This is a genomic window from Acidobacteriota bacterium, from assembly GCA_029861955.1.
Classification (GTDB): Bacteria; Acidobacteriota; Polarisedimenticolia; order Polarisedimenticolales; family Polarisedimenticolaceae; genus JAOTYK01.
Genome location: JAOTYK010000010.1, coordinates 1 through 57,671 on the forward strand (window position 1 = coordinate 1; position 57,671 = coordinate 57,671).

Annotated in this window: 44 protein-coding genes and 1 pseudogene (1 of these 45 running past the window's edge); 12 read left to right on the forward strand and 33 right to left on the reverse strand. The window is 59.2% G+C overall.

The window, feature by feature from the left end; genetic code table 11:
- From OES25_06380 to OES25_06390, 3 genes are all read left to right on the forward strand, one after another.
- Nucleotides 1-1,365 (forward strand): hypothetical protein (locus tag OES25_06380; protein MDH3627269.1); only part of this gene is annotated, 1,365 nt, incomplete at its 5' end.
- Nucleotides 1,362-2,270: a hypothetical protein gene (locus OES25_06385; GenBank protein MDH3627270.1), complete on the forward strand. Its 909-nt coding sequence runs from the start codon at nucleotides 1,362-1,364 to the stop codon at nucleotides 2,268-2,270. The genes OES25_06380 and OES25_06385, both read left to right, overlap by 4 nt.
- Nucleotides 2,271-2,301: 31 nt before the next feature.
- Complete coding sequence (locus OES25_06390) at nucleotides 2,302-3,132, forward strand: ion transporter (GenBank protein MDH3627271.1); 831 nt, start codon at nucleotides 2,302-2,304, stop codon at nucleotides 3,130-3,132.
- Nucleotides 3,133-3,167: 35 nt separating this feature from the next.
- Here the strand turns inward: OES25_06390 and OES25_06395 are convergent, their stop codons facing one another.
- The 3 genes from OES25_06395 to OES25_06405 form a co-directional block, all read right to left on the reverse strand.
- Nucleotides 3,168-3,887: a sigma-70 family RNA polymerase sigma factor gene (locus OES25_06395; GenBank protein ID MDH3627272.1), complete on the reverse strand. Its 720-nt coding sequence runs from the start codon at nucleotides 3,885-3,887 to the stop codon at nucleotides 3,168-3,170.
- On the reverse strand, nucleotides 3,888-4,442 hold the full coding sequence (locus OES25_06400; GenBank protein MDH3627273.1) for a hypothetical protein: 555 nt from the start codon (nucleotides 4,440-4,442) through the stop codon (nucleotides 3,888-3,890).
- Between the two features lie 92 nt (nucleotides 4,443-4,534).
- The gene (locus OES25_06405) at nucleotides 4,535-5,500 is read right to left on the reverse strand and encodes a hypothetical protein (protein ID MDH3627274.1); all 966 of its coding nucleotides are present in this window, start codon (nucleotides 5,498-5,500) and stop codon (nucleotides 4,535-4,537) included.
- A 185-nt stretch (nucleotides 5,501-5,685) separates the two neighbouring features.
- Between OES25_06405 and OES25_06410 the strand changes: the two genes are divergently transcribed.
- Nucleotides 5,686-8,124: a serine hydrolase gene (locus tag OES25_06410; protein MDH3627275.1), complete on the forward strand. Its 2,439-nt coding sequence runs from the start codon at nucleotides 5,686-5,688 to the stop codon at nucleotides 8,122-8,124.
- Between the two features lie 12 nt (nucleotides 8,125-8,136).
- Here the strand turns inward: OES25_06410 and OES25_06415 are convergent, their stop codons facing one another.
- Nucleotides 8,137-8,715, reverse strand: coding sequence for a DUF488 domain-containing protein (locus OES25_06415; GenBank protein ID MDH3627276.1), 579 nt, complete (start codon nucleotides 8,713-8,715; stop codon nucleotides 8,137-8,139).
- A 52-nt stretch (nucleotides 8,716-8,767) separates the two neighbouring features.
- Entirely contained in the window at nucleotides 8,768-9,301 is a 534-nt protein-coding gene (locus OES25_06420) for a hypothetical protein (GenBank protein MDH3627277.1), read from the reverse strand.
- 89 nt (nucleotides 9,302-9,390) lie between these two features.
- On the opposite strand from OES25_06420, the gene OES25_06425 reads away from it, so the two are divergent.
- Nucleotides 9,391-9,666 (forward strand): hypothetical protein, encoded by a 276-nt coding sequence (locus OES25_06425; GenBank protein MDH3627278.1) that lies wholly within the window; start codon nucleotides 9,391-9,393, stop codon nucleotides 9,664-9,666.
- Nucleotides 9,667-9,725: 59 nt separating this feature from the next.
- On the opposite strand, the gene OES25_06430 is transcribed toward OES25_06425, so the two are convergent.
- The 3 genes and pseudogenes from OES25_06430 to OES25_06440 form a co-directional block, all read right to left on the reverse strand.
- The gene (locus OES25_06430; GenBank protein ID MDH3627279.1) at nucleotides 9,726-11,243 is read right to left on the reverse strand and encodes a hypothetical protein; all 1,518 of its coding nucleotides are present in this window, start codon (nucleotides 11,241-11,243) and stop codon (nucleotides 9,726-9,728) included.
- Between the two features lie 392 nt (nucleotides 11,244-11,635).
- Nucleotides 11,636-11,728: pseudogene (locus OES25_06435) on the reverse strand (prepilin-type N-terminal cleavage/methylation domain-containing protein).
- Nucleotides 11,729-11,826: 98 nt separating this feature from the next.
- A complete protein-coding gene (locus tag OES25_06440) occupies nucleotides 11,827-13,908 on the reverse strand; it encodes a M3 family metallopeptidase (protein MDH3627280.1) in 2,082 nt (693 codons plus the stop codon).
- Between the two features lie 234 nt (nucleotides 13,909-14,142).
- On the opposite strand from OES25_06440, the gene OES25_06445 reads away from it, so the two are divergent.
- Nucleotides 14,143-15,672 (forward strand): peptidoglycan DD-metalloendopeptidase family protein, encoded by a 1,530-nt coding sequence (locus OES25_06445; GenBank protein MDH3627281.1) that lies wholly within the window; start codon nucleotides 14,143-14,145, stop codon nucleotides 15,670-15,672.
- On the opposite strand, the gene OES25_06450 is transcribed toward OES25_06445, so the two are convergent.
- Complete coding sequence (locus OES25_06450; GenBank protein ID MDH3627282.1) at nucleotides 15,644-17,056, reverse strand: hypothetical protein; 1,413 nt, start codon at nucleotides 17,054-17,056, stop codon at nucleotides 15,644-15,646. The two genes, OES25_06445 and OES25_06450, sit on opposite strands and share 29 nt — an antisense overlap.
- Nucleotides 16,972-18,357 carry a sodium-dependent transporter gene (locus OES25_06455; protein MDH3627283.1) on the reverse strand — a complete coding sequence of 462 codons (1,386 nt, stop codon included), beginning with the start codon at nucleotides 18,355-18,357 and terminating at the stop codon, nucleotides 16,972-16,974. Before OES25_06455 ends, OES25_06450 begins: the two co-directional genes overlap by 85 nt.
- 166 nt (nucleotides 18,358-18,523) lie before the next feature.
- Between OES25_06455 and OES25_06460 the strand changes: the two genes are divergently transcribed.
- Together OES25_06460 and OES25_06465 are read left to right on the forward strand one after the other, a co-directional pair.
- On the forward strand, nucleotides 18,524-19,267 hold the full coding sequence (locus OES25_06460; GenBank protein ID MDH3627284.1) for a TerC family protein: 744 nt from the start codon (nucleotides 18,524-18,526) through the stop codon (nucleotides 19,265-19,267).
- On the forward strand, nucleotides 19,264-19,788 hold the full coding sequence (locus OES25_06465) for a histidine phosphatase family protein (protein ID MDH3627285.1): 525 nt from the start codon (nucleotides 19,264-19,266) through the stop codon (nucleotides 19,786-19,788). The genes OES25_06460 and OES25_06465 overlap by 4 nt, the downstream gene beginning before the upstream one ends.
- On the opposite strand, the gene OES25_06470 is transcribed toward OES25_06465, so the two are convergent.
- From OES25_06470 to OES25_06550, 17 genes are all read right to left on the reverse strand, one after another.
- Complete coding sequence (locus OES25_06470; GenBank protein ID MDH3627286.1) at nucleotides 19,785-20,528, reverse strand: hypothetical protein; 744 nt, start codon at nucleotides 20,526-20,528, stop codon at nucleotides 19,785-19,787. The genes OES25_06465 and OES25_06470 overlap by 4 nt on opposite strands.
- A gap of 27 nt (nucleotides 20,529-20,555) precedes the next feature.
- A complete protein-coding gene (locus OES25_06475) occupies nucleotides 20,556-21,029 on the reverse strand; it encodes a hypothetical protein (GenBank protein MDH3627287.1) in 474 nt (157 codons plus the stop codon).
- 126 nt (nucleotides 21,030-21,155) lie between these two features.
- Nucleotides 21,156-23,273 (reverse strand): polysaccharide biosynthesis tyrosine autokinase, encoded by a 2,118-nt coding sequence (locus OES25_06480; GenBank protein MDH3627288.1) that lies wholly within the window; start codon nucleotides 23,271-23,273, stop codon nucleotides 21,156-21,158.
- 110 nt (nucleotides 23,274-23,383) lie between these two features.
- Nucleotides 23,384-25,174 carry a hypothetical protein gene (locus OES25_06485; GenBank protein MDH3627289.1) on the reverse strand — a complete coding sequence of 597 codons (1,791 nt, stop codon included), beginning with the start codon at nucleotides 25,172-25,174 and terminating at the stop codon, nucleotides 23,384-23,386.
- 9 nt (nucleotides 25,175-25,183) lie between these two features.
- Nucleotides 25,184-26,233 (reverse strand): GDP-mannose 4,6-dehydratase, encoded by a 1,050-nt coding sequence (locus OES25_06490; GenBank protein MDH3627290.1) that lies wholly within the window; start codon nucleotides 26,231-26,233, stop codon nucleotides 25,184-25,186.
- A gap of 86 nt (nucleotides 26,234-26,319) precedes the next feature.
- Nucleotides 26,320-27,483: a glycosyltransferase gene (locus OES25_06495; GenBank protein MDH3627291.1), complete on the reverse strand. Its 1,164-nt coding sequence runs from the start codon at nucleotides 27,481-27,483 to the stop codon at nucleotides 26,320-26,322.
- On the reverse strand, nucleotides 27,483-28,703 hold the full coding sequence (locus OES25_06500) for a glycosyltransferase (protein ID MDH3627292.1): 1,221 nt from the start codon (nucleotides 28,701-28,703) through the stop codon (nucleotides 27,483-27,485). The genes OES25_06495 and OES25_06500 overlap by 1 nt, the downstream gene beginning before the upstream one ends.
- Nucleotides 28,704-28,936: 233 nt before the next feature.
- Entirely contained in the window at nucleotides 28,937-30,553 is a 1,617-nt protein-coding gene (locus tag OES25_06505; GenBank protein ID MDH3627293.1) for a carbamoyl transferase, read from the reverse strand.
- A complete protein-coding gene (locus OES25_06510) occupies nucleotides 30,553-31,833 on the reverse strand; it encodes a hypothetical protein (protein MDH3627294.1) in 1,281 nt (426 codons plus the stop codon). Before OES25_06510 ends, OES25_06505 begins: the two co-directional genes overlap by 1 nt.
- A 26-nt stretch (nucleotides 31,834-31,859) precedes the next feature.
- A complete protein-coding gene (locus tag OES25_06515; protein ID MDH3627295.1) occupies nucleotides 31,860-33,386 on the reverse strand; it encodes an O-antigen ligase family protein in 1,527 nt (508 codons plus the stop codon).
- Between the two features lie 3 nt (nucleotides 33,387-33,389).
- Nucleotides 33,390-35,261, reverse strand: coding sequence for an asparagine synthase (glutamine-hydrolyzing) (asnB, locus tag OES25_06520; GenBank protein MDH3627296.1), 1,872 nt, complete (start codon nucleotides 35,259-35,261; stop codon nucleotides 33,390-33,392).
- Nucleotides 35,262-35,408: 147 nt separating this feature from the next.
- Entirely contained in the window at nucleotides 35,409-36,521 is a 1,113-nt protein-coding gene (locus OES25_06525) for a glycosyltransferase (protein ID MDH3627297.1), read from the reverse strand.
- 28 nt (nucleotides 36,522-36,549) lie between these two features.
- Entirely contained in the window at nucleotides 36,550-38,424 is a 1,875-nt protein-coding gene (gene asnB / locus OES25_06530) for an asparagine synthase (glutamine-hydrolyzing) (protein ID MDH3627298.1), read from the reverse strand.
- Nucleotides 38,425-38,472: 48 nt separating this feature from the next.
- Complete coding sequence (locus tag OES25_06535) at nucleotides 38,473-39,789, reverse strand: polysaccharide biosynthesis C-terminal domain-containing protein (protein MDH3627299.1); 1,317 nt, start codon at nucleotides 39,787-39,789, stop codon at nucleotides 38,473-38,475.
- A 622-nt stretch (nucleotides 39,790-40,411) separates the two neighbouring features.
- Nucleotides 40,412-42,292 carry an asparagine synthase (glutamine-hydrolyzing) gene (gene asnB, locus OES25_06540; protein ID MDH3627300.1) on the reverse strand — a complete coding sequence of 627 codons (1,881 nt, stop codon included), beginning with the start codon at nucleotides 42,290-42,292 and terminating at the stop codon, nucleotides 40,412-40,414.
- Nucleotides 42,293-42,361: 69 nt separating this feature from the next.
- Nucleotides 42,362-43,690, reverse strand: coding sequence for a glycosyltransferase (locus OES25_06545; protein ID MDH3627301.1), 1,329 nt, complete (start codon nucleotides 43,688-43,690; stop codon nucleotides 42,362-42,364).
- Entirely contained in the window at nucleotides 43,687-44,868 is a 1,182-nt protein-coding gene (locus OES25_06550) for a glycosyltransferase family 4 protein (protein MDH3627302.1), read from the reverse strand. The genes OES25_06545 and OES25_06550 overlap by 4 nt, the downstream gene beginning before the upstream one ends.
- 438 nt (nucleotides 44,869-45,306) lie before the next feature.
- Between OES25_06550 and OES25_06555 the strand changes: the two genes are divergently transcribed.
- Nucleotides 45,307-46,143: a class I SAM-dependent methyltransferase gene (locus OES25_06555; protein ID MDH3627303.1), complete on the forward strand. Its 837-nt coding sequence runs from the start codon at nucleotides 45,307-45,309 to the stop codon at nucleotides 46,141-46,143.
- Between the two features lie 318 nt (nucleotides 46,144-46,461).
- Nucleotides 46,462-47,730 (forward strand): O-antigen ligase family protein, encoded by a 1,269-nt coding sequence (locus tag OES25_06560; protein MDH3627304.1) that lies wholly within the window; start codon nucleotides 46,462-46,464, stop codon nucleotides 47,728-47,730.
- Here OES25_06560 and OES25_06565 read toward each other — a convergent pair.
- Nucleotides 47,723-48,661 (reverse strand): pseudouridine synthase, encoded by a 939-nt coding sequence (locus OES25_06565; protein ID MDH3627305.1) that lies wholly within the window; start codon nucleotides 48,659-48,661, stop codon nucleotides 47,723-47,725. The two genes, OES25_06560 and OES25_06565, sit on opposite strands and share 8 nt — an antisense overlap.
- 24 nt (nucleotides 48,662-48,685) lie before the next feature.
- Between OES25_06565 and OES25_06570 the strand changes: the two genes are divergently transcribed.
- Nucleotides 48,686-49,507 carry a methyltransferase domain-containing protein gene (locus OES25_06570; GenBank protein MDH3627306.1) on the forward strand — a complete coding sequence of 274 codons (822 nt, stop codon included), beginning with the start codon at nucleotides 48,686-48,688 and terminating at the stop codon, nucleotides 49,505-49,507.
- Nucleotides 49,508-49,518: 11 nt separating this feature from the next.
- Here OES25_06570 and OES25_06575 read toward each other — a convergent pair whose 3' ends face one another.
- The 4 genes from OES25_06575 to OES25_06590 form a co-directional block, all read right to left on the reverse strand.
- On the reverse strand, nucleotides 49,519-50,328 hold the full coding sequence (locus OES25_06575) for a class I SAM-dependent methyltransferase (protein ID MDH3627307.1): 810 nt from the start codon (nucleotides 50,326-50,328) through the stop codon (nucleotides 49,519-49,521).
- A 142-nt stretch (nucleotides 50,329-50,470) separates the two neighbouring features.
- Nucleotides 50,471-53,191 (reverse strand): formate dehydrogenase subunit alpha, encoded by a 2,721-nt coding sequence (gene fdhF, locus OES25_06580; protein ID MDH3627308.1) that lies wholly within the window; start codon nucleotides 53,189-53,191, stop codon nucleotides 50,471-50,473.
- Nucleotides 53,188-54,711: an NAD(P)H-dependent oxidoreductase subunit E gene (locus tag OES25_06585; protein ID MDH3627309.1), complete on the reverse strand. Its 1,524-nt coding sequence runs from the start codon at nucleotides 54,709-54,711 to the stop codon at nucleotides 53,188-53,190. The genes fdhF and OES25_06585 overlap by 4 nt, the downstream gene beginning before the upstream one ends.
- Nucleotides 54,711-55,280, reverse strand: a complete 570-nt coding sequence (locus OES25_06590; protein MDH3627310.1) for a YSC84-related protein — start codon at nucleotides 55,278-55,280, stop codon at nucleotides 54,711-54,713. Before OES25_06590 ends, OES25_06585 begins: the two co-directional genes overlap by 1 nt.
- A 147-nt stretch (nucleotides 55,281-55,427) precedes the next feature.
- Here OES25_06590 and OES25_06595 point away from each other — a divergent pair, with 147 nt between their 5' ends.
- Nucleotides 55,428-56,267, forward strand: a complete 840-nt coding sequence (locus OES25_06595) for a carboxypeptidase-like regulatory domain-containing protein (GenBank protein MDH3627311.1) — start codon at nucleotides 55,428-55,430, stop codon at nucleotides 56,265-56,267.
- Here OES25_06595 and OES25_06600 read toward each other — a convergent pair.
- On the reverse strand, nucleotides 56,240-57,671 hold the 3' portion of the coding sequence (locus tag OES25_06600) for a 4Fe-4S binding protein (GenBank protein MDH3627312.1). 38 nt of this gene lie beyond the right edge of the window; 1,432 of the gene's 1,470 nt are visible here — the last part of the coding sequence; its start codon lies beyond the right edge, outside the window — the gene reads right to left on this strand; it ends in the stop codon at nucleotides 56,240-56,242. The two genes, OES25_06595 and OES25_06600, sit on opposite strands and share 28 nt — an antisense overlap.

Below are 57,671 nucleotides of genomic sequence, written 5' to 3' on the forward strand. Positions count from 1 at the left end.
GCTGTCGCCGCCGACTCGTACCCGTTCCAGATTCAGGCCACCGATGGAGCGATCAACCGAAACATTCCGGTCTCCGTCATCGTTGCCGATATGGCGCCGGGGGCACCCCAGCCGGATCAACCGGCCGACGGCCAGACCGACACGGCTCGCTCGCCGGACTTCTCATGGCTGAGCAGCCCGCAGGCGGTCACCTATCGATTAGAGATCGCGTCGGACACCGGTTTCCTGAATGTTCTCTACGACGTCGTGGTCAGCAGCGTCAGCCACATGCCGACCATCACGCTGGATCCGGTGACACCCTACTACTGGCGCGTAAGCGCAGAAAACGCATGCGGCGTCAGCGTCCAGTCGGCGACATTCCAGTTCACGACGCGACCGGTCCCGGATCTACTTGTGGTGGATGACGATGACAACGGCCCGGATGTTCGGGCCACGTATACCGACGCACTGGATACGCTGGGACTCCCCTACGACATCTGGGATACGGGCAACAGCGATGATGAACCCAGCGCGGAGGCGCTCGCCCCGTACAAGAAGGTGATCTGGTTCACCGGCGACGAGTTCGGCGGATCTGCCGGGCCGGGCCCCGGTGGCGAGTCCGCCCTTGCCAGCTGGCTCGACAGCTCGGCCTGTCTTCTGCTCAGCAGTCAGGACTATTACTACGACCGTGGGGCCACCGGTTTCGTGACGGGCCATCTTGGTGTGGCGTCAGCCACAAGCGATGTCGGCCAGACTTCCGCCGAGGGCGCCGGCACGCTGTTCGGTGGATTCGGCACCTACACACTCTCGTTCCCGTACACCAACTACACCGATGACATTGTTCCCGACGTTACTGCCGAGGGCGCGTTTATCGGATCGACGACCAACCTGTCGAGTGTCGACAAGGACACCGGTGTCTATCGGACGCTGTTCATGAGCATCGGTGTCGAGACCCTACCAACGGCGACCGACCAGGAAAACGCGCTGTCGGATTTCATCACATGGTGTGACGCCCTTGGCGGACTGGATCCCGATAGCGACGGGACACCCAACGGTGGCGACTGCGCCCCGGGCGATCCGGACAACTGGAGCCCTCCGGGTGAGGCGCGCAGCCTGTTCATGACGACGGCACCCGCCGACAACCTGGACTGGCAGGCCCCCATCGCTCCGGGTGCCATCCTGGTCTCCTACGACGTTCTGCGGGCAGACGGTGCGCAAGCGTTTGCAGCCGCAACCTGTCTCGCCAGCGACATCGCCGGGCCAACGGCGACAGAAACCCTGGTTCCGGTAGTGGGGCAAGCGTATTACTACCTCATCCGCTCCCGTAACGGCTGTGGCGACTCGTTGGGGAGCCAACGAGCCCAACCCGGTGTGACCTGCCCATGATCAAGAAGCACAGTTTGTGGCTGCTGTGTCTGGGGCTGTTGCTTGCCGATGCCCCCTCGGTCATCGCGCAATCGGAGCCCGACGACGGCGTCCCGGTGGCCGCGACGGAGTTGCGTTATCGCATCACCGCGACGGCGGCCCGGGTTAACCGACGTCCGATGGGTCCGACCCGACGTCGGGTTCAGGGAGTGCCTGCAGAGCCGATCGATTCCTTCGTCTGGAACGGTGAGGGCTCGACCCCCGTCGAAGGTCGTATGACCATCGACGTCCTGCCGATGCGAAATACCGGCGTCATCGATGTGGAATGGACCGACACCCACGGAGACTGGCACTTGCGCGTTGTGCGGTTTCTGCACCCGGATATCCACAGCTCCGGGATCCGACTCGGGAGCTCCGCGAACTGGACGGACACCGTTCTCAATGAGGCCATCAGCCACAACGTCTATCTCCACGGAGACACGGGCGCGGGACAACCGGTATTGCCGACGGTCTTCACGTACCTGGCGGCCTGGGGACCTGCAAAGGTCACGCTCAACGGCGAGTTGTTCGCCAATCCGTTCGAGCTCCCGGCACCGCTCTGGGGCGCTCACATCATGGTCACCGAGGGTGTGCGACGGGAGGACGGATCCGTTCGGACCCTGACCAACGAAATCTACAATCCCTCGCGGGCCACCGAAGGCGCCGTCGAGCCGGCTGACATTGAAGCCCACATGACGTTTCACGATGAGATCTTTCCGCGGACAGAGAACATCCCACCGTTTTTCTCGTTCTTCTATCACGTCATCTTCGAAGACGTGCAGATCGAGATCACGCAGTCGGAACCCGTCGACCGTCCCGACATCCTGATTCGGCCAATCATCGGGAACCGCGACTTGCCACTGTGGGACCTGGGCGTAAGCCGCTAGACGCCCTCGAATCGGGTAGACTCCCGGAATGATGGATCGTAGACCCTCCGAAGCACCGCCCCGCACACGCTCGTGGCGTTCAACGCTTCACGAGATCATCTTCGAGGCGGATACGCCCCTCGGCAAGGCATTCGATGTTGCCCTGCTCGTCGCGATCCTCGCCAGTATTGTCACGGTGATGCTGGAGAGCGTCGACACCGTCGATCAACGCTACCACCGCTTGCTTGCGATTCTGGAATGGACCTTCACGATCGTCTTCTCGATCGAGTACATACTCCGGCTCATCTGCGTGCGTCGTCCGATCCTTTACGCTCGGAGTTTCTTTGGAATCATCGATCTCCTTGCAATCTTGCCGACCTACCTGAGTCTCTTGATCCCCGGCGCCCAACAGCTGCTCGTCATCCGAGCGCTACGCCTGCTTCGACTGTTTCGAGTGTTCAAGTTGGGCCGCTATCTCAGTGAAGCCAGGGCACTAAGGCGAGCCCTGTGGGCCAGTCGGCAGAAGATCATCGTCTTCCTGGCAACCGTCCTGGTCATCGTGGTCATCGTCGGGTCTCTGATACATCTGATCGAGGGACCGGAGAACGGCTTCACCTCGATCCCACGCGGCGTCTACTGGGCGATCGTGACGCTGACGACGGTGGGATACGGCGATGTTTCCCCCAACACGGTGCCAGGGCAAATGCTTGCCGGCGTGATGATGATCCTGGGATACAGCCTCATCATCATTCCAACCGGAATTTTTTCGGCGGAACTCGCGGGAGGATTGCGTGCGATCAGTACCCAGAGCTGCCCGGCCTGCTCTCGCGAGGGGCACGAATCGGGCGCCCGATTCTGCAACCAGTGCGGCACCCGGCTCTAGAGAGAGATTTCCGGTCCACCCGTTACCAATCGGCGTCAGGCTTCGCGGATGACGCTCAACAGGTGACGAACCTCGTCATCGACGTGTTCATCTTCGACGGTACGACCGATCTCCTCTCGCAGCAGGCGACCGAAGGCACGTCGTAAACGCGAGACCGCCATCTTGATCGCCGATTCGGTCGTGTCGAGGTCGACGGCGATCTCCTTGTAGGATCGGGCGGTCACATCCGCCGACAGATGCGGCTCGAGCAACTGGAATTGTCGAAGTTTTTTCGCGTCGTCAAATTCCGCTCGCAGTCGATTCTTCGTCCGTCCAAGAACCGCGAGAGCCCATCTTCGTTCATAGGCCTGCTCCGGAGTTCGGTGGTCCGGAGGTTCTTGACGGTAGCGTCCCTCCGCATCGGCGCTATCGAGAGCGACCCACTCGACTTCGCCACCGCGCTTGATCGTCGTGGCGTCGCGATGTTGGTTGGCCAGGAAGTGCTTGAGCGAGGCCAGCAAAAAGGACCGAAATTTGCCGTCTTCCGGTCGCACGTCTTCCAGGTAGTCTTTCTCCAACATGCGTAGGAAGTAAGACTGCGTCAGATCCATCGCCTCGTCAGGCCCATTGCCGCGTCGCCTGACGAAGTAGTAGGCCGGATACCAATAGGTACGACAGAGCTCGGCCAGGGCGGCCGACGCGTCCTCGCTATCCGTCCCACGGGCGGACAGGATCATCGTCCAACGCGTCGTATGAAACCGCCCGTCGCCGCCCATTCAGTCCGATCCGCGCTCCAGAGCGAACGTCATTTTCCCGGCCCGCTCGCCGTTGGCGTAGGCAATCCATTGGCTCATGATGCGATCGTCACCCTCCCACGTAATCCGCGCGTCATGGATGTGGTTGTCGACCTTCGGGTCCAGATTGGACCCACCGGTGAACTCGAACACCATGTCGGAGGACGAGCTCTCCGATCGGTTGAGACGCATCGTCGGCTGGTTGCCGCCGGCGCAGTAGTGGGTCAGGACCAACTCCGCACCGTCGAGGTGATACATGTTGATCATCTCGTGAGGAGACCCGGGACTCATCGTCTCCATGACGACCGAACCGTTGGCCGAGACCTGGATCTGATGGACGGTCTTCATGTCGTCGTGATCCGAATCCTTGGCCTCGCCCTCACCGACGGAATGACCACTCCAGGTCCCAGCCAGTGCCTTCAGCTTCTCAAACGCGTCGCCCGCGTCGATCCCGTCGGCCACGGCGGGCGTTGAAACGGCGAGGATTGCGACGACCGACAGAAAGACGAAACGACGAAAGAATTCTGTAGATTTCATTAGATTGTCTCCTGATGATCCGTGCGGGCCCGAGTATACACCGGGCTTCGGAACGCCTTGATGATGATGGCCATCGGCGCGAACGAAATTGTTCAGTGTCCAGGAGCCTCCGGCTTGTTTGCCAGCACGAGATAGCCACCCACGATGATGATGGCCAGGCCCAACCAGAACCGAATATCGATGACGCCCCAGCTCACCGAGCTGGCCCACATCACGTAGAACGAATTGACCACCGGCGCTCCGGCAAAGACCAGTGGCATCACGATGGAGGGACCCCCACGCACGTAGCGATTGCCGAAGACGACACCCCAGGCCCCGGCCGTGGTGATGGCACCGGCCAGCATCCCATCCTTCAGTCCCGCCGACGTCAAGGTCGCGTGAGGCTCCACACCGGCGAAATAGACGATTAGCCCACCGAGCAGTGCGACGACTCCGTAGGCGCTACTGAGCGCGACCATCGAGCGGATGCCGCTGCGACCGAACGCCATCGTCGCGGCGTGAACCTGCACGCCGTACTTGCCCCAACAAACCCAGACCATCGCCACGAAGGCCAGGAACCACCAGTTCATCTCCTCGCCGGAGTGTTGCGCGGCAGGTCGGTAGGTCAGTGCCAGAACAACGCCCACCATCAAGAACAGGACACCGGCAAGAAAGCCGCGCCGCGGCCATGCTTTCAACTCAAGACACGTAAAGACCGTGTTGCCCAGTTGCACACCACCGAACAGCAGCGGCATCACCACTTCCGGGCGATGATAGAGACGCAACGCGAGAATGAGGGCAAGGTTGCCTCCGACACCCAGGAGCCCTGCGAAGAACCCCTTGCCGAATCCTTGCCGATTCCAGTCCCCCTTGTCGGGCACCGCGCCTGTTATCAGCAGCAACATGCCGCCGACGATTCCGACGACCACGTAGCCGAGCCCGATCATCACCAGTGATAACGACGCCGAACCGCCGAACTCCACGCCGGCCTTGCCCAGGATCGGTCCGTAGACACCCCAGCTGACCATCGTTAGTAGGATCCAGAGCTGGGCCGCCTGTAGGCCCCGATTAGATTTCACGGAAGACTCCTCGATCGACTCGAATGGGCTCGAAGCGCTGCTCAGGATAGGCCATCGGGGACCGCTCATTCCAGCCATGGACCCACCCGGCGGTTCATTCCGACCGAAACCGAATACTTGGGCAATTGCGGGGGTACAGTCTACGTATCGAGCGATCGAAAACAGCTTCGTGGGGGAATGGATAGATGAAACGGAAAGCACTGGCCCATCTGGTTGCCCTTTTTCTGCTCTTTCTGCTGCTGGTAGCGCCGGCACCCGCAGCCGCCAAGACCGACTCGGACCTCGAGGCCCGTTTGGCGGAACTGGTCGAACGGATGGAGCAACGCAGGGAGGAGCTTCACATCCCCGGGATGGCCCTGGTGGTCGTCAAAGGCGACGAGGTCATACTCGCCCGTGGTTTCGGTGTCACGGATATGGAATCCAACAACCCGGTCACGGACGAGACGCTGTTCATGATCGGCTCCACGACCAAGGCCTTCACCTCGATGCTGGTCGGCATGATGGTCGATGCCGACAAGATGGCCTGGGACTCGCCGATCGCCGACTACATCCCGTATTTCGACCCGACGGTCGACAGCGAGGATGAGGATGCACGGGTGACGGTTCGCGACGCCCTCTCCCATCGCAGCGGATTCTCCAGGATGGGAATGCTGCTGACGGCGCAAGACGTCGATCCGACCGATGTGCTGAAGGTCGCGAACGGTGCGGAAGCCTTCGACGGATACCATCAGGCGTTCCATTACAACAACATCATGTTTCTGGCCGCAGGCACCGCCAGCGCCAAGGTCGCCAATTCGGACTGGCACCGTCTTGTCCGCAAGCGGATCTTCAAGCCGCTCGGGATGACAAGCAGCTCGACGGAATCCGCGAAGATCCGTGGCGACCTCGTCCCCGGTTATGCGTGGCAAGAAGACCTCGGCGAACTCGATCGCCAACCGGTTCTGCCGATCGATGTCGCCGCTCCGGCGGGTGCCATCGTGTCCAATGCGACGGATATGGGAAAGTGGCTTCGCTTCCTCAACGGCAAGGGAACCTATCGCGGCAAGCAATTGGTCGATGACGCGACGATCGCCGAAATGTGGACATCCAACATCGAAATCGCTGAGAACTTCGGTTATGGGATGGGCTGGTTCGTTCGTGAATGGAACGGCCACAAGATGCTGGAGCACGGCGGAAACATCAACGGCTTCTCAGCCGAAGTCGGGCTCCTGCCGGACGACGACATCGGCTTTGCGTTGATGACGAACTTGACGGCCACGGCTCTGCAACAGGAGTCGCTGGAAATTGTCTTCGAGTCTCTCCTGGGCGAGGGCGAATCGACGACCACCGACCCGGAGGCGGACACCCACGAGACCGATGAGGCCGCGGAGTCGCTGACCGCGTTTCTCGGAGACTACGTCGCCGAGTTCGGCGCCTTCAAGGACGCGACTTTTGCAGTCTCCGAGCAGGACGGCGTCCTCTTTGTCAACGTTCCCGGCCAGACCAACTACGAAATCAGGCCGGTGGGCGACGACGGGCGACGTCCCTTCGCTGTCACCGATACGGTTGCCGTCTCGTTCGAAGCGAATGAGGACGGCAGCGTGGATCTGATGCGCATGCATCAGGGTGGTCTCGATTTTGAACTCCCCCGTCGTGGAGTGGTCATCGAGCCCGAGATCGACCTGGATGAACTTGCACCCTTCCTTGGCACCTATCACTCCGAAACCTTCAACGGCGACGTGCCGGTCCGGATCAAGAACAACCGACTGGCGGTAGACATTCCAGGGCAGATGGCGTTCGAATTGCGACTGCCCGACGAGGACGGGCGACGGCGGTTCCGGATCCGGGAAGTGATCAGCGTTTCGTTCGAGATGGATGACGACGGACGAGTCGCGTCGATGACCTTGTACGAAGGAGACGACCAGTCTGAGACGATGCCACGCAGCGGCGATCCCGACGGGAAACCGCTTCCCACCGTGTCGGAACTGATGGCCGTGCGCGCCAGCGACGCACGAGTGGCAGCGATGAAGGCCATGGGCGGCGTGATGGTCACGAGCCGATTACAGATGGTTCATGCAGGCCTCAGCGGCACGTCGACGACCTGGGGTGACGGGACGCGCTTCCGTAGCGAATCGGATTTCGGTCGTTTCGGCTGGGTTCACATTGCCCTCACGCCTGAGATGGGCCAGATGCAGACCCACGTGACACCCATCGACGCGATCGAGGGACGCCGACTCTCCGCCTTGATCGAGTTGGAGAGCGTGGCGCAGAACCTGGACTGGAGAGAGCACTTTGATTCCGTCAAGGTGCTGCGCTGGGAGACCCGGGACGATCAGAGTCTCTTGCTGGTCCAGCTTCGTAACGGCGACGCACCCGTGATTCGCGCCCTGGTCGACACGGAGACCGGAGACATCGTGGAGTACGAGTCCTCGATACCGATTCCCGGCGCCAACACGGAGATTCCCATTACCGTCACCCTGGAAGACTACCGGGAGGTCGAAGGGGTCCGCATCCCGTTCCGCTCGGTTGCCGTCAATCCCGAATCGGGAAGCACCGTCACCGAGATCGACACGATCAAGACCGGTCAGACTCTGTGCGACGCCCTGTTCGAGCTGGGCAGCGAGCCCGACTGCGCCGCGATGTAATCGGGCCCGGCGCTACGAGGATCGTTTCTGGACGCGACTGTCGTACGCGCGGAGAATCATTGCGTCTTTGTCCGCAAACAGGTCCGTCGGCGGGAGCTTCATTCGTTTCAGTAATCGCTGTTCCAACTCCGCATGGGGTTCGGCACTCCCGTCGGCGCGGATGTGGAGGATCTCCTCGGGGCCATCGCGCAGTGCGCGACAGATCAGCAGAGTTCGATGGCACTGGATGGGGTCTCGCTCCGCGCACATCAGTGCGATGCGGTGCTGCTGCAGGCCAAGACGAAGTCGTTGTAGACCCTGCCGAAACAGGGTCGTGCGTGCGGCAACGTCGTAGAGGACCCGTCCATCGGCGTCGTAACACTCGGGTTCACTCCGTCGCGCGCCCAGTTCGTCGCCAAGAAACACATACGCGATTCCGGATGCCCAGAGATCTCGCTTGAGCGTCTCGCGATTGAACTGGGGATTGAAACGACTATAGGGAGACGACCGAACATCGCCGACGGCGGTAATCTCGTGCTGACGGAGGAGGCCAACGAACGTCGTCGTGGAATGAGTCGAATGACCGATTGTAAAGACCGTCTCTCGCGTCATAGCGGTCACGGATACGAGATCGACTTCCCACCCGGGAGCCGTTTGAGAAACATCACATCCCCCCCCACGCGCCACACGCCTGGTCGTACCAGTAACGACCCTCGGGGAGGGTGAACTGATAGCTGTTCTCTATCTTCGCAAGTTGCTCGGATGTCATCACGACACGGTTGACGGAGATAGCGCGTCCGCGACGGGTCAGGACGATGAGTTCACCGGCGTCGGGTTGACCGCGGCCGTAGATATCGACCGGGTAGACCGAGAAGTGGAGTGCATCGTCGCCAACCTCGAACCAGGCCCGGAACCCATAGCTGTCGCCGTAGCTCCCGACCAGTGTGCCGACCACACCCGGGTCCCCCGGGGACCCCTTGATCTGCATCTGGACACCGTCGGCGAGCATCACGCCAGCGACCGTGCCATCTTCGCCCTGTGCCAACTGGACGGTCATCTTGACCTCGGGACCCCCGGACTCGAAAAGGCCGTCGAAACGGGGTCCCGCGCCGGAGACCACGGTGACGGAGGCTAGAGCCGCGCCGGCGATCCAGAACGACCGTCTGAGCAACTGAGGGCGACGGGTGTTCGGCTGCATGGCGATCCTCCCCAGGACGCGTCGGTCTCTGTAGCTTACGCTAACCTCGCAGCCCTGTTAAGGGGCGTCGGTGCTATTCTGCTGACTCGATGGCTACCGTAAGAACAAAGTTGGCGATCCTGATCAGCGTCGTCCTCGTCGGGACGTTCGGCCTCCTGATCTACGTCATGCTGCAACAGGCCAAGGTCTCCTGTGAGGCCTGCATCCAGTTCAACGGACGCACCGTCTGCCGAAGCGCCATCGGTCCTGATGACGCTTCGGCCAGTCGAACCGCGATCGACAACGCATGCGGGCTATTGGCCGGCGGCATGACGCAGTCGATTGCCTGCACCAACACGCCACCGGTCTCCCTCGTCTGCGAATAGCGTCGCGGACGGACTACGGCATCAACTTGAGTGCCTTCAGATATACCGTCAAGAGAGTGTCACTCGGAAACGACGGCTCCGGGACCGCGACCGCGCTGCCAGGCCGCGGCGGGCTCCCCAAACTCGTTGAACAGGATCACCGACTGGAACCCGTTCTTGTGGGTCCGCTTGCCGAGGTCCGTGATTCGAGACTGTCGTTCTTCTTCGGATAGATCGGCCCAGTCGTCGACGTGCGCAAACATCATCGGCCCGGCCGTCTCGACGCGGGTCACGTTACACGCGGCCGACAGTTCAAGGATCGACGGCGGCTCGGGGTCGGACCGTCCCGCACCAAGTACGAAGAAATTGATGAAGATCGAAGTCACGAAGAGAACACCCGCGACGGACCCGAGAATCTTCATTCTGCGTCGTTGGCGAGCCAACTGGTTGGGGCGCTGCTTGGCGACCACGTACTCCGTGACGGTATCTCCCCGGGTCCGCATATCCTTGAGCGCGCCCAGGTACAGCTCTTCCTCGCTGACCTTCTTCGGCGCGTCCGGTAATGCAACATCCCCGGCCACCGATTCGCGTAACAGCGCACGCATGGAATCGATATCCGTCGCGATCTTCCCGGCCTCCTCCGCGCCCAAATCCTCGTACGGATCTCGTAGGACGGGTGCCAGTCGGAGCTTCAGCGAGAATAGGCCCCGACCGCTCGATCGCAGTTCTTCGGCGAAACCAGAGAGTCCCGCCTGCAAGGCTCCGTCCTGTTGATCTTGCACTCTGGAAGCGACAAATTCGAGAGCGACCTGTGATTGTGTCAAGCGTTCAATCAGGACGTCGCGCTGCGCACGGACCGGCTTGTTGTCGTCCGACGGGTGCCCAAGCTGGACCCATTCCTGTAAGTACAACTCGACGAGCGATTGGATTGCCAGGGCGTCGACGGTCGCCCTCGATGCACAATCCTCGGCATCCGGATCGATTACGCTTCGAATACATAGTTGTTGCTCGTGAGAGAGCATTTCGGTTTCTCGCTCCAGTTCGCCACGCCCCTCGGCCCGGGTCAGCTGTGCGAGCCGGATGGCCAGGACCATGCATGCGATCAGGTCGGATCGTGAGCAGCAGAGGACGTCGCCCATCTGCAAGAGGTAGTCCTTGTCGCCGCGATTGAGCTCTTCGTCATCATAGGAAAGCGTTCGCAGCCGATTCTCTAGTCGAACGACCTCATCGAGCAACGGCGGGAGAACCCGCGCACAGCCCTCGATCTCGGTCACCTCCAGAGGCTTCATCTCCAACAGACGACGCAGCTCTCGTTCGACCACGAGACGCGTGCGCAGGAGATCGCGTGGAATCGTAAACCGTGGCCCACCGGTGGCCTCGTCCTCCGCTATACGGAGGATGGTCTGAAGCTCTTCCGGTCGTGGCTCGTAGTGAAGTTCCCGTGTGATCTGGCGTCGCGCTTCGAGACTTCTGTCGGGAAGCGTTGCCAGAAGCCGATCCAACTGGATCGACAGCAGATCCAACGCGTCCGCGAACTCCATCGGCGTGTTGTCCGACCCGACAACGTGGGACGTTAGCGATCCGTCTTCGTTTGTCATCGAGGCGACCCGTCGATCCGCACGAGGCCATCGGGTGTGTAGGTCGCGTTGTACCAGTAGACGCCGTCCCAGTTGACGTCGCCAAGACCGGATGGGATAAGCACCTGGCCGGTATAGATCAGGGACTTCGCGTCACCCTTCGGGCGAACGACACTCCACCAGCCGAATGGACCCAGATCCTTGAATCCCAGGATCTTCTCGCCGTCGAACTTCTTCAAGATGGAGTCGGCATCGTCGATGTAGCCATTACTAATGAGAGGCTCCAGAGTCGCCGTATCGAGCGTGGCGTAGCTTCCGTTGTCGGCATAGTGACGACTCATCGCATCGTAGAGGGTATCCATGGCGGCCGCAGTAGCCGTCCGATTGGCTTTCTCCATGGCGCGCCCAAACATGGGAACCGCGATCGAACTCAGCAGCCCGATGATCAGAACGACCACCATCAATTCGATCAGAGTAAAGCCGGATTCCTGGCGTCGATCTTCCATCAGATCTCCCGAACCGTTACATAGTCGTAACCTATTCCGGAACGGGGGCGGGTCAAGCCCCGCCGGGAACGGGCCGAAAAACGGGTAAGTTACGGGGTCTAATGGCGGGCGGGCACCGGGAAACCGCGGTCCCTCATCAAGGCACCGATGCCGGCATCTCGACCGCGGAATTCGCGATAGGCGTCCGCAGGGTCGACGGCGTTCTGGATCGCGAACAGGTGCTCGACGAGCTTTGCCGCGAGGTCGGCGTCGTAAAAACCGTCGCCGGCTTCCACGAACGCCTCCGCCGCGTCGGAGGTCAAGACATCGGCCCAGAGATAGCTGTAGTACCCGGCGGAGTATCCCTCGCTACTGAAGATATGACCAAAGTGCGGGCTCCGATGCCGCATGACGATCTCTTTCGGCATGTCGAGGGTCTTCAGGGTCTCACGCTCGAATCGATCCGGCTCGATCCCCGCCGGATCGGTCATGTGGTAACGCATGTCCATGAGGGCCGAGGCAAGGTACTCGACGGTTGAGAATCCTTGATTGAATGTCGCCGCTTTGCGAATCTTCGCAACGAGTTCCGCCGGCATCGGCTCCCCGGTTTCGTGGTGCGTAAGATACGACTCGATCACGCGATCAGTCAGGAGCCAACGCTCCAGGAGTTGGGATTGAAACTCCGTGTAGTCCCGCAGTCCGCCGTTGAGTGTCGGATAAGCGACCTGCGACGATAAGGAATGCAACGCATGGCCAAACTCGTGGAATAGAGTGGTGGCATCGGTCCAGGAGATCAACACGGTCTGCCCTGGCGCACCCTTGATGAAGTTGGAGTTATTGGCGCTGAGAACCGTCCGCTCTCCATCGAAGCTCTCGTGCCGCCGGTAACTGGTCGCCCAGGCGCCGGATCGTTTTCCCTGACGGGCGTACGGATCCAGATACCAGAGCCCCACCCTTTCCCCGGAAGACCGGCGGGTCACCTCGTAGACGCTCATATCCTCGTGAAAGACGGGCACGGTATCGCTGGGAACGGGTGTAAATTCGAAATCGAACAGCTCGCCCGCCACGTAGTGCATCGCGGAAACGAGTCGATCCATCTGCAAGTATTGTTTTACCTCGTCGAAGTCGAGATCGTACTTGGCCTGACGGACACGCTCAGCGTAATAGCGATAATCCCACGGCTCGATGGTGATGCCCGCTCCATCCGCGTCCGCGATCGCCTGCATATCGGCAACCTCTTCCTGAACCCGGCCAAGGGCCGCCGGCCAGACAGCCTCCATCAGGTCAAGGGCCCGCTGCGGCTCACGAGCCATTCGATTCTGCAGACGCCAGTGGGCGTACGTCTCGTATCCAAGGAGTTGCACCCGTTCGTGACGTAGACGGAGAATTTCGGAGATGATCGCGTTGTTGTCGAACTCGTCGCCGTTGTCACCACGAGAGAAATACGTTCGCCAGACTTTCTCGCGGAGCGCTCTATCCGACGACGTGGTCAGAAACGGCTCCATCGACGAACGCGTGTTGGTGATGGCGTATGCCCCGTCCTGATCTCGCTCGGTTGCTGCGGCTGCGGCCGCGTCGGTGAACGACTTTGACAAGCCTCCGAGTTGGTCTGCGTTGAGATAGAGAACATAGTTCTCTTCGTCTGCCAGAACGTTATTAGAGAATTGTGTCTGGAGATCCGAGAGCCGCTTGTTGATCTCTGCGTAGCGCTCCCGGGCCGTCCCGTCCAGGGTCGCGCCGTTGCTGGCAAACCCGTCGTACGTAAGCCAGACAAGCCGGCGTTGGCTCGGACTCAGGGAGTCCATCTCGTCACTCTCGTAGACGTTCTTGATCCGTCGGAAGAGGGCATCGTTCTGGATGATCTTCGACTGGTACTCGGACAACCGTGGATTCATCTCGCGCTGGATTTCGCGAAACTCGGGTGACGATCGATTGGCGCTCCAGATCCCCCAGTAGGTAAAAACGGTCCCGATCGTTTCGCCGGCGCGCTCCATCGCGACGATCGTGTTTTCGAAATTCGCAGGTTCACTGTTTGCCGCGACGGCATCCAGTTCCTCGAGATGTGCGTCGATCGCGGTGGTGAGAGCCGAACGGACGTCGTTCAGGTCCATGCGGTCGAACGCGGGCACACCGTCGTAGGGCCCAGCGAATTCCGCGAGCAGGATGTTCATATCGCTACCCGTTCGTCCGTCGTCGGACATTTCGGCCCCCCCACAAGCCGTTAACCATATCAGCGTGACCATAATGACAGCGAGACGATTCTTCGAGTTCATGGCATTTCTCCTCCGGTCGTTTACGAGTGAAAACGGCCAGGGTTCCGGCGGTCTGGGGTGCCACCGCGAGTTCAGATCCGGAATTCTGATAATAACGTTGAGGGCGAGGCAAAATCGCGTATGTATCATAATCAGGTAAAGTTTTTTTGGCTGGGCAAGAGCGTGTTTTCCATCGATCGACGACACCCCGCGGGTGGGCTGCTCCTCGGAATGTTGAGCGTCTTTCTCATTGGCGGCTCCGTCATTCTCGCCGAGGGGCGGGGTCCCGACGAGCAGGGCGGCGGTGAACCCGCGACTCCTCGTCCTGGCGATGAATTGACCCCGGAGGCCCGCTTCCGTATCGAGGCGGAGATCGAGCGCAACGTCGATCGGCTGCGGCTGGAACGGATTCTTCCCCAGGAATCGACTCTGCAGCGAGCCAATGCCGTCCTGGCGTGGCCCGTCCGCGCCGCGGTCAGCCTGACCCAGCCTGGTCATCACGGCATCTCGAATTTCGTCGATCACGACCCGATCGCACCTGGGAGTATCGAGGACTTCGCGTGCGGTGCCCGGTCGTACGACTTGTCGACCGGCTACAACCATCAGGGAGTCGATATCTATACGTGGCCGTTCCCCTGGTTGATGATGGATCTCGATCTTGTCGAGGTCGTCGCCGCCGCCGACGGGACCATCATCCTGAAGGATGACGGCAACTTCGATCGAAGCTGCGCCCTCCAGGCCGCCCCATGGAATGCGATCTATCTGGAGCATGGCGACGGATCCCGCACCTGGTATGGCCACCTCAAGAGCGGATCGTTGACGGCAAAGGGCGTCGGGCAGACGGTGACCCAGGGCGAGTACCTCGGCATCATCGGAAGTTCGGGCAGTTCTACGGGTCCCCATCTTCACTTCGAGTCCTACGACTCGACGCTAACGCTGAACGACCCTTATAACGGGACGTGCAATCTGATGAACGCCAACAGCTGGTGGGCATCCCAACGTCCGTATTACGACTCGGCGATCAATCGTCTGACCACGGGATTTTCTCCGCCCAATTTCAACACCTGCTCCCAGCAGGAATCGCCCAACGTACAGAACGTCTTCAACCCAGGCTCCACGATCTACTTCACCGGCTACTACCGTGACCAGTTGCTCGTTCAGATGAGCACCATCACGATCTACCGACCCGACAACTCGGTCTACGCGAACTGGAATCACACCAGTAACGCGGGGTTCTACTCCGGCGCCTACTGGTGGTGGTCCCTGACGAACGTTGCGCCATCCGGACCGACAGGGGTCTGGCGCTTCGAGATCGAATTCGACGGCAAGTTCTACAACCATTATTTCCGGATCGGTGCCAATACCGGGTCGGGACGGATCCCCGGACAGAACGGAGAACCCACGCCGCTAACGATCGGTAAGGGTGTCGGGCAGCAATTGGTCCTGGACTGGGCCGATTCGTGTACGACCACCGACGTCGACTACGAGATCTATGAGGGTCGGATCGGCGGCTGGTACGGGCACGAACCCATCGCCTGTACGACCGAGAGTGCCGTTACCGCGACTATCGATCCGGATCTCGGCGATCGCTACTATCTTGTCGTTCCGACCGACACGATTGAAGAAGGCTCACACGGGCGTAACAGCCAGGGTGTCGAGCGGTCTCCGGGGTCGTCGAGTTGTCTCACCCAGACGATTGCGATCTGCCCCTGACCGCTCGCAACGGCCCCACGAGCGTCAGATTTCCCGCGAGTCGTCCGCCGACGAATGCAATCGCCGCCGCGACCGCCCCGACCCACGGCGTCGTACGGATCAGCAAGGCCAGGAGCCCGGCGATACCCGCGATCTCGATAACCGTCGCCCAGGTGATCGGTCGTGTGTAGCGTTGGTGCATGAGGAACGCTCGCTGAACCGACAACAGGACCGACAGCGCCGGGATCGGGATCAGGATCCACGCCGGCAACAGCGCAAATCGATACAACGATTCATCCAGCCCGGACAGGGTCTGAAACCACACACGAGAGAACGGCGTTGCCACGATGAGCGCCAGACCGATACTGGCCGACAGGCCCAGAGTCAGGGCAAAACGGAGCACGGGCCGGCGATAGGACGGATCCCGGGCGAGCATCGTGATGATCACTTCCTGGTAGGCCAGCCCAAGGCTCCGGAACAGAAACGTGAGGGCGTTGATCACCGGAAGAACCGCGAGTGAGTCCAGGGGACGTGGGGCCCGCCCCATGAAGAACGTCACGAGCGGCTGAGCGGCCATGGCCACGACTGACGTCCAGGCGAGTGGTAGATAGAACTGCCAGATCTTCCCGTAGCTGGTCGCGCTCCCCGCCTCCGCATCGTGGGCCGTCAAACGTCGCACCTCGTGGCGGGCCATCCAACGTGCGACGACCGCCTCGGTACAGACCGCGATCGTCAGCGCCGCCGCGCCGAGATAGGCCCCCGCGATCGAGGTTAGGTTGTAGAACGCAACCACCGCGCTCAGCATCGTCAGCAGTCTCACGACCGTCCCGTAAGCGACACGTCGCGGCGACCCGCGACGGATCAACAGGCCCTGGTGAAACCGTCGATAACCGATCGCCGCCGGCCACGGGAGCAGGATCATCAATGCGCCACGGGTCAGATCTGCCACGTGCGGGTCGAGCCCGATGAGCCCCTCGAAGATCGGTCGATAGAGCGGCGTCAGGACAACCAACAACATCGCCGCGGTTGTTCCCAGATTGAGCCAGTGAGTGAATTGTCGTAGACGCAAGAACGTCTCACGCCCGTCCACCAGCGCCGTCGACGCTCCCAGCATCATGATGACGGGTGCCTCGACGATCACCGCGACGGCGAACGCAACGCCGAATGCCGCGAGGTTATAGCGAGGCTCGGCGAGCCGCGCGATGACCGACGCGAGAAGGGGTCCCTCCACCGCCATCATCATCCAGGTGCCGGCCAGCGGGAGCCAGAAGCGAAGAATGTCTCGCTGTCTAAGCTGTGGGTTGTCGGTTCGAGAGCCGGTCAGGAGAAGTCGACCCCCAGGATCACGGCGACGATGATCGCGGCGACCGCGACCGGCGCCACGTAGCGGATGAAGAAGCGCCATGCCCCGTAGTGGAACCAGGCGGGTTGGTTTCCATCCACCAACTCGGACTCCGTCGCCTTGCGGGTCATGAACCAGCCGGCGGCGAGGGTCACGGCGAACCCACCGGTCGGAAGCATCCAGTTGGACACGAAATGATCGGCGGTGGCGAACCAGCCGGGTTTGCCGGCGAAGATCTCGAAGGTTGAGATCGCGGGAACCGCACCGAACGACATCGCCGCCAGGATCGTGAAGACGAAGATCGTGCCGCCACACAGGAGCGTGGCCTTGGCGCGGGCGACCTTGTGCTCGTCGATGACGTAGCTGGCAACCACCTCCAGGAGCGAGATGGTAGACGTGAGCGCCGCCACGGCGACGAGAACGTAGAACATCGGCGCCAGAATCGTTCCGAACGGGACCTCCGAGTAGAACAGCTGCGGGAGCGAAATGAACAGCATGCCGACGGTGGATTTTCCGACCTGTCCGTCCATGCCGGGGACGGAGAAGATCACCGAGAACATGATCACCGTCGCCACCAATGCGATGAGCGTATCGAGAAGGACGATGACCGCGGACGCCTTGACCAGCGACTGCTTACGATCGAGGTACGACCCGTAGGTCACCATGGCGCCCATGCCGAGCGACAGCGTGAAGAACGAGTGACCCAGCGCCTCCAGAATCCCCGATGGTTCCAGCTCCGAGAAATTGGGTCGGAAGATGAAAGACAACGCTTTGCCGGAACCCTCCATACCGATAGCGGCGATAAACAGCATGATCAGGATGCCGAACAGCACCGGCAGCGCAGTCCGCGTGATCCGCTCGATCCCTTTCTGGACGCCGAAGTAGACGACGGAGACGGTCGCCATCGAGAAGACCATGGAGAGCCCCAGCTGGAGCCCCCCGTTGCCGGCCTGACTGCCGAACAGATCTCCGGTGGCAAGATCCGCCGGAAATCCGTTGAGGCTCCATCCCAGCGACTTCCAGAAATAGAACAGGGACCAGCCGGCGATCACCGTGTAATAACTGAGGAGGATGAAACCGCAGAAGACACCCCAGAGGCCGACGATGCCCCAGGCGGGACCCACGGCGTGCTTGAGGGCGCCCACGACACTCTTCTGACTGGTCCTTCCGATCAGCAGTTCGGCCATCATGATGGGGAGGCCGACCGCCAGAATGCAGATCAGGTAGGTCAGGACAAACGCGCCACCCTGGTTGTTCCACGTAATGAAGGGGAACTTCCACAGGTTTCCCAACCCGATGGCGCTGCCGGTCGCCGCGAGGATGAAGCCCGCACTGGATGTCCAGTGGCCGCGTTTTTGTTCCATGCCGTCACTCCGCTCGTCAGGGTAGGCAAGGATAAACGCTGAGAAGCCGGTTAGGAGCGGGTATTTTCTGAACTTTCGTCGTCCGGATCGACCCCGTGTGGCAGGATATGTGGGAGGTTCGCCGTTTTTCGGGCGAGACACCGCAAAGAGGTCCGGAAACGACGTCATGGAGTGGCTGAGCGATCCCCAGATATGGACAGCGCTGGTCACCCTGACCGCCCTCGAGATCGTCCTCGGAATCGACAACATCGTTTTCATTTCGATCCTCTCGACGAAGCTGCCTCAGGAGCAGCAGGCGTCGGCCCGGCGGCTCGGCCTGGCCCTGGCGATGTTCATGCGCGTCGGCCTACTTTTCTCGATCACCTGGATCATGAGGCTCACCTCGCCGCTGGTCACCCTTCTGGGCAACGAGATCTCGGGGCGGGACATGATCCTGCTGGGAGGGGGCCTGTTCTTGATCGGCAAGAGCACCCTCGAGATCCACGAGAAGATTGAGGGCGAGCATGGATCGCGCAAGAACAACGCGCGCGTCCACTCGTTCTTCGCGATCATCGTGCAGATTCTTCTCCTGGACCTGGTCTTCTCTCTCGACTCGGTGATCACCGCGGTCGGCATGGCCGATCGGTTGGGAGTGATGGTGGCGGCCGTCATCATTGCCGTCGGCGTCATGATGTTGTCCGCCAACTCGATTTCGAGTTTTGTCGAGCATCATCCGACGGTGAAGATGCTGGCTCTCAGCTTTCTCCTGCTGATCGGCATCAACCTGGTCGCGGAGGGCCTCGACCACCATATCCCGAAGGGGTATATCTACTTCGCCATGGGATTCTCGGTCTTCGTCGAGATGCTCAACCTGCGAATCCGTGGGCGTGGCCGAAGTCTCTCTCACGGTGACGCGGGAGGAAGTCCATGATCCGTCGAATCGGTCTGTCTCTTCTGCTGCTGGCGGTTCTTTGCGGATGCTCGTCGGCAACGCCGGCGGCGGACACGGTCGTGTTCCTGGTCCGTCACGCAGAGAAGGTCAAGACCGGAGACGACCCGGCACTCTCCCCTCCCGGTATCGACCGCTCGGATCGATTGGCCGTCCTGCTGGCAGACGCCCACGTGACCCATATCCACAGCACCGACTACGTTCGCACGAAGACGACCGCCGCTCCGCTGGCGTCGCGGCTGGGAATCGACGTGTCGCTGTATGACCCGAGGAAATTAGAGGCATTCGCGACGCGTCTTCGCGAAACTCCCGGGCGTCATCTTGTGGTGGGGCACAGCAACACAACCCCGGGAATGGTCAAGCTACTGGGGGGTGAACCGGGCTCCCCCATCGACGAGCCCGGCGAGTACGATCGGCTCTACATCGTGACGATCGACTCCGATGGAGTCGCAGAGACGATGCTGCTGCGATACGGAACCGCCTACGAGGCGAAGGTTCCCTAGCTCTTGCTCTTGGAGGGTTGGTCCCACAACAGTTGAAAGACTCGCAGAACTCCCCCGGACTCCTTGAACCAGACCCCGGCGACACCGCCGTCTTCCTTCGGGTAGAACCAGGCTACGACACCCTTGCCCTCGGGCCGGTAATCGTTCACGTTGCCCGGTTTGACGACGCCGATGGCCGCCGTGACCTGCGCTTCGCTCATCCCCTCCGTGGCGGCGGCGAATCGCTCCTTGGTCATGTAACGCATGGACTCGGCGTGAGCGAGGGCGGTGGTCAGCGCCTCATTGTCGGGATCGAGCATCAGGGCACCGTTGTAGATCTCGATCGCCCGATTGTAGTTGGCCCGCGACGTGATGTACTGCTCCGCGACGAGGATGTCCTCCGAGCTCTTGAGACGGATGGCCGCCTGCTGGATCTCGTTGAGAGGCTCACCCTCGACCATCCCGGACCCGTTGATGAAGTCGACCAGTTGATCAGAGAACGCCCTGGACTGCACGTCGAGTTCCGCCTCTAGGGTCTGACGCGGCGTAGGCTCGCCCTCGCCCTCGCCCTCGCCATCCTCCGGCAGGGCTGCCAACTGTGCCCGCTTCGCGTCCAGGTCGGCATGGGCCTGCTGGACGGCCGCCCAACCATCGTCGATGGAGAGCTTGGCCCCTTCCTCGGGGACCTGCTCACACCCGACGAGCGGCAGCAGACAGACAAGAACAACAAGGATTGACGGCGTAGACGGGAACATTCGCATGATGCCTCCTGAACCGACGCTACCACATCAGCTATCTTCCGGCGCATCGTGGATTACCGATGCGTAGGTGCCAAATCGGGTGCCGGGCTGCTCGCGAGCCAGACGCCCCCAGGACTCCCGCAGGGCCGCCCAATCCTGTTTGCCTGCCATGAACCCGGCGATACCCTGCCAGTAGAGAGCCTCGGCCTGGATCGGATGATCGCCGCTGCCTTCCGCAAGCGTCGCGAACCCCGATCGCGCCTCCTCAAACTTGCCGTGGCTGTAGTCCGCGGCGGCACGGCAGAACGCAAGCTCGGCGACAAACCCGTCCGGTGGCAGCCAACCCACCCAGCGTCGGATCAGAAGCCCTCGCCCGTCGGCGACGATGAGTGTGGGACCCCATGAGACCCGGGCGCCGGCCGAGGCGTCGCGAAAGTCCGGATGACGCTCGAGCATGTTGATCTTGTACGGAACGAAGTCTGCGGCGATGGCGGACTGGGTGTCTGGGTGTGGATACGTCACGGCATCCATGCGGCGACAACCCAGTCAGCCGGGGGAATAGATGTAGGTCAGGAGGAGCTTGGCTTCGTCGGCGGCGCGCTGACGAGCGTCGGTGAGTGTCTCCGCCCACGAGATCGTCGTCATCGTCTAGGCACCCAGATTTTGTTGCTTCTTCTTCCGCGTCTGTTTCTTGACGGGAGATGTGTAGTCATAGTTGCCGTAGTAGTGATCCTTGTACGTCGCATGGGTACTGTCGACGTCGTTCAGGACGGCGCCAATGAGATTGGCGTTCACCTCGCGGAGCTTCTTGGCCGAGCGGCGGATCGTCTCACGATCGTTGTTGCTGTGTCGGATCACGAGGACCACCATGTCGACCATCGAACCGAGAATCAACGAGTCCGAGAGCGCGGCCACCGGTGGGGAGTCGAGCAACACCCAGTCGTAAGACTGCTGGAGTCCCGCGAGCAATTCCTTGAATCCGGCAGCACCAAACAACTCGGTAGGATTGGGTGGGATCGGTCCACAGGTCAGGATGTCGAGATTCGGAGAGTTGGGTAGTTGCTTGAGGTATTCCTCGTAGCCTTCGCCCCCCTCGCCCTTGCGGCTGCCGAGTAGGTGATCCGTCAGCCCGCCTTCGCGACGCAGGCCAAGATGATCGTGGATCGTCGGGCGTCGAAGATCGCCGTCCACCAGGATCACCCGGTCACCGGCGGACGTCAGCGCCTTGGCAAGGTTGACGATGGTCGTTGACTTGCCCTCTCCTGCACCCGAACTGGTAACCAGCACGGTCTTCAATGTCCGACTCTTGCTGGCGAACAAAACGCTCGTACGAAGCGTCTGGTACGCCTCGACGATCGCTGCCGAGGTTTCCTTACGGACACGGGGTACGACCGAGAGCAGCGGCAGTCCGAGGTACTGCTCGATGTCTTCGGGAGTCTTGATCGTGTTGTCCAGATAATCGGTGAAGAACACTGCGCCGATACCCAGGAACAATCCCAATGCCAATCCAGCGGCCAGATTCAGCGCCTTCCGAGGACGCACCGGAAATGCGGGAAGGACCGCCTCGTCCATAAGGCGGATGTTGTTGGTCAAAGTCTCACGGTTGAGATCGATCTCACCTACACGGGCCATGATCAGGTCGTAGATCCGTCGATCCTCTTTCAATTCGGCGTCGATCATCACGACTTCAGTCGAAGTGCGAGAGCGATCCATGCCCTCTTCGCGAACCCCTCGTAGCTGCCGCTTCAGGTCAGTCTCGCGACTGCGGTCGATCGAGTACTGGGTCTTGACCTTTACGATTATCTTGTTGGTTTCCAGGTCAAGCTGACGATGGATGTCATCCAACCCGGCCCGCGTGGTCTTGGTTCGCGGATGTTCATCACGAAACGACAGCGATTGCTTCTCGAGTTCCTTCTCCAGTGCGTACGCCTGCGTGCTCAATTCGATGATCAACGGATCGTTAGCCACGGCGTCAAGACCGAGAAAACTGCCGCCTCGTTGTTCGAGTTTCTCGATTGCATTGAAAGTGGCCTCGAGGGAAGCCCGGGAGATACCAATTTCGGTCAACTCTTCCTGGAGTTGATTGATGCGTAGCCGGGTTGCGTCGTCGGACGGGTCCGGAACGTAGAGTTCTGTCTCACGGGCTAGCTGATATCGACGGTCCTCTTTTTCGGCAATCGATTTTCGAATTGGATCGAGCTGGGAATACAGTTCGTCCATGATTCGACGGGCATTCCCGATCGCCGAGTCAATGTTGGAATCGATGTAGACACGAGCGACTGTGTTGACCAACAGTTGAGCCGTCGCAGGGTCGGCGTCCTCGATACTTACCTCGACCAAGTAAGTGTCAATCGTCATGTCCAGTTTCACCCGCGATGCAAGCCAACCTGCCGGGTCCTGCAGATCGGAATAGGGCAACACATTTCCTAGTCCGAGATCCTCAATGACCTTGCGTGCGGTGTCCCGACTCTTGACGATCTGCTTTTGAGTGTTGATGTAACGATCGTCGGCCATGTAGCCCCAGCCGGAGGCCCCGAGCTGAGAGAAATCCGCGTTGGGAGTAAGGCTCTTGGGTCGCGGCTGGATCTCGACCGTGGCCGTCGCTCGGTAAATCGGCACCTGCATGAAGGTCGTAACGGCCACCAGGCTCAAGACGACAAATGCGATGGTCAACACCATCCACTTACCGTGCAAGACGACCTGCCAGTAGTCACGAAGGTGCTGCCCGCGCTCGCCGACCTCCTGGGTGTTGCCCACGTTACCCACGTCTTTTCTCCCGCCGTGCCGGACGAAGTCCGTCCTTACTATACGAACAGACTCGCGAACCGGCCAGTCGGGCCGTCGGAAAGACCAAAGATGGCGATTCTATTGGCATTTCAGTTCAAGAACGTCGAGCTGACTCGTTTCATGTTGCGGCAGGGAATGCCGGTTTTTCGGCAGGCGTCCTGGATCAGAGCCTGCGCGTCGTCGTCCAGAGATGGGATCGCGATGATGATCTCATCGACCGTCTCTCGCTCCACGATCCGCCCCAGATCGCCACGACCGCCGTAGATCTTCAGTCCGTGGATGCGGCGACCCCGCTTCCTTACGTCATCGTCGATAAAGCCGACCGGTTGGAACCCCAGGCTGGAGTCGCTACGAACCTCACGAAGCAGCAGTTCGCCCGCCACGCCAGCGCCGAAGATCAGCAACCGACGCCCGGCGGCCGTCTGGTTGTTGGCCCATTCCCGTAGCACCCTGAACATCACTCGGCTGCCCGCCGTGAACACCAGCAGCAAGACCGCGTCGATCACGAAGACCGTCCGCGAGTAGCCGTCGAGGCGATTGATACCCCAGAGCAGAACGACCGAGACCAATGTCGATGTCAGGATGCTGCGGCCAATGACCGTCAGATCGTGGATCCCGGTAAACGCCCAAATGCGACGGTAGAGACCGAACGAGAAGAAGACCACGAACTTGACGGCCAGCACCACCGGGAGAGACTCTATCAGCTTGTCCTGCGGTAGGCCGACGAGGTCACCCTCAAAGCGAATCATGTACGCGGCGATATAGGCGGCACCAAACAGCGTGAGATCGATCAAGACCTCGGCCATTCGCATCTTCTGCATTACCAGCGTACGAATGAGCGTGCCGTCGGCTGAGGTCTCCCCTTCGACCGGCTTGTACAACTTGTCATGGGCCAGGAACACACCAAACCAGAAGATCGCGATCACGGCCAGGATGGCGAAGACTCCCAGTCCGAAGGATCCGACCTGAAGGCTGAGCACCGCGATCGCCGAGAACACGATACAGATGGCATAGATCACGAGGACGGCGGCGCGCTCACTCATTCCTAGACGAACGAGGCGATGCGAGGTGTGATCGCGCCCCCCCTGCGACACTGGGGTTCCGGCGAGCGTACGCGTTACCGTGACGAACGTCGTATCGAAGATCGGCACTCCAAGCACCACAACCGGGACCGCCAGGATCAGGAACGTATTGGACGCCTGCTCCCAGGTGCCCAGAATCGAGATCGCCGCCACCGTGAAGCCGATGAACAGCGATCCGGAATCGCCCAGGAAGATCTTGGCCGGATTGAAATTGAATATCAGGAATCCGATCAACGCCCCGGCCAACGCCAGAATGACGACACCGAACGCCTCCGGATTCCCCAATAACACGTTGAACAGGAACAGCGTCAGAAGGCAGATCGCGGCCACCCCCGAACTCAGGCCGTCCATATTGTCCAGCAGATTGAAGGCGTTGGTGATACCGACGACAAAGAAGATCGTCAGCGGAATCGTGACCAGCGGCATGCCCAGGATGTCGAAGTACACACCGGTGTAGACGAGCACGCAAGCAGCGACGATCTGACCGATAAGTTTGCTGCCGGGGCGGATCTGAACGAGGTCATCCAGTAAGCCCAGCCCGAACACCAGCCCGGCGCCAATCAGCACGCCGAGAATACGTGTGCGTGTCGAATCGTTGGGGAACTCAAGAAACGGCACCACACCGATCATGAACGCAGCGAAGACCGCGACTCCGCCGAGGAGCGCCGTCGTTCTGGTGTGCCATCGATCGCTCTTCGGCTTGGCGACCATTCCGGTGCGACGAGCGACCCACATCACCAGCGGAGTCAGTGCTGCTGAGGCGATCAGCGCGGCAATGAAACTGAATACCGGCTTCAACTCGGCACTCTACGCGTTAGGCGTAGGACTCGGCGCCCGTTTGGGCGGGTCGCTCGACTGCGGGCGAGCCGGGGTCGACTCGACCGAAGTTGTGCCGATGATGGATCGTTGTTCTGCGATGACCCGCTCGAGAATCTCGTGGATCGCCAGCGTCGGTTTGAAACCAATCAGATCGCCGACCCGCGAGAGGTCGGGGATACGGCGAGCCATATCCTCGAAGCCCTCGGCGTACGCCTGGTCATAGGGAACCAGAACAACGTCAGACTTCGAGTCGGCCATCGCCTTGACCATGTTCGCCAGGTCCGCGATCGAGATTTCCTGGTTGCTTCCAATGTTGAACACGCGACCGGTGGCACGCGGCTCGACTCCGAGCTTGACCAACGCACCAACCACATCGGAGACATAGGTAAAGCAGCGTCGCTGGGTCCCATCTCCGAAGACCGTGATGGGCTGTCCCGTCAATGCCTGGCGAACGAAGGTCGGGATCACCATCCCGTACCGGCCGGTCTGCCGTGGACCCACGGTATTGAACAACCGGACTACCACGACCGGAAGCTCGCGCTCGTTGTAGTAGGCCAGCGCAAGAAACTCGTCGATGGCCTTCGAGCAGGCGTAAGCCCAGCGTCCCTTGGACGTGGGCCCCATCACCAGATCGTCGTCCTCCGAGAACGGGATCTTGGCGGACTTGCCGTAGACCTCCGAGGTCGACGCGATGACGACGCGCTTGTGCTTCTTTTCGGCCAACTCGAGGATGATCTCGGTTCCGCGAACGTTGGTCTCGATGGTTCGCACGGGACTCTTGACGATCAACTTGACGCCGACGGCGGCCGCCAGGTGATAGATCAGATCCGCCCGATCGACGAGTTCGGCCAACAGCGGCTTGTTCATCATCGTGTCAATGATGTAATCGAATTTCGGATGCTCGCGGAGATGGGCGACGTTGCGGATCGACCCCGTCGACAGGTCATCGATGATGCTGACGCTGTCGCCACGTTCCAGTAGCGCATCGGCAAGATGCGACCCGATGAAACCGGCGCCGCCGGTGATCAGTACGTGCAAGGGTCCCCTCCGCGAGCGACTCAACCGTGCCAGTGAGTCTTTCGTGCCCGGAAAGGTACGACGATGCCCTGATTTCTGCCATGCCGTTAGGGTCCGTCTTCACGCTCAACGGGCTCCCAAACTCCCGAAATGCGTCCGCGTAAAGCCCGGAAAAGGCCGAAAGACGCGGCAAGATTGACCAGGCAGAAGTAGAACGGGATGAAGATCAGTCGCCGTCGACGAAATGCAGGGACCAGGCCCAGGAGAGCCAACGCGTAGAACAGCACCTGCCCAATGAGAAATACGCCGTAGAACGGTTGCCCCGCCAGCAGGATGTTGAGGGTCAGCGCCGCCAACAGCATCGGGGCCACAAGCCATCGCAAGAGGCGGTGAGAAAGCAGTTTGACCACCGCCCCCGGCCCCCGGAACGGGTTTAGTAGGCGACGCATCGACCACAACGCCGCGGCGTTTCTCGAAATGATCCGGGTCTTCGTCCGAAACTCCCCGGATACCGTCGTCGCGACGGACTCTTCGATGCGTGCGCGAGGCTCGTAGAGAACCCTGAACCCCTGATCGATCACGTTCAACGGGCTCATGAAGTCATCGGGGAACGCGGAGACGACCGGACGGAACAACGTTCGGCGGATCGCGTAGCAGGCACCACTTACGATCACGGTGCCACCCAGACGACTCTCGAGCGTCCGCAGGAGCACCTCGAATCGCCAGTAGAGCCCCTCGCCACGGCTCACGCCGGTCGCATCGACGTTGCTGTAGAAGATCCTTCCGCCAACCATGCCGGCACGCGGATCATCGAGTCGCCGTACAAGGAGCCGAACCACGTCGCTTGCGAAGCTTCCCGCCGCGTCGGTACAGACCACAACCTCACTCGTCAGATCGCCGACGATGGCGCTGAAGTTCGCCGCTTTTCCCAGGCGGCGTGGTGCTACGTAGAGCTCGACGCCTCGATCCGCGTACCGGCGCGCCAGATCGTCGGTCCCGTCACTCGAACGATCGGATACCACGAGGAGCCGCATCGTGCCGCGATAGTCCTGTGCCAGCAGACTATCGAGTTTCGCTGCCAGAACGGCCTCCTCGTTGTAGGCACCGATAAGTATGGTCACCGCGGGCCAATCCTCAACCCGGTTGTCTGGATCCGCAGAAGGCCGTTTTGTGGCGCTCCCACGAAGTCGGACCAGTCCGACGAGGATCAATGCGTAGCCGCCGTGCAGATAGACCAGTAGGGCTGCCAGGATCCAGAAGACCCATTCCATCAGCGCGTCTCCTCGAACAGCGAGACGAATCGGCGACCACAGACCTTGCGATCGAAGGACTCGCGGACCATCTCTCGCGCGGCCACCACCCGGCGATGAGTAAGCTCCGGCTCGTCGAACACGCGTCGCATCGCCGTCGCCAGACTCTCGGGATCCCGCTGCGGCACCAGCAATCCGGTCACCCCGTCCTGGACGGCCTGTTCGACCGAGGCGATTCGGCTCGCGACTACAGGAACTCCTGCGGCCATTGCCTCCAGCAAGACGTTTGGCAGGCCTTCCCTCCCACCGTCGTGTCTCAGTTCGCTGGGAAGCACCAGCAGGTCGGCTTGGACAAGGGCCCCGGCAACGTCCTCCTGGCTCACTTCACCATACATCTGCACCTGATCTGCGATGCCCAGTTGCTCGATCGACTCTCGCGTCGCAGCCCGTTCGGGGCCGTCCCCGAAGAGGTCCAACCGAAACTCGACTCCACCTTCGTGAAGAAGTCGGGCCGCTTCGATCAGGTAAGCGATGCCTTTCCCGTACGCCAGCCGACCGACGAAAACGATCCGCCGTGGAGAGGAGCCCTGCGGTGCGCTTCGTTCGACGTCGAACGTTTCGAGATCGACGCCGTGAGAGAGAAGGACCAATTTGCGATGGTCCTCCGGGTCGGCGATCTCTAAGAGCCGTCCAAACGTCGCCCGATTGCAGACCGCCACAAACGACGCGCCCGCCACTTTTTCGCGCAGCATTACGGGATCTCGAAAGACGTCCTGTCCGGCGTGTGACGCCATGCTGAACGGTGTCCCGTTGAGACGCTGAATGACGAGCGCGGCGATCGCGGCATGGTTGGACCAAGCTGCGTGGACTCGATCGGCTCGCCAGCGCTTGCACTCGCTCGCGAACTGTACGCATTTCGGCAGGATCAGCAGCGTCTTGAGCCGACCCCTGATCGATGATCCGCGATGAAGTACGATCCACAACAGCGTTCGGATCAGGCGAATTGGCCGTCGAACCAGGTAACCCACGAACGCGGCGAAAACGCCCGGGGAGACCAGCGGCCCCCCGATAAGAACGTTCTCTCGCAAGACCCGCGCGTCTTTCTGCCAGATGTCGCAGGAGCCGTCCAGGAAGTGCATCAGGCCCACGTCATGGCCGGAGTCTTTCAATGCTCGCAGGTCACCGAAAATAAATGTCTCGGTGACGCTGGGAAACACCGTCAAGATGCAGGCGATCCGCATAACTACGTCAAGTTGACCCTGACAAACCACTCTCCATCCAACCCCTCCAGCGTGTATTTGCCGTCCACTTTTGGGTGCTTTCGAACCGCCCCATCATTTTCCTCGGAAGTGTTTCCGATGCCCTGGTAACAGTCCCCCGAATCGATGGTGAGCGCGTTCATCATTGCAGTGAACCGTAGAGCTCCTCGTGGGCGACTAGTTGACGATGGACTCAAAACGTAGCGCGCGCTGAACTATTTTTCGAATACCCAGTTCCCCACAACCAAGGCGTCCATACCGGTGCCATAGAAAGTGGTAATCGCATCGCGAGGCGAGAGACAGATCGGCTGCCCCTTGATATTGAACGAGGTGTTAATGACGACCGGGATACCCGTGAGCTCGTCAAATTTCGAGATCAGATTGTGAAAGAGAGGATTCGTTTTCCGTCCGACCGTTTGGATTCGTGCAGTTCCGTCAATGTGGGTGATACTGGCCAGCCGCTGCTTCCACGCTTCATGAACGTCGAAAGTCATCGTCATGAACGGAGACGGAAAACTGTCCACGAAGCAATCCTGCACGCGCTCCTCCAGTACGGCAGGCGCGAACGGTCGAAAGTCCTCGCGAAATTTAATCGTCGCGTTAATCTTTTCCTTCATGTCGGGGTCCTGAGGGTTGGCCAGGATCGAGCGGTTTCCCAGCGCCCTCGGGCCAAACTCCATGCGCCCCTGGAACCAGGCGAGAATCTTGCCCTCCGACAGACTTTGTGCGGCGTATGCGGCGGGGTCGTCGACCTTGCGTGCCTGGAGGCCGTAAGAGCGAGTGAAACCGTCGATCTCATCGTCGGTAAATGACGGCCCAAGATAGACGTGTTCCAGCGGTTCGGGACTGATCCCCTTCTGTGCCAGAACTTCACAACCCGCGCCGATACAACCGCCGGCGTCGGAGGCAGCGGGCTGAACAAAGATGTTCTCAACCCACGGCAGTGCGGCAATTCGCTGATTCATGACGCAGTTAAGTCCAACCCCACCGGCAACGCAGACGTTCTTGGCTCCGGTAATTCGGTGGTAGTGATCAAGGAGATCGAGCATGCATCGCTCGAGCGTTTTCTGCACACTGAATGCAAGGTCCTTGTGGCGCTGAGTGAGAGGTTCGTCGGGCAGCCGTGAGGGTCCAAGTCGCTCGATGAGTGCCTCATGAAACAGCGCCTCCTGCTTGCCAGGAAACGGCGACTGGGGCCCGACTGATTTCATGTACTGTAGGTAGTTAAAGCGATGATCACCGCCCTCCCATGACAGCAGGAACGATAGGTCGATCTCTTCCCGGCCGTAGGAAGCGAGGCCCATCACCTTGTATTCGTCGTTGTCGCGAGCGAAACCGAGGTGCTGAGTGATCATCGAGTAGAAGAGGCCCAGACTGTTTGGACGCTCGATCGACTTTAGCGGCTCAATCACTCCCCCCCTGCCGAATGAGACGAACGTAGATACGGAGTCACCTGAAACATCGGCCGAGATGATCAACGCTTGGTCAAATTCCGACAAGCGATACGCGCTGGCAGCATGGGCCAGGTAATGCGAGACCAGACGGATCTCCGGCGCGTGACCGAAACGGCGGAGGAAGAAGTCCGCCAAGCGTTCCCGCATATTGGTGATCGTCGCGTAGTTGTAGGCGACCACATCTATGTCCGAGATTTCGATGCCGGCCTCTTTCAAGCAGAACCGCACGGCGTTCTCGGGGAGTCGGGCGGTCGCATGCTTGACCCGTAGAAATCGCTCCTCCTCGGCCGCTGCCACGAGCTGGCCGTCGCGAAACAATGCTGCGGCACCGTCGTGGTGACCAGCCCGAATCCCTCCGCAGATTCCAAGAACGTACATTATCTCTTTCCCTCGCGAATTGCTTCCAGTCTTTCGACTTGCTGTTTGAAAATTGCTTCCTGCGGAAACCTGTCGCTGAGCATGCGCGCCACACGGGTCGCGTTGCCCCATGCTTGCTGTTCCTGATAGATATCGACTAGTAATTGATAAGACGCGTGCCTGTGTGAGTGATTGAGGATCAGACTCTCGAGAAGCTGTGCGGCCTCCTCGTCGCGCCCCCCGTTGTCGAGCGTTCGTGCAAGTTGGAATGCGGGCTCGAACCGAGCTGGCTGAAGACCACGTGCCCTCCCCAACGCCTCCACCGCCGCTTCAGTCCGGCCGAGTCGATCGAGTGTACGGCCGACCTGCAGCCAAGAGCGGTAATAGCTGGGTTCCAGGGCGGCCGAACGCTGGAAAGCCGCAAGGGCACCATCCATATCGTTTTCAGCCAATAGGGTTTGACCTATCTCGATTTCGAGAAGGTGGGGAAGACTGCTCAACTTGACGGCCTCACGATAGCTGTTCCGGGCGTCAGCGAATCGACCCTGAAGCAGATAAACGCGGGATAACGCGCGATAGACTCGCTCATCGAGGCCCGGAATCGATCCCTCCCGAAGAACATCCTCGATACCGAGGGCGATCGCGTCTCGAACCAAAGGAATCCTCTCGATGTAGTCCGAGACGTAAAAGTGATCGTCTAAAATTGGGTGAATTCTCGCAGCTGCACGGAAATGAAGTGCAGCGCGTTCCTCGAATCCATGCCGCAGGTAGAAATCACCAAGATGGTCTCGATGATAAAAATTCATCGGTTCGATTCGGACGGCGTGTGCCAGCGCCAATTCCTGAATCCGTTCTTCCGGAAGAAGAGATTCGATCGGACTTTCCGAAAACCCAGTCAAGTCTATCGAGGCTTCGAGTCGTGATGACCTCGCCAGACTCTCTAGCAGTCGCCCAACACCTTCGTAGGACCATGCGCCCGGGGGCGAAAGGCGTATGGCCTCCAAGTATAACGTCACACCTCGCGCAACGAGATGTGTGACCTCTTCGTGAGTCATGTCGTTGACGAGTCCGGTATCCAATGAAATCGCTATCGAGTCCGCTTCGTCGATGTAGGAGTACGGTTCTCTGGGGAGAATCTCACGAACTCGCCGGTAACTTTCCATTGTGGCTTCGATGTTACCGTCGTAAAACGCACGCTCTGCCGCAGCGCGATGAGACCACGCTCGAATTCGATTCGACTCATTCCACAACCCCGCCAAGGCGATGGTGGCAAGAACCGTCGTCGTCGCCCAACGCTTCATTCGTGTCTTCGCTCTCAATTACGTAGTCAACACCCGCGAGTCTTATACGACTTGCTCGCAGTCGTTGCAACTTCACCGGCCATCAGATAAGCACAAAGGACGCAGAACAACGCCGCGTTGCTGTAGATCTGGAGATTGAAGTCAATGAACGAGTGGAGAAGCAGCGCAATGACCCCCACACACGCGCCGCGTTGAGGCCATCGACCAAACCGCCGAACACCCCTAATAGCTGGCCAGATCGCCTTCCTGAACAAGATCACCAGAGCCCACCCCATGGCGATGCCCGCTCCGATTCCTCCCTCGGCAAGCAACTGAGCGTAGTCGTTGTGGGCGCGGATCAGACGTCGGGGTGAAGAACCGGCGGCGCGGAGTGCGTAGGCCTCCTCGAACGTACCGAGACCGGTTCCAAGAATCGGAAAGTCTCGCGCCATTTCCATGGTTCTGAGGCTCGTGTGCCAACGAAACGCGAGAGAGGTCTGGCCACCAAGATCGGCGAAAGTCGCGTAGCGTTTCTGGATGTCACTACCACCTACCCACAGGGCTATTGGAATCGCAACTCCGACAATTGCAATCGGCAAGATCGCAACGCGCATCGAGAGTCGCTCAAAATACATGACAGCGATCCCCACGACGAGCAGCGCCGTTCCAAGAGCGACGACCGCACCGCGGGACTGGGAGAAGATCAGTGATGTACACCCAACGATTGAAACGAAAATGAGCAATATCGTTCCCGCAGTAACACGACGATGCCAGGTCCACGCCGCTAGGCCAATTGTGATCGGCAGGGCCATCTCCATCCAACCCGCGAAGTTGTTGTGACTGACAAATGGGCCGAAGGAACCCGAACCGCCGGCCGAGCGGAACCAGTACAGGTTCCCTTCTGCTGTTAGCTGCTGGAGTATCCCGACGATCGCTAGAAGTCCTACAAGACCGGCGATGGAATAAAGCATTTTCGAACCAAGGCGGCCATTACGAAAGCGATCTACTGCCACGAAGAACATCGCCAGGTGCGCCAGAAGAACCTGCAAAGCACGAAATGTATACGCAGGTGTCAGCGACAGCGAGCGTCTACTGGCGTATTGCACATCGAACGCGTTTGTTGGCAAAGCGTTTCGAATCTCGTCCCCGGCCGGAGAGAGCATCGACACCTCTCCAGCTTCGGGTGAGTTGTTATCCCGTAGCCACGTTGGCAGGTCACCAAACGAGCCCTCTCCGTCGGCCGGGTACCCTGGTAACGACTGCTCGAAGATTGTAGCCGTGTTGGGACTGAGTACACGGATCCAGGATGCCGGCAGAGGAACCAACTGGAGAACAACGATCATGACGAGCAACGTTGCGGGAATCATCATGCCGCTTCGGATCGAGTCGTGTTCTCTGGAGTTTGTGAACCACACTCTTCGAAGAACCCAGACGGCAGTTATGACGATTGTCACGATCTGGGCCACCGCGATCGACCACTCCTCGACAGTTCCGAACGCCAGAGGCGTGAAGACCACGAGGCCGATCAGACCAAAGTCAATAATCCGTCCCAGGAGTTCATCCAGAGTCCTCATGAATCACTTCGTTCCCGGCACCGGTCGATCCGCGATTCGGCGCATCCAGATCTCAAGACAAAGTATGATCCATATTCTTAAATCCATTCTCGCGTCCCCGCGTTTGAATCTGCTGATCCAGCTTCGGACCGTTTCTGCCCGCAGGTAGGAATACGATAATGCTTGTGGGTCGAGCAGGCACTCGTCGAGAGTTCCCGCCAAGTCTCCGCGCAGCCATGTCGTGATGGGCGGCATGAATCCGTGTTTCGGCCGCTCAATCACCTGCTTCGGCAACACACTACGGGCGACGTCCTTGAGTAACCACTTGCTAGTTCCTCGCCGGTACTTCCAGCTCGCTGGGAACCCCGCCACTAACTCGACCAGCTTGTGATCCAGAAACGGCACGCGCGCCTCGAGCGACGCCATCATGCTCATCTTGTCGACCTTCATTAGTAAGTCGTCCGCGAGCCACTCCTGAGTGTCCGCTCGTAAGATCTCGTTCAAGCCGCGCCCCGCGACGAAGTGTCTTTCCATTCGGCGCTCTAGGTGATCGCTATCGACCTGAGATCCCACCTCGGACCGCAACAACTCGTTCCGCGCGCTCGCAGGAATGACAGAACGAAGAAACACGAAACGCTCTGGTTGATCGAGTCCGATACTAAGTAGTGGTTTTCGAAGTCGCCCAGTAATCAGACGAGCCGCCGCCGTCCCAAACACCTTCCTAATTCCTCGGGGGATGCCCTCGACTGTCAGCATCGACTTTTCAAGCGCGTAACGGCGATAGCCTGCGAAGAGTTCGTCGGCGCCTTCCCCCGTCAAGCAGACCGTGACCTGCTCGCGCGCAAACTTGGAGAGCAGATACGTCGGAATCGCGGCGGGATCCGCAAGCGGTTCGTCCAGTTGTTCAAGTACGGAACCAAGGAGTTGCCCAATTTCCATGGCGCTCACGATATGCGTGTGGTGTTCCGCACCGAGGCTACGTGCGACCAGTTCTGCATACTCGGTCTCCGAATGCCACCCTCCTCCCTCGAATCCGATCGAGTATGACTTGACCGGACGGTCCATCTGTTGAGCCATCAACGCCGCGATAAGACTTGAGTCGAGCCCTCCAGAAAGAAACACTCCTAGCGGTACGTCACTCATCAGCCGAGCCCTGACGGATGCTTCCAGTCCACTTCGAACCCGCTCACGGCCCTCCTCGATCGACATCTCGGCCGCGGCGGGATTCAACTCCCAGTACCTGCGTGACATGACGCGATCATGTTCCACAACAAGGAGATGGCCCGCAGGTAACTTCTTCACAGCTGAGAATATGGTCCTCGGAGTCGGGACGTACTGTAGGGCGAGGTAGCCATCGAGTGCGATCGGGTCGATCTCCCGGCTCACCGACGGGTGCAGGAGTAGCGCCTTGATCTCCGACGCGAACACAAACGTCTGATTCGTCATAGAGTAGTAGAGTGGCTTGATTCCTAGACGATCGCGGGCGAGAAACAATCGCCGACGACGTGAATCCCAAATTGCGAAAGCGAACATCCCGTCGAGATGCTCGAGCATGCCGTCACCGAACTCCTCATAGAGATGTAGGAGGCTCTCCGTGTCGCTCCTAGTCGAAAAGCGATATCCTTTTTGCTCAAGCGTTCGGCGTAAGGACTGATGGTTATAGATCTCGCCGTTAAAGACGATGTGAATCGATCCGTCGCCACTGGACATTGGCTGACGGCCACCTGATGCGTCGACGATTGACAGGCGTCTATGCCCAAGTGCGATAGAATCCGAAAAGTACAGGCCTTGGTCGTCAGGTCCACGATGACCCATTCGGTCCGTCATCGCTTCCACGAGATTGCGGTCAATGGGAACATGCCCTGACCGCTCCAGAACTCCGCAAATACCACACATCAGCGCTTCCTCAACTTCTGCACATCGACCAGTTCTTGAGATCCGGAACTAATCGACGCCCCCTACGAAACTGAAGTCGGGACGACCAGGACAATCGCAAAAGAAACATGCAAGATCAGTGAGTTTAAGTGTACGGTAACCAACAAACTAGCCGCTCACTTTAGTTAAACGATCGTAAATTCCTGCGTACGTTGCGACCATCGTATCCGTGCTAAAACCCTTGCGAACGCGTTGGGCTCCCGCCTGACCAAGTTTCGTCGCCTCTTCATCATCGTCAAGCAAGCGATTACACGCCGCAGTAAGTCCCTCTTCGTCTCCCGGTGGTAGAACATGACCGGTTTCTCCATCGCAGACGACCCGTGGGAGATCCCCGACCGCAGTCACGACGACTGGCAAGCCAGCAACCATCGCTTCAAGCACAGCATTGGGCGTACCCTCGCGGTGACTCGTTAAAAGCAGACAATCCGCGGCAGCCAGAAGTTGCGGGACATCGTTCGACAGACCGACGAGTTTGATCCTGTTCTTAAATGCCGTACGCCCCACCAGCTGCTGTACTGCCTGATATTCTGGGCCATCACCTGCCAGTATGCAGATGGCTTCGGGATGAGTCGACAACACGCGTGCGACGACTTTCACAAATAACGGTAGATTCTTGTCTGAAACGAGGCGAGCGACCCCGAGAATGATCTGCGCGTTGCGGGGTAACCCAAGTTGATCGCGGGCCCGTTCTCGAGAGATGCTTGTTCCGGAGAAGTCGACTCCGTTCGGAACATGGGTCAGTCGAGACGGTTGAATTTGAAACGTCTCTGCCACGAATTCGAGACCGGAACGTGAATTCGCTGTCACGGCATCCGCCTGACGATGGGCCCACTTGTCCACTGCTCGGCGTAATCGGTGTCGGGGGTGAGGTCCCCAGCGAAAAGATGTAACGAACGGCAATCGGCAAACTAGATTGGCCACCGCGGAGTGAAGTGTCGGCCCCATGAGAAACGCCTGCAGCACATCGATGCCGTCGCTCCTGAGTAGTCGGGCCAACTGAAGTGGTCGCGTCAAACGGGCGATGCCGCGCATTGGCAATATCCGCACGTCTACGCCACTGTCACGCAACTCCGGCCCATATGGCTCGGTCACGTCTGAGAGACAATAGACAATGGGCCGCATCCCGTGATTGCGTCTTAGCCCCTTCGCCAAAGCAGTCAACTGCTTCTCGGCACCGCCGCGATGAAGCTGACCGATCACGAGACCAACGCTGCATCCCATCAATGGAATCGGCCCTGGCCCGGAATTGTCATGCCGACTCTCCGTGCACGCTTCGCTGCGCCCACAATTCGAACATCAATAAGCCATATAGCATCGCGGATCGATCCCGCCGTCCTGAAACATGATCGTCGATCAGTCTGTCCAGTAAGCGCGGATCGTAGTAACCACGATCGCGACATAACTTTCCGCGAAGAGTATCCATCAACATACTATTGAGCGCACCACGGAACCACTGCTTCAATGGCACGCCAAAGCCTTGCTTACGAAGGCCGACGATCTCCGGAGGGTAAAGATCCGCACAGGCTTTGCGAAGTATCTTCTTCCCCACGTTGCCGTCGAGTTTCGTTTCTGTCGGTAGCCGGTTTACGAGTTCCACAAGATGATGGTCCAGTAGCGGGACTCGCGCCTCCAGAGAACAGGCCATCGAAGCTCGATCAACTTTTGTCAAGATACATCCCGGCAAATAGAGTTCCATATCGATCAGTTGTGCGGCAGCGATCGGATCACCGTCTCGGGCATGTTCCAGATACAGGTTTCGCCCCGGTTCGCGGACAAACTGCTCCTCCAGGAGTGGCCGAAGGATTTCGCGCATCTCTTGCGACAGGAACGACTCGCCGACAAAGTAGTCGTCGGGAAAAGACAATAGCGAGCGGCTGAGCGCCCGCCGTACTCTACGCGCGCCACTGCTCGCGGAAGCCAAGTCCAGGGTCCGGACCGCGACACGTCGCAAGGTCGCCGGAACGCCGCGGAGACTTTCGAGTTGACGTAACTTGCGATACCGATGGTAACCGGCGAAGAGTTCATCGCCGCCGTCGCCGCTCATCGACACGGTTACGTGCTCACGCGCAAAACGACTAACCAAGTAAGTAGGAATTGCAGAACTGTCTGCGAACGGTTCGTCATACGCATTAACAAGGTCACTTAACAATTCGATGACGTCGGGCTGCACGATTAATTCGTGATGATCCGTCCGATGAAATGCAGCCGTAATTCTCGCAGCCGTGCTCTCGTCGTGTGACGTTTCGTCGAACCCGATCGTGAAGGTTTTGATGGGGCGATCACTGAGCCGACTCATGATGCCAACGACGGCAGCCGAATCGAGCCCACCGCTTAGAAACGCGCCCAGAGGCACATCGGAGACCATGCGTAATCGAACCGACTCCTCAAGAGCGTGTCGGATGTTCCTGGCCGTTTCGTCACACTCAAATTCCTCGCCACTGGGCATCTTCGGCTCCCAGTAACATTCCAGTCGAGATCCGTCATCTTCGACGACCAATCGATGTCCGGGCGGCAACCGGCTCATGCCTTCGAACGCGCAGTGACCGTCGGGTACATAGTGCAATTCGAAGTACAGTGCAGCTGCGACGTGGTTCAGCGTTCTACGAGCACCTGGAAGAGCTGCCAGAATCGCTTTTGGCTCTGACCCAAACAGTAGGCGACCGGAATCCATACCGTAGTAAAGAGGTTTGATGCCGAGTCGATCGCGAGCCAAGAAGAGACGATGTCGCCTCTGATCGTAGAGCGCAAACGCAAACATCCCGCGTAAGTCGTCAACGCAGCGTTCACCCTTCTCTTCGTAGAGATGGACAATCACTTCGGAATCGCATTTTGTTTTGAACTCGTGCCCTCTTGCAGACAACTCCTTTCGTAACGACTCAAAGTTATAGATCTCGCCATTGAAAGTGAGCCAGATCGACTCGTCTTCATTTGCGATCGGCTGATGACCGCCGGCGAGATCGATGATGCTCAGACGACGGAAACCCATCCCGATTCCGGGTCCCAGATACATCCCACTGTCATCCGGCCCGCGATGAACCAGCGTATCCCTCATCCGGGCCACCAATTCGGCTGGCGGCACCAATGAATCGGGTTTAGAGTCAAACACGCCTGCAAGACCGCACATCAGCCCGTCGCCTCTCGTGACGTCACAATTGCGCTACACAGTCTCTTGTTACCTCTCATCTCCATTGCCCTCGCGCACAAATCCACGAAGTCTTGACACCACTTGCTGTATGTCCTCAACCTTCAATAACAAGATGTCACTTAGCCCGTGGCTAGATAGTCTGGAGAATTCGATAATCACGATTCCTGCCACGACTGAGTATGAAATCGTGGATGCTGCTGCTGCACCCGCTGCGCCATACATCGGAATCCACCACAGGTTGAGCAACAGGTTTATTACGATGCCGGCAGCCGCGGCGATCGTCACGCGCTCCGGTCGACCGCGAGCGGCGAGAGTTGAGCCAAGAACTTGCTGAATCGACATTGCGAGAATTCCGGGGAGAATGACGACCAGTGGAAACACGGCAGGCAAGAACGCGTCAGTATAGAGGAGGGTGACAATTGGACGAGCAAAGATTCCGAAAACCAGACAGATCACGAACATTGCGGCCACCGTCATTCGTGAGAGTGTGATCGTGCGCCGATCTCGCTCCTCGTCGGCAATGCCTATGACGTACGGAAACAACACGAACGTGAGCGATGTCGGTACGTTCCATAGAATCTCGCCGAGTCCGACTGCTGTAGCGTAGTAACCGACCTCAGTGTAATCGACGAAGTGTCGCAACAGTGCCATGTCAAGTCGGTAATTAACGAACAGTAGCATCGAAAACAGATACACTCGGAGCCCGTAGGAGACCAATGGAGCAACGTGTTTCGCCTGCAACCGTGGGCGCGGGGCTACACCACGGAAGATCATCGTTCCGGCCCACATGACGACCAACAACTCACACACGAGAATTGCGCCGGCCATTCCCGCGATGCCTCGCGCCAGGACGACTAGTGCGACGATCACGGCCACGAGTTGAGCAACTGGCCAAACCGTATTCAGTATGTTGGCCTGCACGATCCGTTGAGTTCCTCGAAATACTCCCACGAGCGTCCCGAGCATCACGCGGACTGGAACGATCAACGCAGCAAGTAGCAACGATGTCAGCGACAGACCGGCCAACAATCCGTCCCTGAGGAAATACTCAACCGATAATGTCGCGCCTAGAGCCAACACGCCGAGAAGGAGCGCAACACCGAGACCGTTCTGCAGTAACGAGCGGCGATCCGCTCCCTTCTGGCGCAGATAGTAGATTAGCGACCACTGCATTCCTAACGGTGCAACGACGACCATGAGCTGGGGCACGAGCATCAAAGTCGCAAATTGTCCGCGCCCTTCGGGAAGCAGGTAGCGGGCGACAACGACGGACTGCACGACCCCGAAGATCAAGACCGCGGCCCGACTACAAAACGTCGTCAAGACATCGCGTTGAAAGCTCATGCGCTATCTTGAATCGATACGATCGTCAATGGTTGAAATCAATACAGCGGGCACGCCCCCGTACAACTTTTTGGCAGGCACGTCATGGGTGACGACGGAGTTCCCAAGTACGACCGCCCCCCGCCCGATCGAAATATCGCCATACGCGAGGACATGGGGATAGAGAGTCACTCCGTCTGAAATACGTGGATACATTGTTTGCTTCGTCTCGGATTCGTCAGCTACGGTTCGGGCGCCCAACACGACACCCTGAAACAGTGACACGTCTCGTCCAACGCTCGATCCCCGTCCGATCGTCACGCCGTACGGATGAGGCAAGAATAGGCCTGGCCCAACTTCCGCTGCCGGATGTAGTTCGCATGCGCTAACAATCATGTTGAATCGATGGATGAGACGTGAACGCACGTGATTTCCACGACGAGTCATCCGCTGAGCAAGACGAAACAGAAACACCGTCAGGAAACCAGCCTCAAAGATGAGTGCTCCGGAGACAGCCTTTCGTGTTGGCCGACCATCCGAATACCGGTGCCAGTCCTGCAAGAGGCCCTGCTGGCTTGCCTGTATGCTCATTCAGCTCCACCCATCCTGATTACTTCGACAACTGCGTTACAACTTACGGCCGTCATCGCCCGGCAGTGCCCACAAATGATGCGTGGCGGTGCAAGTCTTGTCGAACTTTCGCACAAGAGATATCGCGCAGGAATAATCTAGCCCAGATTTCCAGCAGCAGAAGACTAACTCGCGTACTTCCACTCTCCTGTTCGAGCAATTGGCTCATTGCGGGCCGATTCAATTGGAACATCTCTGCAATCGCAGATTCTCGGTAGAAAAGAGCGTCGACGCGCATTCTCCTGAGCGCGTCGGTTGGAAATCCGAGCTTCCGCCTGCGGCTGAGCTCGGGTGGGAGGTGGCGGTCCGCGATGCTACGGATCACCCATTTGTCGATGAGCAGCGGGTGTGCCCAGTCGAATCCTCGAATGCCCTTTCGCACCTTGAAGCGGTACGGAAGATTGACGGCCCCCCGAACAACCTCATGGTCCAAGAATGGAAATCTCGCTTCGATGCTCGCCTCCATTCCCAGTGCGTCGTTGCGATGCAATAGGGTTCGCAAGTGATACGTCAGGAGCTGTATCGAACGAGCATCACGATCACGGATCACACGCCCCATTCGTGTTTCGGCATCGGACTGCAACTGAGCCATTTCCGTAGAATGCTCACAACGACTGAGTAGATCAACCGCTGCGCGCGGCGGATTGCGGGACGGTGGCAATAAAATATCACCTAGCTTCGGAATACTCTGAACACCGCGGCGCAGACGTTCCATCGTCTTGTAGTAGCCGAGCAGTAGGTCGCGCACTACCATCCTCGGGTAACCGAGAAAGCACTCGTCCGACCCCTCTCCGGTGAGTACAGCCTTCACTCCGCTCTTCCTAACAAGTCGCGTCACGAGCATGAATGCAAGGGAATTACCGTGATACGCAAACGGATACTCGTAGTGCTCAACCACATCCGGAATGTGCTCCAGGTAGTCATCGTCCGTTACGTCGACCACTTGTAAGTCCAGCCCCAAGTGCTTGGCCAGCGCCACCGCCGCAGGGTGCTCGCTGAGGCGACCCACCACGTTCGCGTGGAATATTGCCAATCGATCATGCGATTTTGTGGCGAGGGACATGATTAACGATGAATCCACCCCTCCACTGCACAAGGCACCAACCGGGGCATCAGCCAGAAGTTGACGCTGAACCGCATTTGAGAGCCGCTCCTCAAACCAGTCGGTCACTTGCTCCGCGTTCATCGATTCGAAGCGACTTCCGATATCCGGGTCGAGAAAATCCGTGAGCGGAAAGAACGGTTGCGTACTGGCGGGTCCTCGACGATCGAAGCGAAGTGTCGTCCCCGGAGAAAGCACCCGAACATCGCGAAAAAATGAATGGTGCCGCGTCGGCTCAACTCCAGACAGAAAGAAACCGCTAACAGTGACGAGATCCGCCTCCAATTGGATCCACGGCTTAAGCGCCTTGATCTCGGACGCAAATATAAACTTAGTGTCATCTTCCAGGTAGTAGAGTGGTTTGATACCGAAGCGATCTCGCCCGAGGAATAGCTCTTGGTCTTGGTCGTTCCAGATCCCGAACGCAAACATCCCATCGAGAGATCGAATCGCCTCTTGACGATTACCTCGACTCAACCACTCATGGACTACTTCAGTATCGCTCGTCGTCCGGAGGTGGCACGTGAGTCGACTTGCGAGTTCCCTAAAGTTGTAGACTTCCCCATTGTAGACAATTGCTGAGGTTCTCTTCTCGTTCCAGAGCGGTTGATCACTGCGAGAATCCAAATCAACGAGGGACAATCGTGTGTGGACGAGCCCAATACCAGGGCCACTGTGTATTCCCGAATTGTCAGGACCACGGTGGCCAAGTAACCGCGAAGTACTAACCAGAGCATTCCGATCTGGAACTCTGTTCACGTCACGGTAAACAATTCCGAAAACCCCGCACATTCGTTTGCTCCTGAGCCGAAACAGTTTATCAGCAGGACTGAACGGCTCGGCGTACTTCACACTCCTCGGCTAGCTCGTCGGTAGTCCCCGATTGGAATCGTGTGGTAAACCGGTTCCCCAATCAGGGTCAACAGAAACCGGAGGAGGTGCGAGCCCGCCGTGACCCGAGTCGCATTGTCCCGCCCGCCCGCGACGAAACAGCTTGTAGCCGTAATAGTGGCCAACAACGCCAAGCCAATTGGTAAACACTTGAAGGCGACCAAGACCACCACCCCATCCAATCTCGATCCCCTCTCTATACATTGTCTCGTATTCGTGCCCGACGGATTGGATAATCAGGTTCTTGTCGGCGTAGTCAAGCGAGAATGCCGCAAGTCTCTTTCGCAACTTGTCATCACGCAACAACCTACTCAGACTCGCAACCAGGTTCTTGTAATCTCCGATCGGGTTTCCGGCCAGCCGCCCCTTGTCGAAATTGAATCTGCGGAATCCTTCGATTGTATCGGGCGTCATCACGCCACAAAACCCGTTTGGCCCCAACGAAACGACCGGACGACCAACAGCCATCCCTTCGAGTGCCGAGCGTGCGCCGTTCGCAAGCACGATGTCGGCCATCGCGAACGCCTCAGCCGTTCGATTAGTACTTCCTGGCGCCAAAACGAACTCAACACCCACAGATCGATGAACCTGCCGAATTCGTTCGAGAACTTCTTCGTGAGAATTGCCGTCTCCGTACAGTACTAGACGTGCGTCCGGTAGTGAGCGATGAATCTCCTCGGCAGCTTCAAGTAAACTAATCAATCCCTTGAGTTTGAGCCGATCGTGGCGGCAAATCGTTACGAGTACCGGAGCGCCTTCACGAATCCCCAACTCACGACGCAGTGCCTGTCCGGTAACCGAGGATGAGAATCGCTTCCCGTCGATACGCGCAATCATGTTCCGAAATATCTCTCTTTTCCACCCGTAGCGTTCGACGAGATCGGCCATCTGCTCAAAGCTAAAAGCGTTTACGATTGGAAGACGAGGGTGCGGGTACGGCAGGTTAAACATGCCACCGTATGTAGGCACGAGGGGTCGGTCCGTCCAGATCCCCGCAGCGACGGCGTCAAGAGTGCAGTCAAAGCCGTTCGGACATAGCAAGTCGATCTTGAATCGATTCGTTGTCTCTACGAGCTTGCTAACGATCGTCGGTGATGGATGACGCACATCGGTGTCGACCTCGATGTGAGTAATCCGGGATTCGTCCAGCAGTTTCCTGAGGGGCCCCCCCTTGCTCACAAATACGACTTCGTGACCTCGTTCCTTCATCTCACGGGCAACCGTCACAGTTGTCTGAAACGCGCCACCCACACCGAGGCATTCGACGTAGTACAACAGTCGCAGTTTTCTGGCATTCACGATCCCCGCCCTCTCGCAGCCAGCGCCCAGTACAAGTCGAGATGATTTTGTGCCACCTGCTCCGTGGAGAAGCGTTGCTCAATTGTTCTTCGCGCTTCTTGCCCCATTGAATTTGAGCGGCTCTCGGACGAAATGACGTCGTGCAACAACTTGGCCAATTCCTTGGGATCCCTCGTCCCGGCGATACGTCCATCACGTCCGTTAGTAATAATGAAGTCGAAAACTCCAGGTATCGGGGTCAGGACAGCTGGGACACCACAGGCCATCGCTTCCAGGATGACAATACCGAGCCCTTCGCGCTGAGAGAAGAGTGCGAACACGTCGCTGGCACGGATAATTGCTCGCTTCTCTTCCGGCGAGTCCACCCGGCCAAGAAACACGATATGATTGGCTAGCTCCGGCTCCGTACTCCGCTCCCGAAGTGTTTCGACAAACAATTCGTCCAGCGTAGGATCTTCACTTCGATTCACCGGCCCCATCAATACCAATACAGCCGCCGGGTCTGACGACAGCAGCAGTCGAAAACTCTCGACTAACAAATCGACGCCTTTACGTGCCGTCACGGTTCCTATGAATAGAACTACCGGCCCGTCGTCATCACGACCAGCCGCGTTTCGCAACGTGCGTCGTCGTTCCGCATCGACAACAGGCGTATAAAACCCGTCGTCGACCCCACATGTAATCGCGTGCATTGCGCTGCTATTAAACCCAGCTTCCACGAAAGACCTGGCTTGATGCGGCGTATAGATCACGACAGCATCAAACATCCGCAACAATCGAACTTTCAACCATCCCATTCCCTGAGCAGCCACTGCCGCAGCATCGTCGGAACCCTGTAACGAACTCGTATATACGCATCGCACGCCAGCAATAAGTGCCGCAACGGGTAGCAAAAATGCTGCCCAACCTGCGGTAAAGGCGTGAATCGCGTCGAATTGGCGCCGTCTCGTGATGATGTACAGGAACACACTCACGGCAAACATGAATCGGTCCAGACTGTTGGTCTTGCCGGATCCACGCCTCAGAACAGACACTCCATCGATGGTCTCCCGTTTGCTCAGTTCCCCGACGCGAAGAGTAAGGACCGTCGCTTTAACGCGACGCGTCCCCAGGTGGTTCAGCAGCTCGTGCTGCTGAGCGGACGCTCCGGAGAACACCGGTGGGTAACGCCCAGTCACGACTAGGAGTCGAAGCGGTCGTTCCGATCCTGCACACATTCTGACTTCCCTTCCAACCGATCAACATACGCATTCCGCTGCCTCTCGTCCAACCAAGAATGCGACTGAACCCTCGTGTTTCCCGGAAACGGTCTCAGTTGGCTAATGGCAACCGAGACGGCGCGAAGTAGCGAACTCCTCCTGGCACTGCGAAGCCCCCGGCGGTAACTTCAGCTTGAGGTTGATCGTATCCGGATCCTTGCCATCTCGATTCGGGCACGCCATAATCCATCAGCTTGAGATTTTTCTGCGGAATTCTCGCCAAGGAACCGTCCTAAAATGAAACCTTCCCTCATCAACAGCTTGGCGTGTCCGAAGTGTGGGCGCGGCCTTTCCTTGGGTTCAGATCGGCAGGACGACACCGAGATCGAGGAAGGATCCATCTCCTGCCCTTGTGGGATGGATTTCCCGATTCGGAATGGAATCCCAGAATTCACGCCCAACGCCTACGTACAGAGTTTCTCGTACCAATGGCACGCGATAAAAACTACGCCCTCGCTGAAGACGTTTTCTACCGACACAAAATCCAGCTTCATACGAACCATCGGCCGGACTCCGAGTCAATTCTCTGGAAAGAAAGTACTGGATGCAGGGTGCGGGCGCGGAGTATTGCTTGAACTGCTTTCGAAGAACGATGCCAAAGTCATCGGCATCGATATGAGCGACGGCATTTCTGTTGCCGCTTCAAAAGCGAAGAAAGAACGCCAGGCCCATGTAGTGAGGGGTGACATCCTCCAACCACCATTTCCTGACGAGAGTTTCGATGCCATTTTCAGTCTTGGCGTGCTGCATCACACATCGGACTGCAAGGGGTCTGTGCTTCGTCTCGCACGACTGTTGCGACCTGGGGGGTTCATGGCGATATGGGTTTATTCATCTTATTCACGCTATCGTAACGCCTGCTCTGATGCGTTGCGCCACGTGACGACTCGAATGCCTCATTCGATACTCTTCGCCCTCTGTCATCTTGCCGTTCCCATGAAATGGATTCAACGGATCCCTATTCTGGGCTTACCATTTCGCGTAATTCCTATCGCGGCTGAAGGCCCGTGGCAGTCGGTGGTTCTCGGAACTTTCGATTGGTATTCTCCAAAATTCCAATCAAAACACACTTTCCCCGAAGTGTTCGAGTGGTTCGAGGAGGCCGAGCTAGAGCAAATCCGAGTCCACGATTGGGGAATTGCCGTCAGCGGTTACGCCCCTCAGAAGAAAGAGCCTTCTCCCGCTCAAAGCTGACGCTATTAGTACGAGACGATCGGCGTGTTTTGCCACGACATCAAGATCAACATTTCGGTTTCAGCGACGTCATCTCCGAGATTAGGCCCGATTTGGATGAGCTATTCTGGACGCTGCAAAGGGGTCTCGGATGAAGAAGAGTAGATTCAATTCCCAGCGGTTGATCGATGCAGTTCAACGCCTCGCAGGGGCGATTCAATGATTGGCATTTTTCTTCGTCGCGGAAGCCTGACTGAGAGATGGCCCTCGACGCCAGCGTTACCGGTGGCAATAATCACCATTATTAGCTTCGCGCTAGCGCTGATGTTATTAGTTTGGATGAAGATCCCCATCTGGGCGCTGTTTCTGCCTCCGCTCGCGATCCTTTACGGATTGCTCGTTATCAAACGGCCCATGTGCGGCCTGTTCGTCGTCATCTGCGTCTTCTTCGTTCCCCTGCGTTTTGGTGCGGTGACGCTGCTTCAACTCATCGGGGTATTCACCTGTAGCCTCGTTCTGATCCGATTCCTGATCCAAAAACGAAAACTGATTCTCGGGAATATCTTCCTTCCGATCTTTTTCCTTGGAATTCTGATTGTCGTTTCGCTGACTTTCACGCAGGACACAGCGATTACGTTCAGCATGTTGAGGAAATGGGGGTTCAACTTCGTGTTCTACATGATGTTGACTAACCTCGTTACTCGATTCAGAGACCTCAAACTGGCCGTGTGGGCTGTGCTTCTCGTGGCCTCGGTCAACGCACTCGCTGGAATCTATTTTTTCTTGACGGCTTCAGGGAGTTCCTTCCGAACTTCCGGTCTGGTTGAGAACGCGAATGAGTTCGGAACCTTGGCCGCACTCGCAGTCCCGTTGGCTTTGTATCACTTTATTTATCGTAAGGATCCGGGGCGCTGGTTTCACTTCCTGCTTTGTTTTGTGCTGTTCGGCGGCGTCGTCACATCGGTAAGCCGCGGCGCTCTCATTTCTCTTGTCGTAGTTTTTGTTTTTATCGCAATCGTTGAGCGTCGCCGGATGCTTCCCATAAGTCTCGTTCTGATTTGTGCGATAGCGCTTGGACCCTTCCTTCCATCCTATTTCTACAAACGAATTGAAACTCTGGATTCAGGAATAGCAGGGACCGTCGTATTGAGGAACGAGAGCGAACTGACTGTACGCGGGCACTACAATAAGGGCCTCATCAAGATATGGCTCGCTCACCCTATGCTAGGCATTGGAATTGGAAACTTCGGACATTACTTCGTCGAAGAGGAGTTCAACACGGGCCAACGTGCCAGTAAGAAGGTCGCTGCCCACAATCTTTACCTGCAAACGCTGGCGGAGATGGGCGTCGTTGGGTTCGTGATGCTCATCTGGCTCCTCACAGTGACGATGCGAAACGCTGTGAAGGCATGGCAACGGAGCCGAGATAACCCAGAACGGTTAATCTACTACGGCGGCCTCATGATGATGGCGCTTACCGTTCTGATCGCCAGCATCTCAGGCGGAAGCATCCTGTGGGAAGACTTCTGGCTGGTTATCAGCTTGACTGCGGTCTCGCGGCAGGTCATCGAAGGTGATGCGATTGACGAAGCGATCACCATTACGTGAGATGTATCAGCGGTGACGGCGGTACACAGTGCACTCGAACAAATCCCGGCGCGGAAAGTTCGCCTCGGTCACTGACCGCGTCGAAACCCACCTCGGCCCCGTGAAGCAGGTACCCGCCCTCACCAGGTAGCGCGGGTTCAGATGCACGAGGGCAACCCCCGGCGGCATAAAGCGGATCTCCGCACAACGGGTGCCCGGCTGCAGCCAGATGGATTCGAATCTGATGAGGCCGCCCCGAAAGAATGTTGACGTCGCACAGGAATTGGCTTCCGTCTCGTCGCAACACCCGGACCCGACTCTCCGCTGACTTGCCGGTGATCAACGCGCCATGAACCGTCCCCAACGTTGGATGGGGAACCGGTCCGATCGGCGTCCGTATCACAAACTGGTCTTCCTTCGGATTTCCGCTAGCCAGCGCCCGGTACCGCTTTCGAATCGTGCGGTTCGCGAACTGCTCCGCCAGCTCCGCCCGAGATTTCTTGTCCCTCGCGCACAGCACGATCCCACTGGTCCAACGCCCCAATCGATGCATCGGAATCAAGTCCGAGTCGTAGCGCGCCAGTTGTCGAAGCAACGTCGACTCGTAGAAATCGGCACCCGGGAGTGTCGGCAGGCCAGCCGGTTTGGCCACGGCGACGACCCCGCCCCGGTCGTAGAGCACGGCGAACGACCTCGGAGCGTGAGGCTCCCTCCACGGCGGCCGGTACCAGGACAACCACTGCCCCGATCGCAACGGGTCGCCCTCCGCGACGGGCCGGTCGTCCACAACGACACGTCCCGCCCCGATGCGCGCGCTCCATTCGGCTCGGGACGAGTGGCGATACCGGTCGGCCAGGTAGTCCAGGACCGTAATCGCGTTGGCCTCCGAACCAAGCTGTTCGCGGTAAGTACAACCGCCATTCAACTCGCCGCTCTGCCTACTGCGTCCCATGAAGACGCATAGTATCCTGACGTCATGCACGATGATCGAAACCCCCAGTACGAACAGATGGCCGACGAGTCGATGGTTCGGGGTCTCCGCGGGCAGGCCGACGCGATCTGGCCTCACGAATCGCGTCTCCTTGACGAGTACGATCTTCCCGACGACCTCCAGGTTCTCGACGTAGGCTGCGGAACCGGCGAGTTCATCCGTCGATTAGGGGAACCGCGACCGGGTGGCACCTATCTCGGTATTGATCTGATCAAGCCCCACCTTGAGATCGCCCGCCAGAACTGCGTGGCGCTGGGTGATCGGGCCAGGTTCATGGTCGGCGATGCGTTCGATCTTGATCTCGAGAGCGACCGATTCGATCTCACCGTCAATCGTCACATGCTGCAATCGATCCCGACTCCGGAACGGGTCGTGTCGGAATTGATCCGTGTCACGCGTCCCGGCGGGCGGCTCCACCTGCTTGTCGAGGACTATGCGATGATCCACTTCCATCCGGTGGATGGAGATACCGATCGATTCTTCCATCAGGGTGCTATCGCGTTCGGACGAGCCACCGGTACCGACCTCCGCATCGGGCGCCGCATGTTCACGATCCTTCGCCACGCCGGCCTGACGCAAGTCGATGTCCAGTACGTAACGGTGGACACGCTTCGCACACCGAGGGAGGTGATCATTCGCGTCTGGAAGGCGTGGCGTGACGGGTACACCGACCCGATCGCAAGGGAGACGGAGTTGTCGCGCAAGGAGATCGAGGACTATTGGAGTGGGATGCTGGATTGCCTGGAGAACCCTGACGGCTACGCAGTGTGGCAAATCCCGATCATAACTGGTGTCAAACCTGGCTGACCCTATCGCCGCTATCGCTTCTTCAATAGAAGAGCGGTCTGGAATCCATACGCCTCGGGTTGAATCGCAACGACATCAAACCAACGGTTCAGTTTTTCGATGAGACTGTCTCGATCGTAGATTGTGTGGGATCGGCCGATCGTAACTTTGCTGAAGTCGACCTCGTCGAGCCGTAGTCTCGGTGCCGCCTCAACGATTCGCTTTGCGAGGTTGAAGTCCGGGTTCTTCTGGATGATGCCTAGACTGTGTTTGTCATTTATAGTAATGAAAGCGAACCCACCGGAACGTAGCACCCGCCGCAATTCAAGAAACCACGCATCGGCCAATTCGTCGATATGGGTGAACACTGAACCCGCGTAGACTAGATCAAAATACCGATCCTCGAATGGCAGATGGGGAGCCGTCGTCGTGGTACAGAAGTTAAACGGTGGACTGAGGTTCTGCTGACACCAGACAATATGTTCGGCATCGACGTCAACTCCCCAGACTTCCCCGGACTGAGCCTGATCTGCGAACCAACGGATTAACCGCCCGGATGCACAACCGAAATCCAGAACTCGTCCGTGTTCCTGCAGCTGACCTCCTACTCGGGCGAGCTGCTCGTGGATCGTTGCGACCTGTTTCTGACCCAGGGACAGGTACTCCTGCGGAGTCGCGCCGTATCCTCCCGGCCCGAGTGCGACCCACAAATGATCTGGAGGCACCGGAAGCTCGCCGTCCGCGCTACGTGAGACTTTGGGGATCGCGTAGTCGAATTCGTCCTCACGGTAAGCGAGAATCTTTGCGGGAAGATTCGGCTCGCGATTGATGATGGGCCGCATAATTCGCCGCACCTGACCCCGCACGAAACGCATGATCGATCGGCGAATAGATGGGCTGCCTTCCATACCTACCTCAAGTGCCTTGTCGAGCTAGACTCAGGGTGACAATAGCTATTAACTACTCGACTCGCATGTTTGACCGTCAGGCACCGATGGGTATAAGCGCCTCAATCCGCACCGCACAGACCTTGTACTCGCCCGTACCGGTGATGGCATCCCCGGCATCGTTGGTCAACAGGTTGGCCCGGGACTCGGCGAAGTGCATCGGCATCCACACACAGCCGGGTCGCACCTGAGGCGAAACCCAGACCCGCGCCTCGACGGCACCACGCCGCGAGATAATGCGGACCATGTCCTCGTTACGGACACCGAGACGGCGCGCATCACGCCGGTGCACCTCGATGAAGTTACTCCCCTGCTTGAGCACGGGTCCCGACTCACGCCGGGTCTGTGTCGCGGCGTTGTAGTGATAGAGCGTACGTCCCGTGGACAGGACCAGCGGATACTCGTTGTCCGGTAGTTCATCGCTGGGCCGATAGCTGACCGACTGAAACTTCGCCTTGCCGATCAGCGGCCCGCCTTCGTGGAGTGTGGGAGTCCCCTCGTGGTCTTCGTCGGGACAGGGCCACTGTAGGCCGAAGGGTCGCTCGTCCAGGCGTGCGTGGGAGATCCCGCCGAACTTCTCGGTCAACGAGGCCATCTCGGCGTAGATCTCGTCGGGACCGGCGTAGTCCGGCATGGGATACCCCGAAGCACGGGCCATGTCGCAGAGGATGCGCCAATCCTCCCGCGCCTCACCGGGTGGATCGACCGCCTTGCGAACCCGCTGGACCCGTCGATCGCTATTGGTGAAGACGCCGTCCTTCTCGGCAAAACAACTTGCAGGGAAGACCACATCCGCGAATTCCGTCGTCAGATTGTGGAAGATCTCCTGACAGACGAGGAACTCACACTGGTTCAGCCCAAGCTCGACCTGCGAGACGTTGGGCTCCGAGATGACGATATCCTCGCCCATGACGAACAGACCCTTGACGTTGCCCTGGGCCATCTCCTTCATCATCACGTTGAGGTTCATCCCGTCGTCGGGTGACAATGGAACATCCCACGCCGTCTCGTAACGCTCGCGAACCTCTGGGTCCGTGACCTTCTCGTATCCCGGGAGGAACGTTGGGGTCGCCCCGGCATCGTTGGCGCCCTGAACGTTGTTCTGCCCGCGTAGTGGGTTCATACCAGCAGACTTGACGCCCAGATGGCCGGTCATCAGCACGAGGTTGGCCAGCGCGTAGACGTTGTCCGTACCGTGGGTGTGTTCGGTGATCCCAAGGGTGTAATAGATCCCGGCCTTCCGCGTGGTCGCATACAGACGGGCCGTCTCGCGGATATCCTCGGCAGGGACGCCGGTCACCACCTCAGCCTCTTCCGGCGGATAGCCGAGCACCGTCTGACGAACGGCCTCCCAGCCTTCGCAATGCTCCGCGATGAAGCGCCTGTCGAAGAGCTCCTCGGTAACAATCACGTTGGCAATCGCGTTGAGCAACCAGACATCGGTTCCGGGCTGAAGCTGCAGATGCTTCTCCGCAATGCCGGTCATCCAGATAGCTCGTGGATCCGCCACGATCAGTCGCGACCCACGTTGCACGGCGCGCTTCATCTCCATCGCGATGATGGGGTGGGCCTCGGAGGTGTTGGACCCGATCACGAACATCATCTCGGTGTCACGGATCTCCTCGATCGAGTTGGTCATCGCCCCCGCCCCGAACATGGTCACCAGCCCGGCGACCGTCGGAGCGTGTCACGTGGCGGCACACTGATGCACGTTGTTGGTGCCGAACGCGGCACGAGACAACTTCTGCATCAGGTAGTTTTCCTCACCGGTGCAACGACTGGAAGAAACGAAGCCCAGCGCGTCCGCACCGTGACGCCGCTTGACCTCCAGCATGCCCTCGGCCGCACGGGCGATGGCCTCGTCCCAGCCGGCAGGATGCAGCTCGCCGTCGTCCCCGCGGATCAGGGGCGTCTTCAGCCGGTCCTCGTGATGGATGAAGTCGTAGGCGAAGCGACCCTTGACGCAGAGGTTGCCATCGTTGACCGTCTCCCCCGGGGGTGGACTGGTCACCTTGGCCACACGCCCGTCACTGACGTGAAGGTCTACCTGGCAACCGACACCGCAGAAATTGCAGGTACTGCGGACGGTCTTCGCATCGGCCGCCAACGGATGGGGCGCCTTCTTTTCGATCAGCGCGCCGGTCGGACAGGTGTCGATGCAACCGCCACAGAGTTCGCAGCTGGTATCCAACAGACCCTTGTCGGCGAACGTCGCGATGGTGGTCTCGGATCCACGCTCGGCCAGGGTGATGGCGTTGACCGCCTCGACCTCATCGCAATAGCGAGTGCAGCGGGCGCAGAGGATACAGAGTTCGGGATCGAATGCGATGTACGGGTTAACGTCGTCCGGGCGCCCCACGCGCGGTGCGTCGACCGCCTCCAGCACAAGGGGCGGAGTCTCCTGGGCCAGGCGACGCAGCTGGTTGTCGTTCCCGGTCTGGATGGGTAGGCCATCGTCGTCCAGCTTGTGGTCTGCCAGATAGAGTCCGTAGAGCACCCGGCGATGGCGTTCGATTCGCTCCGACTCGGTGACGACCTTCATGTTCGGCTCGACCCGCCACGCGCAGCCGGGTTGAAGGCGACGCTGCCCTTCCACCTCCACCAGGCAGACGCGGCACGCGCCCGCCGGCTCCAGCCGTGTGTCGTCACAGAGTGTGGGGATCGTCACGCCGGCGCGCGTCGCCGCCTGCAACACTGTCTCGCCGGCCCTGGCCTCGCAAGGCCTACCGTCGATCTCGATATCGAACCTATCGCTCAATTTCGGCTCCGGTTCTGAAACGCCTCGGGGAAATGCTCGCGGGCGGACTCCAACGGTTTGGCGGCGACCATCCCCAGCCCGCAGATCGAACCCTCTTCCATCTCCCAGCCGACGTCGGCTGCGTGTTGCAACGTTCGAAGGTCTCCCGCATCGATATAGCGATCCACCTGCCTCCGAATATACCGCGTACCGATCCGGCATGGGGCACATTGCCCGCAACTCTCTCGTTCGAAGAACTCCAGCTGCCACGCCACGGCCTGCACCATATCGACGGTGTCGTTCAGGACGACAACACCGGCGCTTCCCAGCATTGACCCGGCCTTTGCCAGGTTCCCGTAGTCCAGCGGCAGGTTCCGTTGGCTCATCGGCAGGAAGCCGGACGACGCACCACCGGGGCTGAACGCCATCGGCGTCCCGTCATAACCGCCGGCGGCCTCGACCAGAGCGTCGAGGGTCACGCCCAGCGGCAGCTCGTAGACACCGGGTCGTTGGACGTGCCCGGAGAGGCAGTAGAGTTTTGTTCCGGGCTCGTCGCAACCCAGCTCGCGGAACCACTTGCCACCACGACGGACGATCGCAGGCACACAGGCCGCCGTCTCGACGTTGTGCATCAATGTCGGCTTGCCACGAAACCCATGTTCGGTCGGGAACGGCGGCTTGAGGCGTGGCATCCCGCGACGCCCTTCCATCGACTCCAGCAACGCCGTCTCTTCTCCGCAGATGTAGGCACCATGACCGGTGGCCACGTGCACATCGAACTGCGCGAGTGCGTCGCCTGCCTCCTCGATGGCCCGCGCAAGAACACGGCGCTCCTCGGTGAACTCGCCGCGGATGTAGATCCAGATCTCCCGCGCGGCCACCGTCGCTGCCGCGATCGCCAGACCCTCGAGCATGGCGTGGGGACGACGCAGAATGACCTCGCGGTCCTTGAACGTCCCGGGCTCACCCTCGTCGGCATTGCAGACGACGTAGCGCTCGGTCTCCCGTTGAGACCGGACACCCCGCCACTTGATGTGTGCCGGGAAACCCGCACCCCCTCGTCCCTGAAGACCGGAGGCCTCGAGCTCTTCCAGAATTCGATCGGGAGCGAGCTCGCGGGCACGCGCGAGGGCGGCGTAGCTGGCGTCGTCCTCGCCGGCGAGATTCATAGGCAACCCGTCATCCGCGGGCGTCACTCCGCGGGGCCGCTCGTCGCGGGTCAGTAACTCCAGGTCCTCGTCCAACGCCGCAGGCGCACGGTCACACTGTCCCAGACAGCTGACCCTCTCGCACTCCTTGCCTGCCTGCTCCAGATCGTTCGCCAGCGCATCGCCCCCCAGCATCTGACAGGTCAGGCCATCACAGACACGAACACGCCGACCCGGTCGTCGGATCAGCGAGTAGAACAGGCCGGCGCCCCAGATGTCGGCCTCCGGTACGCCCGTCTGTTCGGCCACACGTCGGACCGACGCCTCGGTGACACCACCCTCTTCTTCGAGCAGGCCGAGGACTCGCTCTCGTTGTGCGCCCCGCTTGAGCATCAGTTGAGTTTCTTGTGCTTCCAGAATTTGGTGCCGGTGACATCGGCATTGGCCATCAGACCCTTGTCGGTGATCTGGAACAGCGCGATGCCGTTGTGGAACGAGCTGGAGGCGGAAACACCTTCCTTGCCCGCAGCGGCGGTACCCTGAGCGTCGGCCTGCCAGCCCTTGTTGACGAAGCGATCGAACGCCTCCTTGGTCTCCATCATGACGACCAGCTGGTACTTCTGTCCGCCCAACCCCAGGCCCACGCCACCGGTTCCCATCTTCATGTAGGTCTTGCTGCCGGCCGCCTTGTCCACCGCCACACCGGTCCCGCCGCCACCCGAAACACCGAGGGCGAACTTCCAGTTGTCGAAGACGGCGTAACCGTAAGCGTTCTCGTAGAGCGAGTTGGCATTGGAGCTATCGGCGAGAAGACCGTGAAGCGCCTCCGTGGCGATCGTGCTGATCTTCGCTCGCTTCTCGTCCTGACGTCCCGACGTCTCCTCGTCGGCGAAGAATGAGGTGAGCGGCGCTGCCAGAGCGACGATGAGCAGAGCGGCTAGAAATCCGAAACGACTCTTCATGGGGGTCTCCTCGATTCTTTATAGATGATCGAGTGATGAGTCTATCCCGCCCCCCGGCGACCGTCCATAGCATCGGGTCATGGAAGCTTCCCAGGCTATCCTACTGGAATCGTAAGATGGGATAGAGTGCGATCCAGGAGGATCGTGGTGAGTCTGCGGACGTTCTTGATCGTCGCTCTGTTTCCATGGGTGGTTGTGGCAGCCGACCGTGTCGAGGGACAGGTCGTCGATGCCACAAGCGATCGAGGCATCGCCTACGCACGGGTCGGCCTGTCCGATCATGAATTGGGAACGGTCAGCGACGACGAGGGGCGGTTCCGACTGGCGTTGCCGCCGTTGGATCTACCGGCCGATACGACGATCCTGATCGGAGCCCCGGGATACACGCTGCAGCGCGTGACGCTGGGCGACTTGCTGGAATCGAGTCGCATCGCACTCGTTCCGCAGGAGAGAGCCTACCAGGAGCAGGTCAGTGTCTCGGCCGCAGGCACCGGTAAGCCGGCCATCGTCGGCAAGGCGCTGAAGCCGGCGGGGTACAAGGTCGGGTTTGCGAGCGGCCAACTCGGAAGCGAGGTCGGCGCACGGATCCCGATCAAGCGGAAGAGCTTCATCAAGAGCGCCCACTTCGTCATCGCCCGGACCGGTGGGGAACGATTCGTCTATCGTGTGAATCTTTACGACTATCGCGACGGCAAAGTCGGTGAAATGCGGTTGACGGAGAGCGTCCTCGTCGATGCCCCGCAGGTCATCGGAACGATCGACGTCGATCTGAGTCGTCACGCCGTCATCGCAGAGCATGATCTGCTGCTCACGCTCGAATGGGTCAGCGACGACGCCGGTAACGAGGTGCCCCCCTTGATGTTTCGCGCCAAGCGGACATCGAAGAATGCGATGCGACACAAGCGTCGGAGTCACGGTCAATTCGACAAGGTACCGATCGTCAAGCTGACGCCGGGCTTCTACTTGACGGTGTTCTCGCTGGACTGATCGGAAGACTGCCAACTTCGGTAGTCGTAGATCCTGGGATCGTTGAAGGCATCACGGAAAGTGCCGAGCGCACTCTCCGCCCCGTCGAACCGATCGCCCGGCAGGCCGTTTTCCAGTTTGAGCACGCCCCGCGGGCAGACGGCCGCGCAGACACCACAACCGACACACGACGCGCGCACGATGTTCTCGGACTTCTGGGCGTACGCCCGCACATCGATCCCCATCTCGCAGTAGGTCGAACAGTTGCCACACGAGATGCACTGCCCGCCATTGGTCGTGATCCGAAACCGGGAGAAGATCCGCTGCCAGATACCCAGGATCGCCGCCTGCGGGCAACCGAAGCGACACCAGATCCGGCTACCCAGGACAGGGTAGAAACCGACACCGATCACGCCGGAAAAGATCGCCCCGATGTAGAACCCGTACCACTTGCGCAGCGAACCGCTCCACGTTCCGTAGAGGTTGCCGTTCATCCGGTGATCGATCCACAGCGACGCGGTCACAAAGACAACGATCAGGAGCACGGTGTGGATCATCCAGCGCTCGATCTTCCACGCACCCGTCGACTTGTCGGACTGCTGTCGCCAGGGGTCGCCGAGTGTCTCGGCCAATCCGCCGCAACCACAGACCCAGCTGCAATACCAGCGCTTGCCGAACAGATAGGTCAGGAGCGGTGTCGCGACGAACATTCCGATGGCCCAGACGAAGAGCAAGACGCCAATCACACCGGCACCGCCGAGATACTCGCCGAGAACCTTCTCAGGCCACAGGTAGTCCTGCTTGAGTGGCCAGATGCCGTTGAATTCCATGTAGGGTTTGCTGAAGAAGATCAACAGGTTCGGCAGCATCCAGGCGAAGACGAACTGGAAGAACATCACACTGGCGGTGCGCAGCTGTTGGTACCGATTGCCCCGGTACTTCATGAACATGCGGACGCCGAACACCAGGATCGCGGAGGTATAGAGGACGCCGTAGAGGAACCAGCGGCTCGACCCTCCGCCCTGGGTCAACATCGCGAGTGGGTCCAGCAGTTGGATCGGGCGATCCAGAAGCGCCGGCATGCCCATCTTCTGAAGATCGTCGTAGAAATAGAGGACGATGTAGAACCCGGTGATGAAGATCCCCAGTGACCAGCCAAGCAGCCCACGGGACTGCACGCCGCTGAAGAAGACTCCGTCGTGCTTGATTCCGGGTTCGGTATCGCGGAGATCCAACCAGAACCAGAGCACCGTCCCCAGTGTGATGAGGCCGAAGGTCGCGCCGATGGCCGACCAGCCTCCACCCAGTTGCAGGCCGGCGATGTAGAGGACAAAACCAAGCGCCCCCAGTGCGATCACCGCGGCGGCGGCACGCTGCGCCGGTCGCAAGGGAGGCGCTGGCCGTTTCGGTGGCTCGCCGAATCCG

Excerpts from the sequence above, each read along its gene's own strand:
- OES25_06385 (MDH3627270.1), top strand. The coding sequence starts at position 1,362 with ATGATCAAGAAGCACAGTTTGTGGCTGCTGTGTCTGGGGCTGTTGCTT.
- OES25_06390 (MDH3627271.1), top strand. The coding sequence starts at position 2,302 with ATGGATCGTAGACCCTCCGAAGCACCGCCCCGCACACGCTCGTGGCGT.
- OES25_06395 (MDH3627272.1), bottom strand. The coding sequence starts at position 3,887 with ATGGGCGGCGACGGGCGGTTTCATACGACGCGTTGGACGATGATCCTG.
- OES25_06400 (MDH3627273.1), bottom strand. The coding sequence starts at position 4,442 with ATGAAATCTACAGAATTCTTTCGTCGTTTCGTCTTTCTGTCGGTCGTC.
- OES25_06410 (MDH3627275.1), top strand. The coding sequence starts at position 5,686 with ATGAAACGGAAAGCACTGGCCCATCTGGTTGCCCTTTTTCTGCTCTTT.
- OES25_06415 (MDH3627276.1), bottom strand. The coding sequence starts at position 8,715 with ATGACGCGAGAGACGGTCTTTACAATCGGTCATTCGACTCATTCCACG.
- OES25_06420 (MDH3627277.1), bottom strand. The coding sequence starts at position 9,301 with ATGCAGCCGAACACCCGTCGCCCTCAGTTGCTCAGACGGTCGTTCTGG.
- OES25_06425 (MDH3627278.1), top strand. The coding sequence starts at position 9,391 with ATGGCTACCGTAAGAACAAAGTTGGCGATCCTGATCAGCGTCGTCCTC.
- OES25_06430 (MDH3627279.1), bottom strand. The coding sequence starts at position 11,243 with ATGACAAACGAAGACGGATCGCTAACGTCCCACGTTGTCGGGTCGGAC.
- OES25_06440 (MDH3627280.1), bottom strand. The coding sequence starts at position 13,908 with ATGTCCGACGACGGACGAACGGGTAGCGATATGAACATCCTGCTCGCG.
- OES25_06450 (MDH3627282.1), bottom strand. The coding sequence starts at position 17,056 with ATGGCGCTTCTTCATCCGCTACGTGGCGCCGGTCGCGGTCGCCGCGAT.
- OES25_06455 (MDH3627283.1), bottom strand. The coding sequence starts at position 18,357 with ATGGAACAAAAACGCGGCCACTGGACATCCAGTGCGGGCTTCATCCTC.
- OES25_06460 (MDH3627284.1), top strand. The coding sequence starts at position 18,524 with ATGGAGTGGCTGAGCGATCCCCAGATATGGACAGCGCTGGTCACCCTG.
- OES25_06465 (MDH3627285.1), top strand. The coding sequence starts at position 19,264 with ATGATCCGTCGAATCGGTCTGTCTCTTCTGCTGCTGGCGGTTCTTTGC.
- OES25_06470 (MDH3627286.1), bottom strand. The coding sequence starts at position 20,528 with ATGCGAATGTTCCCGTCTACGCCGTCAATCCTTGTTGTTCTTGTCTGT.
- OES25_06495 (MDH3627291.1), bottom strand. The coding sequence starts at position 27,483 with ATGGAATGGGTCTTCTGGATCCTGGCAGCCCTACTGGTCTATCTGCAC.
- OES25_06500 (MDH3627292.1), bottom strand. The coding sequence starts at position 28,703 with ATGCGGATCGCCTGCATCTTGACGGTGTTTCCCAGCGTCACCGAGACA.
- OES25_06505 (MDH3627293.1), bottom strand. The coding sequence starts at position 30,553 with ATGTACGTTCTTGGAATCTGCGGAGGGATTCGGGCTGGTCACCACGAC.
- OES25_06510 (MDH3627294.1), bottom strand. The coding sequence starts at position 31,833 with ATGAAGCGTTGGGCGACGACGACGGTTCTTGCCACCATCGCCTTGGCG.
- OES25_06515 (MDH3627295.1), bottom strand. The coding sequence starts at position 33,386 with ATGAGGACTCTGGATGAACTCCTGGGACGGATTATTGACTTTGGTCTG.
- asnB (MDH3627296.1), bottom strand. The coding sequence starts at position 35,261 with ATGTGTGGTATTTGCGGAGTTCTGGAGCGGTCAGGGCATGTTCCCATT.
- OES25_06525 (MDH3627297.1), bottom strand. The coding sequence starts at position 36,521 with ATGGGATGCAGCGTTGGTCTCGTGATCGGTCAGCTTCATCGCGGCGGT.
- asnB (MDH3627298.1), bottom strand. The coding sequence starts at position 38,424 with ATGTGCGGTCTTGCAGGCGTGTTTGACTCTAAACCCGATTCATTGGTG.
- OES25_06535 (MDH3627299.1), bottom strand. The coding sequence starts at position 39,789 with ATGAGCTTTCAACGCGATGTCTTGACGACGTTTTGTAGTCGGGCCGCG.
- asnB (MDH3627300.1), bottom strand. The coding sequence starts at position 42,292 with ATGTGCGGGGTTTTCGGAATTGTTTACCGTGACGTGAACAGAGTTCCA.
- OES25_06555 (MDH3627303.1), top strand. The coding sequence starts at position 45,307 with ATGGATTTCCCGATTCGGAATGGAATCCCAGAATTCACGCCCAACGCC.
- OES25_06560 (MDH3627304.1), top strand. The coding sequence starts at position 46,462 with ATGAAGATCCCCATCTGGGCGCTGTTTCTGCCTCCGCTCGCGATCCTT.
- OES25_06565 (MDH3627305.1), bottom strand. The coding sequence starts at position 48,661 with ATGGGACGCAGTAGGCAGAGCGGCGAGTTGAATGGCGGTTGTACTTAC.
- OES25_06570 (MDH3627306.1), top strand. The coding sequence starts at position 48,686 with ATGCACGATGATCGAAACCCCCAGTACGAACAGATGGCCGACGAGTCG.
- OES25_06575 (MDH3627307.1), bottom strand. The coding sequence starts at position 50,328 with ATGCGGCCCATCATCAATCGCGAGCCGAATCTTCCCGCAAAGATTCTC.
- OES25_06585 (MDH3627309.1), bottom strand. The coding sequence starts at position 54,711 with ATGCTCAAGCGGGGCGCACAACGAGAGCGAGTCCTCGGCCTGCTCGAA.
- OES25_06590 (MDH3627310.1), bottom strand. The coding sequence starts at position 55,280 with ATGAAGAGTCGTTTCGGATTTCTAGCCGCTCTGCTCATCGTCGCTCTG.